This window comes from Acidovorax sp. FJL06 (assembly GCF_003852545.1).
In the GTDB taxonomy this organism is placed as follows: Bacteria; Pseudomonadota; Gammaproteobacteria; order Burkholderiales; family Burkholderiaceae_C; genus Acidovorax.
In genome coordinates, this window is the sequence record NZ_QAJR01000003.1 from 37551 (window position 1) to 95221 (window position 57671).

At 66.8% G+C, this 57671-nt stretch carries 50 protein-coding genes (1 of these 50 only partly in view); 31 read left to right on the forward strand and 19 right to left on the reverse strand.

Features of this window, described 5'->3' with window-relative positions:
* The first annotated feature begins 333 nt into the window (after positions 1-333).
* The 9 genes from DBV10_RS01720 (at position 334) to otnI (ending at position 9609) form a co-directional block, all read left to right on the forward strand.
* A complete protein-coding gene (locus DBV10_RS01720; protein ID WP_124510023.1) occupies positions 334-777 on the forward strand; it encodes a hypothetical protein in 444 nt (147 codons plus the stop codon).
* Between the two features lie 111 nt (positions 778-888).
* Entirely contained in the window at positions 889-1839 is a 951-nt protein-coding gene (locus DBV10_RS01725; RefSeq protein WP_124510025.1) for a hypothetical protein, read from the forward strand.
* A 244-nt stretch (positions 1840-2083) separates the two neighbouring features.
* Positions 2084-3124 carry a patatin-like phospholipase family protein gene (locus tag DBV10_RS01730; protein ID WP_124510027.1) on the forward strand — a complete coding sequence of 347 codons (1041 nt, stop codon included), beginning with the start codon at positions 2084-2086 and terminating at the stop codon, positions 3122-3124.
* Between the two features lie 99 nt (positions 3125-3223).
* Positions 3224-4003 carry a FadR/GntR family transcriptional regulator gene (locus DBV10_RS01735; protein ID WP_124510029.1) on the forward strand — a complete coding sequence of 260 codons (780 nt, stop codon included), beginning with the start codon at positions 3224-3226 and terminating at the stop codon, positions 4001-4003.
* A gap of 311 nt (positions 4004-4314) precedes the next feature.
* Complete coding sequence (locus tag DBV10_RS01740; RefSeq protein ID WP_124510031.1) at positions 4315-5682, forward strand: GntP family transporter; 1368 nt, start codon at positions 4315-4317, stop codon at positions 5680-5682.
* A 195-nt stretch (positions 5683-5877) separates the two neighbouring features.
* Positions 5878-6792: an L-threonate dehydrogenase gene (gene ltnD / locus DBV10_RS01745; RefSeq protein ID WP_124510033.1), complete on the forward strand. Its 915-nt coding sequence runs from the start codon at positions 5878-5880 to the stop codon at positions 6790-6792.
* Positions 6789-8060 carry a 3-oxo-tetronate kinase gene (gene otnK / locus DBV10_RS01750; RefSeq protein ID WP_124510035.1) on the forward strand — a complete coding sequence of 424 codons (1272 nt, stop codon included), beginning with the start codon at positions 6789-6791 and terminating at the stop codon, positions 8058-8060. Before ltnD ends, otnK begins: the two co-directional genes overlap by 4 nt.
* A gap of 17 nt (positions 8061-8077) precedes the next feature.
* The gene (locus DBV10_RS01755) at positions 8078-8767 is read left to right on the forward strand and encodes an aldolase (protein WP_124510467.1); all 690 of its coding nucleotides are present in this window, start codon (positions 8078-8080) and stop codon (positions 8765-8767) included.
* Between the two features lie 44 nt (positions 8768-8811).
* The gene (gene otnI / locus DBV10_RS01760) at positions 8812-9609 is read left to right on the forward strand and encodes a 2-oxo-tetronate isomerase (protein WP_124510037.1); all 798 of its coding nucleotides are present in this window, start codon (positions 8812-8814) and stop codon (positions 9607-9609) included.
* A 33-nt stretch (positions 9610-9642) separates the two neighbouring features.
* On the opposite strand, the gene DBV10_RS01765 is transcribed toward otnI, so the two are convergent.
* Positions 9643-10638 (reverse strand): isopenicillin N synthase family oxygenase, encoded by a 996-nt coding sequence (locus DBV10_RS01765; RefSeq protein ID WP_124510039.1) that lies wholly within the window; start codon positions 10636-10638, stop codon positions 9643-9645.
* Positions 10639-11070: 432 nt separating this feature from the next.
* On the opposite strand from DBV10_RS01765, the gene DBV10_RS01770 reads away from it, so the two are divergent.
* The 12 genes from DBV10_RS01770 to DBV10_RS01825 all read left to right on the forward strand — a co-directional run bounded on the left by DBV10_RS01770 (position 11071) and on the right by DBV10_RS01825 (position 21397).
* Positions 11071-11598, forward strand: coding sequence for a nucleoside deaminase (locus DBV10_RS01770; RefSeq protein ID WP_124510469.1), 528 nt, complete (start codon positions 11071-11073; stop codon positions 11596-11598).
* A gap of 19 nt (positions 11599-11617) precedes the next feature.
* Positions 11618-12304, forward strand: a complete 687-nt coding sequence (locus DBV10_RS01775; protein WP_233589772.1) for a TetR family transcriptional regulator C-terminal domain-containing protein — start codon at positions 11618-11620, stop codon at positions 12302-12304.
* Between the two features lie 171 nt (positions 12305-12475).
* On the forward strand, positions 12476-12778 hold the full coding sequence (locus DBV10_RS01780; RefSeq protein ID WP_124510041.1) for a 2Fe-2S iron-sulfur cluster binding domain-containing protein: 303 nt from the start codon (positions 12476-12478) through the stop codon (positions 12776-12778).
* A 17-nt stretch (positions 12779-12795) separates the two neighbouring features.
* Positions 12796-13383: an NAD(P)H-dependent oxidoreductase gene (locus tag DBV10_RS01785; RefSeq protein WP_124510043.1), complete on the forward strand. Its 588-nt coding sequence runs from the start codon at positions 12796-12798 to the stop codon at positions 13381-13383.
* Between the two features lie 12 nt (positions 13384-13395).
* Positions 13396-14727, forward strand: coding sequence for an amidohydrolase family protein (locus DBV10_RS01790; protein WP_124510045.1), 1332 nt, complete (start codon positions 13396-13398; stop codon positions 14725-14727).
* The gene (locus tag DBV10_RS01795) at positions 14724-15194 is read left to right on the forward strand and encodes a RidA family protein (protein WP_124510047.1); all 471 of its coding nucleotides are present in this window, start codon (positions 14724-14726) and stop codon (positions 15192-15194) included. Before DBV10_RS01790 ends, DBV10_RS01795 begins: the two co-directional genes overlap by 4 nt.
* Positions 15195-15227: 33 nt before the next feature.
* Positions 15228-16091 carry a creatininase family protein gene (locus tag DBV10_RS01800; RefSeq protein WP_124510049.1) on the forward strand — a complete coding sequence of 288 codons (864 nt, stop codon included), beginning with the start codon at positions 15228-15230 and terminating at the stop codon, positions 16089-16091.
* A gap of 76 nt (positions 16092-16167) precedes the next feature.
* Positions 16168-17166 carry an ABC transporter substrate-binding protein gene (locus tag DBV10_RS01805; protein WP_124510473.1) on the forward strand — a complete coding sequence of 333 codons (999 nt, stop codon included), beginning with the start codon at positions 16168-16170 and terminating at the stop codon, positions 17164-17166.
* A 75-nt stretch (positions 17167-17241) separates the two neighbouring features.
* The gene (locus tag DBV10_RS01810; RefSeq protein WP_124510051.1) at positions 17242-18075 is read left to right on the forward strand and encodes an ABC transporter ATP-binding protein; all 834 of its coding nucleotides are present in this window, start codon (positions 17242-17244) and stop codon (positions 18073-18075) included.
* Positions 18072-18968, forward strand: coding sequence for an ABC transporter permease (locus tag DBV10_RS01815; protein WP_370451085.1), 897 nt, complete (start codon positions 18072-18074; stop codon positions 18966-18968). The genes DBV10_RS01810 and DBV10_RS01815 overlap by 4 nt, the downstream gene beginning before the upstream one ends.
* Positions 18969-19076: 108 nt before the next feature.
* Entirely contained in the window at positions 19077-20468 is a 1392-nt protein-coding gene (locus DBV10_RS01820; RefSeq protein ID WP_124510053.1) for an FAD-binding oxidoreductase, read from the forward strand.
* 92 nt (positions 20469-20560) lie between these two features.
* Positions 20561-21397: an urease accessory protein UreD gene (locus DBV10_RS01825; protein ID WP_124510055.1), complete on the forward strand. Its 837-nt coding sequence runs from the start codon at positions 20561-20563 to the stop codon at positions 21395-21397.
* A 109-nt stretch (positions 21398-21506) separates the two neighbouring features.
* Here DBV10_RS01825 and DBV10_RS01830 read toward each other — a convergent pair whose 3' ends face one another.
* Entirely contained in the window at positions 21507-24458 is a 2952-nt protein-coding gene (locus DBV10_RS01830; protein ID WP_124510057.1) for a PAS domain S-box protein, read from the reverse strand.
* Positions 24459-24475: 17 nt separating this feature from the next.
* Positions 24476-25531 carry an ABC transporter substrate-binding protein gene (locus DBV10_RS01835; protein ID WP_124510059.1) on the reverse strand — a complete coding sequence of 352 codons (1056 nt, stop codon included), beginning with the start codon at positions 25529-25531 and terminating at the stop codon, positions 24476-24478.
* Between the two features lie 384 nt (positions 25532-25915).
* Here DBV10_RS01835 and DBV10_RS01840 point away from each other — a divergent pair, with 384 nt between their 5' ends.
* The gene (locus DBV10_RS01840) at positions 25916-27040 is read left to right on the forward strand and encodes an ATP-binding protein (RefSeq protein WP_124510061.1); all 1125 of its coding nucleotides are present in this window, start codon (positions 25916-25918) and stop codon (positions 27038-27040) included.
* 150 nt (positions 27041-27190) lie between these two features.
* Here the strand turns inward: DBV10_RS01840 and alaC are convergent, their stop codons facing one another.
* The 7 genes from alaC to urtA form a co-directional block, all read right to left on the reverse strand.
* Positions 27191-28414 (reverse strand): alanine transaminase, encoded by a 1224-nt coding sequence (gene alaC / locus DBV10_RS01845; RefSeq protein WP_124510063.1) that lies wholly within the window; start codon positions 28412-28414, stop codon positions 27191-27193.
* A 167-nt stretch (positions 28415-28581) separates the two neighbouring features.
* A complete protein-coding gene (locus tag DBV10_RS01850) occupies positions 28582-29667 on the reverse strand; it encodes an adenylate/guanylate cyclase domain-containing protein (protein ID WP_124510065.1) in 1086 nt (361 codons plus the stop codon).
* Between the two features lie 211 nt (positions 29668-29878).
* Positions 29879-30571 carry an urea ABC transporter ATP-binding subunit UrtE gene (gene urtE / locus DBV10_RS01855; RefSeq protein WP_124510067.1) on the reverse strand — a complete coding sequence of 231 codons (693 nt, stop codon included), beginning with the start codon at positions 30569-30571 and terminating at the stop codon, positions 29879-29881.
* Between the two features lie 956 nt (positions 30572-31527).
* Positions 31528-32403, reverse strand: a complete 876-nt coding sequence (gene urtD, locus DBV10_RS01865) for an urea ABC transporter ATP-binding protein UrtD (protein ID WP_124510071.1) — start codon at positions 32401-32403, stop codon at positions 31528-31530.
* The gene (urtC, locus tag DBV10_RS01870; RefSeq protein WP_124510074.1) at positions 32400-33536 is read right to left on the reverse strand and encodes an urea ABC transporter permease subunit UrtC; all 1137 of its coding nucleotides are present in this window, start codon (positions 33534-33536) and stop codon (positions 32400-32402) included. Before urtC ends, urtD begins: the two co-directional genes overlap by 4 nt.
* Positions 33537-33556: 20 nt before the next feature.
* Positions 33557-35137, reverse strand: a complete 1581-nt coding sequence (gene urtB, locus DBV10_RS01875) for an urea ABC transporter permease subunit UrtB (RefSeq protein ID WP_124510076.1) — start codon at positions 35135-35137, stop codon at positions 33557-33559.
* 179 nt (positions 35138-35316) lie between these two features.
* Positions 35317-36579: an urea ABC transporter substrate-binding protein gene (gene urtA / locus DBV10_RS01880; protein ID WP_124510078.1), complete on the reverse strand. Its 1263-nt coding sequence runs from the start codon at positions 36577-36579 to the stop codon at positions 35317-35319.
* A gap of 404 nt (positions 36580-36983) precedes the next feature.
* Here urtA and DBV10_RS01885 point away from each other — a divergent pair, with 404 nt between their 5' ends.
* The gene (locus DBV10_RS01885) at positions 36984-38168 is read left to right on the forward strand and encodes an MFS transporter (protein ID WP_124510080.1); all 1185 of its coding nucleotides are present in this window, start codon (positions 36984-36986) and stop codon (positions 38166-38168) included.
* A 7-nt stretch (positions 38169-38175) separates the two neighbouring features.
* Here the strand turns inward: DBV10_RS01885 and DBV10_RS01890 are convergent, their stop codons facing one another.
* Both DBV10_RS01890 and DBV10_RS01895 read right to left on the reverse strand, forming a co-directional pair.
* Positions 38176-38514, reverse strand: a complete 339-nt coding sequence (locus tag DBV10_RS01890) for a darcynin family protein (protein ID WP_124510082.1) — start codon at positions 38512-38514, stop codon at positions 38176-38178.
* A 62-nt stretch (positions 38515-38576) separates the two neighbouring features.
* Positions 38577-38855 carry an SDR family NAD(P)-dependent oxidoreductase gene (locus DBV10_RS01895; RefSeq protein ID WP_124510084.1) on the reverse strand — a complete coding sequence of 93 codons (279 nt, stop codon included), beginning with the start codon at positions 38853-38855 and terminating at the stop codon, positions 38577-38579.
* A 116-nt stretch (positions 38856-38971) separates the two neighbouring features.
* On the opposite strand from DBV10_RS01895, the gene DBV10_RS01900 reads away from it, so the two are divergent.
* The 3 genes from DBV10_RS01900 (at position 38972) to DBV10_RS01915 (ending at position 42728) form a co-directional block, all read left to right on the forward strand.
* Complete coding sequence (locus tag DBV10_RS01900; protein ID WP_124510086.1) at positions 38972-39571, forward strand: Crp/Fnr family transcriptional regulator; 600 nt, start codon at positions 38972-38974, stop codon at positions 39569-39571.
* A gap of 148 nt (positions 39572-39719) precedes the next feature.
* Entirely contained in the window at positions 39720-41990 is a 2271-nt protein-coding gene (locus DBV10_RS01905) for a xanthine dehydrogenase family protein molybdopterin-binding subunit (RefSeq protein ID WP_124510088.1), read from the forward strand.
* A 282-nt stretch (positions 41991-42272) separates the two neighbouring features.
* The gene (locus DBV10_RS01915) at positions 42273-42728 is read left to right on the forward strand and encodes a (2Fe-2S)-binding protein (protein WP_124510090.1); all 456 of its coding nucleotides are present in this window, start codon (positions 42273-42275) and stop codon (positions 42726-42728) included.
* On the opposite strand, the gene DBV10_RS01920 is transcribed toward DBV10_RS01915, so the two are convergent.
* The gene (locus DBV10_RS01920) at positions 42725-43768 is read right to left on the reverse strand and encodes a sensor domain-containing diguanylate cyclase (RefSeq protein ID WP_124510092.1); all 1044 of its coding nucleotides are present in this window, start codon (positions 43766-43768) and stop codon (positions 42725-42727) included. The two genes, DBV10_RS01915 and DBV10_RS01920, sit on opposite strands and share 4 nt — an antisense overlap.
* Before the next feature lie 25 nt (positions 43769-43793).
* Positions 43794-44999 carry a DUF917 family protein gene (locus tag DBV10_RS01925; RefSeq protein ID WP_233589773.1) on the reverse strand — a complete coding sequence of 402 codons (1206 nt, stop codon included), beginning with the start codon at positions 44997-44999 and terminating at the stop codon, positions 43794-43796.
* Between the two features lie 160 nt (positions 45000-45159).
* On the opposite strand from DBV10_RS01925, the gene DBV10_RS01930 reads away from it, so the two are divergent.
* Complete coding sequence (locus DBV10_RS01930; RefSeq protein ID WP_124510094.1) at positions 45160-45846, forward strand: DUF3334 family protein; 687 nt, start codon at positions 45160-45162, stop codon at positions 45844-45846.
* 40 nt (positions 45847-45886) lie between these two features.
* Here DBV10_RS01930 and mgtA read toward each other — a convergent pair whose 3' ends face one another.
* The 5 genes from mgtA to DBV10_RS01950 form a co-directional block, all read right to left on the reverse strand.
* Entirely contained in the window at positions 45887-48619 is a 2733-nt protein-coding gene (mgtA, locus tag DBV10_RS01935) for a magnesium-translocating P-type ATPase (RefSeq protein ID WP_124510096.1), read from the reverse strand.
* Between the two features lie 10 nt (positions 48620-48629).
* A complete protein-coding gene (locus DBV10_RS23295) occupies positions 48630-48764 on the reverse strand; it encodes a hypothetical protein (protein WP_255424807.1) in 135 nt (44 codons plus the stop codon).
* 213 nt (positions 48765-48977) lie between these two features.
* Positions 48978-49223 (reverse strand): hypothetical protein, encoded by a 246-nt coding sequence (locus DBV10_RS01940; protein WP_124510098.1) that lies wholly within the window; start codon positions 49221-49223, stop codon positions 48978-48980.
* Positions 49224-49643: 420 nt separating this feature from the next.
* The gene (locus DBV10_RS01945) at positions 49644-50711 is read right to left on the reverse strand and encodes a response regulator (RefSeq protein ID WP_124510100.1); all 1068 of its coding nucleotides are present in this window, start codon (positions 50709-50711) and stop codon (positions 49644-49646) included.
* A gap of 17 nt (positions 50712-50728) precedes the next feature.
* On the reverse strand, positions 50729-54343 hold the full coding sequence (locus tag DBV10_RS01950; RefSeq protein ID WP_124510102.1) for an ATP-binding protein: 3615 nt from the start codon (positions 54341-54343) through the stop codon (positions 50729-50731).
* Between the two features lie 295 nt (positions 54344-54638).
* Here DBV10_RS01950 and DBV10_RS01955 point away from each other — a divergent pair, with 295 nt between their 5' ends.
* The 4 genes from DBV10_RS01955 to ureC form a co-directional block, all read left to right on the forward strand.
* Positions 54639-54941, forward strand: a complete 303-nt coding sequence (locus DBV10_RS01955) for an urease subunit gamma (RefSeq protein ID WP_124510104.1) — start codon at positions 54639-54641, stop codon at positions 54939-54941.
* Between the two features lie 35 nt (positions 54942-54976).
* Positions 54977-55591, forward strand: a complete 615-nt coding sequence (locus DBV10_RS01960) for a HupE/UreJ family protein (protein ID WP_124510106.1) — start codon at positions 54977-54979, stop codon at positions 55589-55591.
* A 100-nt stretch (positions 55592-55691) separates the two neighbouring features.
* A complete protein-coding gene (locus DBV10_RS01965; protein ID WP_124510108.1) occupies positions 55692-55997 on the forward strand; it encodes an urease subunit beta in 306 nt (101 codons plus the stop codon).
* A 93-nt stretch (positions 55998-56090) separates the two neighbouring features.
* Positions 56091-57671 carry the 5' portion of an urease subunit alpha gene (ureC, locus tag DBV10_RS01970; RefSeq protein WP_124510110.1) on the forward strand. Its footprint extends 186 nt past the window's final position, so the window shows 1581 of its 1767 coding nt (coding positions 1-1581); it begins with the start codon at positions 56091-56093; its stop codon lies beyond the right edge, outside the window.

Consider the following 57671-nt stretch of genomic DNA (forward strand, 5'->3'; position numbering starts at 1 on the left):
CTGAGCCTGTCGAAGCCAATGCACTCCAAAATGGCACGCCGCCCCCAGCGTAAAACAAAGCCGGCTTGGCCATGAGTGCCTCTCAAATTTAGTCAAAATGGCCTCCGGCGCATAATCAGGAAGCACAAGAAGCTCCTATTTCAGGAGCGCCATCAGCCGTCGGCTCAGCCCACGGCGGGTACGCCGCCGGAATACTGTCCGCCTGTTGACCGCAGAACCTTCGGCATGCGCCTGACCGCGCTTCCACCCATCGCTGCCCTTGTGTCGCCACCCGCCATTCGGATTGCTATCGCCCTTGCGGCCACCCTCAGCGCCATGGCCGCAATGCCGTAGATGCGCGAGCGCATCAACCTAGCTGCAAGCCGACCGCGCGGGCTGCGCAACTGGCTCAGCAGAAGGCGCAAGAGCGCGGCGGAGCACAAGGCGTGTTTGGAGAGCCGCACACGGCTGCAAAAGCTGGCAGAGATGGCAGGCATGGGGAAAGATTCCAGGCGCAGCGGCGAGCAACTAAACAATCACGGCCCGCCCCGCAAAGTGCGCAGGAGCGCTCAGCCCAACCTCGCCGTGCCAAGGTGCTCTGCAGCCAAACGCGGCCCGCTGCGGCTGCATGGGGGTGTGGTGCCAGGCGGGTACATCCGCTGCGGCATCAGCTTGCTGAAAATCCCTCGCTCTCAGCGCCGCTTGCCGCCGCCATCGGGTGGTCATTGCCTCCACAAAGACTACAACGAGGAGCTCAAGCCGCAGAGTACGACTTACGTCGTCAGCTATGCTTTCTGAGAAAGATCGCACTATCCAGCCGCCAACGACGTATTTGCAAACCAGCTTGGTGCATGCTCAGTAGCTCGTCTTTCGTAAAACCTTCTCACGAACTGATTCGCTGAAGTGCACATGGTCAACGATCTTTTTCTTCTTGTTCTCGCAGGACTCTTTTCAGCCGCCTTGATTCCCGCAGCCCTCGGAATAGGCCTTGTTTTCGCATTGGTAAAAAAGCCAGTTAGCCGTCTCGTCGGTATCTTGCTTGTGCTTGGCATATGGACTTTCTTCGCACCTAAGTGGGTGACATCGGGCGAGAGTCAAAGGCACGAGGAAAACCGCAAATACACAGAGGAATTTGGGCCTCATGCTGCGCACTTTGATATGGTCTGTAAGTACGCTGGCACGAAAGTGTTCGAGACAGCCAACGACGTAAAAAGCATCGTGCTCCAAGCGCCTCGCGGGGATTTGACTGCCTACGACTTGTGGGACAGGAACTTCAAGGGTGACGTCTATGGCGGGTTTGACGTTCAGTCTTCACAATCCGCAGAATGGGATTTAGTTAGGACGTTTCTGACCAAGAAGGAGTGGGAACAGCAATGGCACGTTCCTACGCAAGAGGACTTCTTACGCTATCCGCAGATAGAGATACAAGGTTACAACGAAGGTGAGTCAGGGTTTTTTCGCTACTTGGATAGCAGTGTGGGATCACATCAAACCTTCTCCAAGGGGTTTCATCACGAGTCGGAGAGCCGCTATTTTGTGAAATGGGAAGACATATCCACCCCGCAGGATCGTGAGCATTGGGTCGCCGGCAGCAAGTGGACTATTACTGATTTGAAGAGCGGTGCCCTGATGGCAGAACGGATTGCCTACGCCATCGATCTTTACCAGGGAAGCACCAAAAGCGACTCTTACGGCAATGCAGGATTGCCTTGGATCCGCGCCGGGCACACTCGGCACCGTCGGCCTCCGCAAGACAATGCCTGCCCCTCCAAAACGCCTCTCTACAACCTCGACTTCGTGCGTTCTGTCTTAAAGCCAATCGATCAGGAAATGAAGGTCATACCGCGCCCGGTTAGATAGACACTCTGCTGTCTGTGGTGCGGCTTCCGACCAATGCGGATGGGTTGCCGACGTGAGCGCAACTTGGCTGAGCCGCAGGTTGTGCGAATTGCAGCCGGATTGCGCAGTACTGCACCCCGTGCCATTTCCGACGGGCCGGGTTGGCTTAAGCCCTAGCTATAAGCCCCGGGACCGAACCAAAGCCGCTGCTGCACGCCTACCGCTATACTGCCGCCCCGTTTTGACGACAGCAGGATTTCCCAGCATGCGCTTGACCGTTCTTTCGCGCCTTCTGGCCCTTGTGGCCACCGCAGGTTTGGCCGCATGCGGCGGCACGGCCCCGCCCCAAACGGCAGCGGGCAGCGAAGCCGCGCCCCTGACGACCTCCACCGCTGCGCCCATCCGCGTCGGCATCGCCCTGGGCGGCGGCGCCGCCAAGGGGTTTGCCCACATCGGCGTGATCAAGATGCTGGAGGCCAACGGCTTTGCGCCCGCCGTCGTTTCCGGCACCAGCGCGGGCAGCGTGGTGGGTGCGCTGTATGCCAGCGGCATGAATGCCTTTGAAATGCAGGAAAAGGCCGTGGCGCTGGACGAAGCCAAGATCCGCGACCTGCAGCTCTCGTCCGGTGGCCTGGTGCTGGGCCAGAAGCTGGAAGACTATGTGAACGAACAGGTGCGCCGCAAGCCGCTGGAGCAGATGACCAAGCCCTTCGCCGTGGTGGCCACGCGGCTTGAAGACGGCGAGCGCACCGTGTTTGCACGCGGCAACACCGGCCAGGCGGTGCGTGCATCGAGCAGCGTGCCCGGCGTGTTCCAGCCCGTCACCATCGGCAAATACCACTTCGTGGACGGCGGCATCGTGAGCCCCGTGCCCGTGGACGCGGCCCGCCAGCTGGGCGCTGACATCGTGATCGCCGTGGACATCTCGAACAAGGCCCGGGGCCAGACGCCGGGCAACATGCTGGGCGCGCTGAACCAGTCGATCGCCATCATGGGCCAGAAGCTCGGGCAGGCCGAGCTGGCGCGCGCCGATGTGATCGTCCGCCCGCAGGTGCTGGACATCGGCGCCGCGGACTTCAGCCAGCGCGCCAACGCCATCGTGGAAGGCGAAAAAGCGGCTCTCGCCGTGATGCCGCAGATCCGCGAGCGCATCGCCCAGCTGCAGGCCGAGCGCGCCCAGGCTGCGCGCCTCGCCCTGCAGAAGGCCTCCGAGGCGCAGTACCAGGCCTGCCTGGACAACCGCAGCCGCCTGCAAAAACTTGCCGGTGTGGCCCGGCTGGACGATTCCTGCGCGGCGCCCAAATAGCAGGGCAGGCGACGGCTTCGAGCGGCAGCACCATGGGGTACAGTCAACCGCGCCCGCTCCCTCGGTGCCATCCCGCGCAGCCACATTCCTTCATCGCCCATGTCTTCGCCCTTCTCAGCCGTCAAACCCAGCGCCAGGCTGTCCGACCAGGTGGCCAGCGCGCTGGAGGCCGAGATCCGCGCAGGCCGCATCCAGGCCGCTGAAAAGCTGCCCACCGAGGCCGTGCTGGCGCAGCAGTTCCAGGTCAGTCGCACGGTGGTGCGCGAAGCGATTTCGCGCCTCAAGTCGCTGGGGCTGTTGGACTCGCGCCAGGGCAGCGGTGTGTATGTGCAGGCACTGGGCATCGAGCCGCTGCAGTTCGAGCTGCCCCACGCCGCCCCGCGCGAGGCCGTGATGCAAATCGTGGAAGTGCGCCGCGCGCTCGAATCCGAGGTGGCTGAGCTGGCCGCCCTGCGCCGCACCAGCGAAGACATCGCTGCCATCCGTCTGGCCATGCAGCGCATTGCCGACGCCGTGCGCGCGGGCCGCGATGGGGTGGAGGAAGACGTGCTGTTCCACCGCGCCATTGCCCAGGCGGCGGGCAACCCGTTCATGATCAGCACGCTGGACTACCTGGCGCAGTTCCTCAAAGGCGCCACCCGCGTGACCCGCGCCAACGAAGCGCGGCGCGAGGATTTTGCCGACGCAGTGACCCACGAGCACACGCAGATCGTGCAGGCCATCGAGGCGGGCGACCCGGTGGCCGCACGCGCTGCCGCCGCGCAGCACATGAAGAACGCGCTGGCCCGCATTGCGCAGGCCGACATCGCGTTCTGGGCCCAGGACGGCGCGCGACTGGCGCAGCCCCTGGTGGCCGCATCGGCGCCGCTGGTGTTCTAGGGCGTACCGGCGGCGGCCACATGTCGCCCAACAGACACGCACCGGGCGCCAGAAAACTATCAAATAGATAGCTAAAAGCGCTTGCCAGGCAAGCGCAAAGGGCCAAAAGCGCCCTGGGCAGCGCCGCCCAACCCGTGCTAACGCCCGTCCGATTCGGGTTAACCCGAACCAAAGCGGTGCGCGATAATTTGTATGATAACCATATAAACACACCAACCAAGGTGCAACCAGGCACCCCAACCGGGCCGCTCCAGGGCCTGTTTCGTTTTGCAGCCTGGGCCTGCCCCTTCCATCCCGGAGATATCCCTTACATGTCCACCCTCGCACTTCTCGGCATCGGCGCCGGCAGCATTGCCCTGCTCCTGTTGCTCATCATCCGCTGGCAGGTCCACGCCTTCGTGGCCATGATGCTGGTGAGCTTTCTGGTGGCGTTTGCCACGCAGATGCCCATTGGCGACATCATCAGCACGCTGATTGCGGGCATGGGCGGCACGCTGGGTTCAGTGGCCATCCTCGTTGCGCTGGGCTCCATGCTGGGCCGCATGATCGAGGTCTCGGGCGGCGCAGCCAGCCTGGCCAACCGGTTCACGCAGCTGCTGGGCCCCACGCGGGTGCCCATGGCGCTCACGGCGGCGGCGCTGGTGCTGGCCATCCCCGTGTTCTTTGACGTGGGCTTCATCATCTTGGTGCCCATCGTCTACGGCTTTTGCAAGGCGGCGGGCGTCAACCCGGTGAAGTTCGGCTTGCCTGTGGCGGGCATCATGCTGGCGGCCCACGTCGTGGTGCCACCGCACCCCGGCATCGTGGGCGGTGCGGCCATCGTCAAGGGCGACATTGGCTGGATCACCATCATCGGCCTGGCCATCTGCATTCCGCTGGCGGCGCTGTCGCAGGTCGTGGCGGGCTGGCTCAACCGCAAGGGCTACCCCCTGCTGCCCACCACGGCCGAGCAGTTTGCAGCGTTTGGCAACAGCGAAGACAACACGGCCTCCAAAGCCCGCAGCGCTCCGGGCGTGGGCACCATCCTGGCGCTCATCCTGATCCCGCTGGCCCTCATCATGGCGGGCACCACCGGCGCCACCATGCTGCCCAAGGGCGACAGCCTGCGCAATGTGCTGGGTTTCATCGGCTCGCCCATCTTCGCGCTGATGGTGGCCGTGGGCCTGGCGATGTATCTGCTGGGCCGCAACCAGGGCTGGAGCCGCGAACGCACCAACGCGATCATGGAATCGGCCTTGCCCCCTGCTGCCACCGTGATCCTGGTGACGGGCGCGGGAGGCGTGTTTGCCAAGGTGCTCACAGCCAGCGGCATTGGCGCTGCGCTGTCGCAAAGCCTTACCGCCACGCATTTGCCGCTGATCCTGCTGGCGTTCATCATCTCGCTGGCCCTGCGCGCCGCACAGGGCTCGGCCACCGTGGCCATCATCACCACCTGCGGCTTGCTGGCCGATGCGATGGCAGGTGGTGGCTACTCCCCCTTGCAGATCGCCTTGCTGACAGTGGCCATTGGCTTTGGCAGCCTGGGCCTGTCGCATGTCAACGATTCGGGCTTCTGGATCGTGACCCGCTACCTGGGACTGAGCGTGGGCGATGGCCTGCGCACCTGGACGGTGCTGACCACCGTGCTGGGCGTCGCAGGTTTTGCACTGACCGCCCTGCTCTGGGCCCTGGTGGCCTAAGAAGGTGCGAACGAACCCAGCATGCCCGCTCATTCCCCCAAAACGCTCCCGCTCTTCGTTGCAAATGCTCGCCATAGCCCGAGCTATGACTGCGCTTTGCGCCTCGATCGGAAACGTTTTGACGGCCTGCTCTGGCAAGCTGGATTCCTTCACACCTTCTGCCCTCTTACTGAATTTCTTTGAAGGACTGACAACATGACCCAACCCACCGTCGGCATCATCGGCCTGGGCGCCATGGGCGCTGGCATTGCCAAAACCCTGCGCAACAACGATTTCACCATCCACGTGTGCGACGTGCGCCCCGGCGTAGCCGAGGCCTTTGTGGCCGAGGGCGGCACGGCCCACGCCACCACGGCTGCCCTCGCAGCGGTGAGTGATGTGGTGGTGTCGGTGGTGGTCAACGCGGCGCAGACCGAGAGCGTGCTGTTTGGCGACGATGGCCAAGGCGGTGCGGCCGCCGCCATGCGCCCCGGCAGCACCTTTGTGATGTGCTCCACCGTGGACCCGAACTGGTCCGTGGCGCTGGAAGCGCGCCTGAACGCCCTGGGCCTGCACTATGTGGACGCCCCCATCTCCGGCGGCGCCGCCAAGGCTGCATCGGGCCAGATGACCATGATGACCTCGGCCAAGCCCGAGGCCTATGCCGCTGCAGGCGCCGTGCTCGACGGCATGGCCGGCAAGGTGTACCGCCTGGGCGACAAGGCGGGCGCAGGCAGCAAGGTCAAGATCATCAACCAGCTGCTGGCCGGTGTGCACATTGCCGTGGCCGCAGAAGCCATGGCCCTGGGTCTGCGCGAGGGTGTGGATGCGGCGGCGCTGTACGAGGTCATCACCCACAGCGCGGGCAACAGCTGGATGTTTGAAAACCGCATGGCCCATGTGCTGGCGGGCGACTACACACCGCTGTCGGCCGTCGATATTTTTGTGAAGGACCTGGGCCTGGTGCTGGACACCGCGCGCGCCAGCAAATTCCCGCTGCCGCTGGCCGCCACCGCGCACCAGATGTTCATGCAGGCATCGACCGCAGGCTTTGCCAAGGAAGACGACAGCGCCGTGATCAAGATCTTCCCGGGCATCACCTTGCCCGAGGGCAAGGAGCAAAAGGCATGACGCGCGCGCTGCTGGGCTGCATTGCCGACGACTTCACCGGCGCCACCGACCTGGCCAACAACCTGGTGCGCGCGGGCATGCGTGTGGTGCAGGCCATGGGCGTGCCCACGGCACCGTTGGACGCTGAGGCCGATGCCATCGTGGTCGCGCTCAAGTCGCGCACCATTCCCAAAGACGGAGCCATCGCCCAGTCGCTGGCCGCGCTGCAGTGGCTGCAGGCGCAAGGTGCCGAGCAGATCTACTTCAAGTACTGCTCGACCTTCGACAGCACGGCCGAGGGCAACATCGGCCCCGTGACCGATGCGCTGATGCAGGCCCTGGGCACCGACTTCACCATCGCCACGCCCGCCTTCCCCGACAACAAGCGCACCGTGTTCAAGGGCTACCTGTTTGTGGGCGACGTGCTGCTGAACGAGAGCGGCATGCAGAACCACCCACTCACGCCCATGGCCGACCCCAACCTGGTGCGCGTGCTGCAGGCGCAGACGGAAAGCCGCGTGGGCCTGATCGACCACAGCGTGGTCGCGCAAGGCGAGGCCGCCATCCGTGCGCGCATCGCCCAGCTCCAGGCCGAGGGCGTGCGCATGGCCGTGGTCGATGCCGTCTCGAACGCCGACCTGCTGCGCCTGGGCCCGGCGCTCAAAGGCATGCCGCTGGTCACGGCGGGCTCGGGCGTGGCGATTGGCCTGCCGGGCAACTTTGGCGTGGCGCCCAGCAACGAGGCGGCGCGCCTGCCCGCTGCGCAAGGCCTGCAGGCCATCGTGTCGGGCAGCTGCTCAGTGGCGACCAACCAGCAGGTCATGGATTTCATCAAGGCGGGCCAGCCCGCTCTGGCCATCGACCCGCTGCGCATTGCGGCAGGCGTGGACGTGGCCGCCGAAGCGCTGGCCTGGGCCGAAGGCCACATCGGCCAAGGCACGGTGCTGGTGTATTCCACCGCCGAGCCCTCGGCCGTGCGCGCCATCCAGGGCCAACTGGGCTCCGACAAGGCCGGTGCCATGGTGGAAGAAACCATTGCCGCGATTGCGCGCGGCCTGGTGCAGCGTGGCGTGCGCCAGCTCATCGTGGCGGGCGGCGAAACCTCGGGCGCCTGCGTGCAGGCCCTGGGCATCACGCAGATGCGCATTGGCGCGCAGATCGACCCCGGCGTGCCGTGGTGCCATGCGGTGGCGCCCGATGCGGCGGACGGCCTGCACATCACACTGAAGTCGGGCAACTTTGGTAGCACCGACTTCTTCACCAAGGCTTTTGCACAATTGCAGGCATGAGCACCACCCCCGCCTTCATGGATGAGAGCACAGCCCGCGCCGAGATCTGCCGCGTGGGCCGTAGCCTGTTTGAGCGCGGCTATGTGCACGCCACCGCAGGCAACATCAGCGTGCGCCTGGCCGATGGCTACCTCATCACCCCCACCGACGCCTGCCTGGGCACGCTGCAGCCCGAACGGCTGGCGCGCCTGGATGCGCAAGGCCAGCAGGTGGCGGGCGACCGGGCCAGCAAGACCATTGCATTGCATCAGCAGATCTATGCCGCGTCGGAGTCCACCGCAGCGCCCGCGCGCTGCGTGATCCACACCCACAGCACGCACCTGGTGGGCTGCTCGCTGCAGGCCGACACCGCCGCAGGCGGCCAGCTGGCGCCGGATGCGCAATTGCTGCCGCCCATCACGCCCTACTTTGTGATGAAGGTAGGCCGCGTGCCGCACATCGCGTACCACCGCCCGGGTGACGCCGCAGCGGCTGCGCTGGTGGCGCAGACCATCGCCCGCTATGCCGCGCAAGGCAGCCCCGTGCGCGCCGTGATGCTGGCGCGCCTGGGGCCCAATGTGTGGCACGACACCCCCGCCGCCGCCATGGCGGTGCTGGAGGAGCTGGAAGAAACCGCCCGCCTGTGGCTGCTGTGCCAGCCCCGCCCCACGCCGTTGACCGCGCCCCAGATCGAAGAACTGCGCCAGACGTTTGGCGCGCAGTGGTAGGGCCGGAAAAAGCCGCGCCTTCGCCCCAGAACAGAAAGAATCCCATGCCCCGCTTTGCCGCCAACCTGTCCATGCTCTACAACGACGTGGACTTTCTCGACCGCTTTGCCGCCGCCGCCCGCGATGGCTTCAAGGCGGTGGAATACCTCTTCCCCTACGCCTACCCTGCGCAGGAGCTGGCCGCGCGCCTGCAGGCCAACGGCTTGCAGCAGGTGCTGTTCAACGCCCCACCCGGCGACTGGGATGCGGGCGAGCGCGGCCTGGCCTGCCTGCCCGGGCGCGAGGCGGAGTTCCGCGAAGGCATGGCCAAGGCCGTTGAATATGCCCAAGCGCTGCAATGCCCGCGTATCCATGTGATGGCCGGCCTGGTGCCCCAGGGCGCCGATGCTGCCACCGTGAGGGCCACCTACATCGCCAACGTGCGCTACGCTGCCGAGCAGGCCGCGCCCCATGGCATCCAGATCCTGCTGGAGCCCATCAACGGCCGCGACATGCCCGGCTTCTTCCTGAGCCGCCAGGACCAGGCGCATGCGCTCATCGCAGAGATCGGCGCGGCCAACGTGCGCGTGCAGATGGACCTGTACCACGCACAGATCGTGGAAGGCGACCTAGCCATGAAGGTCCGCCAGTACCTGCCCACCGGCAATGTGGGCCACCTGCAGATTGCGGGCGTGCCCGAGCGCCATGAGCCCGACGTGGGCGAGGTCCACTACCCCTACCTGTTCAAGCTGCTCGACAACTTGGGCTACGACGGCTGGATCGGCTGCGAATACCGCCCGGCGCGCGGGGCGGCGCCGCACGCCACATCCGACGGGCTGGGCTGGCTCCAGCCCTGGCTGTAAACAGCACCGCCCGCGCCTCTTCCGTTCTTCTTCCTAGTACGCCTTAAAGTTCGCCGCCACGCGCTGGTTCAGGTAGTCGCCCGCCGCAATGGCCGGGTACTTTTTGCCCGGCCCTTCGATGAGGGCGTCGCGGTTGGCCTGTGCGAAAAAGGCCATGCTGTAGCGCGGGCCCATGTACTCGCCGGGCAGCGGGTTCTTCACGCGGTGGAAGTTGCTGGGCAGCTGGTCATCGCTCCAGCGCATCAGCATGTCGCCGATGTTGCAGGTGATGGCTTCTTCGTCGGGCGTCACCGAGGTCCAGGCCTGGCTGTCCATCTCCTTGCCCGGGCAGACCTGCAGGCCGCCCTGGCCCTGGCGCTGGAACAGCAGGGTCAGGCAATCGAAGTCGGTATGGGCACCGGCGCGCCACAGGCCCAGGTGGGCCTGCTGCGCGGGCGGCGTGGCAAAGTAGTGCAGCAGGCGCAGGGTGCTTTGGTAACTGGCCTGCGCAGGGTCGTGCGCGCGGGCAAAAAAGGCCTCGTCAAAGCCCAGCTTCCACGCAAAACACGACAGCACCTGCATGGCCACGCGCCAGCACTGGCCCTCGAAGGCGAGCATGGTGGCCTGAAAGTCCGCCAGCTCTTCGTCGGTAGGCCACAAACCTTCCATGTGCGGACGGGTGATCTGGTACGACTCTTTCTGGTCTGGTGTGCCGGTGGAAGGCCGCACCTGTGCGCGACTTTCCCAGCCCACGTTCAGCGCCTTCTTGAGCGGGTACTGCGCCTTCACGGCCTCGGGCAGTGCAAAGAAGCGCTCGGTCATCGCAAAAGCGTTGCGCACCTCGGCCAGGTCAATGCCGTGGTTCACGATCTGGAAAAAGCCGACATCGACAGCGGCGTCCCAGAGCTGCTCGGCGATCTCAGTTTGGCGCTGCGCAAAGTGGATAAGGTCGATGCGGCGGATCTCGCGGCTCGCGGTTTCCGAACCCATCGCGCCCATGCGCGTTTCTTTTTGCAGCTCGGCGAGGTCGTACGTGGCGGTCGTGGTCATGCGGTTCTCCTGAAGACAAGTGGAAGGAAAAAAGGCCCTCCCGCTTCGCGCTTCAAGAGTGGGTGGCACCGCCAGCCTCGGTGGGTGCCATGGCCTCTTGAAGCACGGTGTGCGCGGGCACACCGCTGTGCGCGCAGCGGGCTTCAAGAGCAATTTCCGGCTGGGGTCGATCCATGCTGGGGTGCATGGGGGCCGCGCAGTGAACGCTTCTACTCTTGCCCAGCACATTGCAAGAACAATGCCCGCAGCGCCCGGCAAACACACCCCCAACGGCCTGCGCAGGCCTCTCCAAAAGCCATGCATACATGTCACTTTTTGTGATTGGCATGCCAAATGCATAGCGCAAACCACCACCGCGGCGGGCCTGCAGACAGCCCGGTGCTGCACAACGACGAAGCCGCCCACCACACCCTCGACGGAGACACACCCACCATGCACGCGCTCATCTCTGCACCCCCTGCTGGTTTTGACGACCCCACGCCCCTCAACGACAGCGACGGCACCTACCTGCGCCAGGCCATCGCCTGGTCGTGCACCGCCCGTGCGCGCGGCAACCGCCCGTTTGGTGCGGTGGTCATCAGCGCTGAAGGCCGCCTGCTGGCCGAGGCCTACTGCAACACCACCGAAACCGGCGACTGCACCGGCCACGCCGAGACCAATGCCGTGCGCCAGCTCAGCCCGCGTGTGGGCCGCGATGCCCTGGCCCAGGCCACGCTGTATTCGTCGGCCGAGCCCTGCGTGATGTGCGCAGGCGCCATCTTCTGGTCGGGCATCGGCCGCGTGGTGTTCGGCATCGACGCGGTGCGCCTGCGCGTGTTCCGGGGCGAGCGCGCCGAGCAGCGCGATGCCGAACTCTCGTGCCGCGACGTGTTTGCCGCATCGCCACACCCCATCGAGTGCATCGGGCCCGCGCTCATTGACGAAGCCAGCGCGCCCCACGTAGGGTTCTGGAAATCATGAGCAGCGACAATCCCGCACCATGCCGACCCACACCCCGCCCCTGAACGACGCTGAAGCCGAAACCAGCAGCCATGTCTCCGGCGCACTGCTCAGCCGCTCCAAGCAGGGGCGCGAGCGCATTCTGGGCGCCATCCGCGAGGCAGCCATTGCCGAGTTCAGCCGCCACGGTTTCAAAGGCGCGTCCACCAAGGCGATTGCCGAGCGCGCGGGCCTGACCAAGCCCCAGCTGCACTACTACATCGCCAGCAAGGAAGATCTGTATGAAGAGCTGCTGTACTCCGTGCTCAACGGCTGGTCGGGCGCCTTCATCTTTGACAGCAACAGCAACGACCCAAAAACCGTGCTGTCCAACTACGTGCGCAAGAAGCTCGACTACGCGCTGGACAACCCCGGCCTGTCGCGCATCTTCACCACCGAGGTGCTGGGCGGCGGGCGCAACCTGGGCCGGTACTGGCCCGTGGCCGTGAAGTCCACCCAGCAGAAGGTGGAGCTGATCGACCGCTGGATCGCCGAGGGCCGCATGCGCCCCGTGAACCCCACGCTGCTGCTCATGCAGATTTGGGGCATGACGCAGCACTATGCGGACTACGGCGTGCAGGTGCACATCATGCTGGGCCTGGCACCCGACGAAGCCATCGACCGCGAGCCCATCGTGCACCAGCTCACCACATTTGTGCTCCTGGGCTGCGGCCTCGCACCAGATTAAGCACAGATTGCACGTTGGCGGGCGCAATGCCTGCCCGCAGATGGCCTGAACAGGCCGTGCACCGCCCTTGACCCAGGGCAAGACACCCCGGTTCGGCCGAAACCCTTACCAGGCCCTGCTGGCACAGCATTTGCAGTATTTTGACCAATCGATCAAATCAAGTGGTCAAACATGCAAACCCCAGCCACGGCAGCCCTGCTGCCTGCCACGGAACAAACCTTTGAACTGGTGCTCGCGCGCAGCCAGATGCGGCTGCCTGTGGAGCCCGGTGAAAGCATCTCCGATGTGCTGCAGCTCGCCGGCATTGCCATCGACACGCTGTGCGAGCAGGGCGTGTGCGGCACCTGTGCCACGCGCTGGCTGGATGGCGCACCCGACCACCGCGACAGCTGCCTGAGCGCGGAAGAACAGGCCACCCATGTGGCGGTGTGCTGCGCGCGCAGCCACGGGCCCACGCTCACGCTCGACCTCTGAAAAAAGGGAGCCCCGCCATGCGCATCCTCGTGATCTATTGCCACCCGGTGGAGACCAGCTACAACGCGGCCCTGCACGCCGAGGTGGTGCAGCAGCTGCGCGGCGCGGGCCACGAGGTGGACGACTGCGACCTGTATGCCGAGGCCTTCAACCCCGTGCTCAGCCGCGAGGAGCGCCTGGGTTACCACGAGGTGCCGAGCAACCGCCTGCCCGTGCAGGGCTATGTGGACCGGCTGCTGTGGGCCGAAGCGGTGGTGTTCTGCTTTCCCACCTGGTGCTTCGGCATGCCGGCCATGCTCAAGGGCTTTTTCGACCGGGTGCTGATGCCCGGCGTGGCCTTCGACATCAGCGACCCGCAGAACGTCAAGCCCTCGCTCACGCACATCCAGCGCATCTCGGCCGTGGTGACCTATGGCCGCCCACGCTGGACGGCGCTGCTCATGGGAGATCCGCCACGCAAGTCCGTCACGCGCTACATGCGGCTGCTGACCGGCGGCAAGGCACGCGTGGACTACCACGCCTACTACCACATGAACGTGGCCACACCGCCGCGCCTGGCGGCCTTCAAGGCGCGCGTGGGCCAGGCCATGGCGCGCTTCGCATAAGGGAAGCACCGCATGCACGCATCCAACACACCCGACCACCTGCTGCGCGCGCGGCTGCCGCGCTGGCTGCTGCCGCGCCAGTGGCCCACCCAGGGCAGCCAGCCCGCGCTGGCCGACGTGCACTTGGTGCAGGGCCGCGTCGAGTCCATCGCGCCGCACCACCCTGCCCAGCCCCCGGCCACGGGCGCCACCTGGGACCTGGCCGGCGCCCTGGTGCTGCCCGGCCTGGTGGACGCGCACACCCACCTGGACAAGGCCTTCACCCTGCCGCGCATGGGCACGGTGAAGCCCGGCCTTCTGGGCGCCATCGAGGCCATGATGGTGGACCGCCAGGGCTGGACCGAGGCCGACATCCGCACCCGTGCCAGCCGCGCCCTGCAATGGGCGTACGAGGCTGGCACCGTGCACCTGCGCACGCACTGCGACTGGTGGGAGCCCGATGCCCAGCCGCTTGCCTGGAACGTGCTGCGCACGCTGGCCCATGAATGGGCCGGCCGCCTGCTGCTGGAGCGCGTGGCCCTGATCCCCTTGCACCTGTTCACGGAGCGCGCCACCGCCATGCGCCTGGCCGCCACCGTGGCCGACAGCGGCCCGGGCGCGCTGCTGGGCGGCTTCGTGCATTCGACCAACTGGGACGCGCAGGCCCTGCGCCATCTGTTCGAGGCGGCGCAGCACCATGGCCTGAACGTGGACCTGCATGTGGACGAAGAGCTGCACCCCGGCGCCCAGGGCCTGGCCACCACGGCGGCGCTGCTGCAGGAATTGCGCTTCGAGGGCCACGTGGTCTGCGGCCACACCTGCGCGCTGGCCGCGCAGGACGAAGCCGCCGCCCTGGCCACGCTGGACGCCGTGGCGCAAAGCCCGATCACCCTGGTCACCCTGCCCATCACCAACCTGCTGCTGCAGGACGCCACCACGGGCCGCACGCCGCGCCGGCGCGGCATCACCCTCATCAAGGAGGCGCGTGCGCGCGGCATTCCGGTGCTGGTGGCCAGCGACAACATCCAGGACCCCTTCTGCCCCGTGGGCAGCCTGGACCCGCTGGAGGCCCTGGCCACCGGCGTGCTCGCGGCACAGCTCGACGCGCCGTTTGACCGCTGGTCCGAGGCGCTGTGCCGCAGCGACTGGCTGCGCCGCGGGCCCGATGCCTTGCCGCTGCAGCCCGGCATGCCGGCCGACCTGATCGTCTTCCAGCAGGCCGATGGCTGGGGCTTTCCGTCGCGCACGCAGCAGCGCGTGGTGCTGCGCCAGGGCCGCGTCACCAGCGGCCATGCCAGCGCGGCGTGGCATGTGGCCAACGCCACCCCAGCCCCCTCCCCCATTCCTGTACGGAGCCTTGCATGACGACCGCTTCCAACGCCCCCTCGGGCATCGCCCAGCCCCTGGCCCGCTACGCCGCCTGGCGCCGCGCGGGCGACCTGGTGTTCCTGTCCGGGATCATCGCCGTGGACCCTGCGGCCAGCCGCATCGTGCGCGGCTATGCCGACATCCCCGACGAGGCGGCCACGCTGATCGGCCGCACGGGTGAGTTCAGCAGCGACATCAAAGAGGGGCCCATCCTGGCGCAGAGCTGGTATGTGCTGGACCGCATCCGCCAGACCATCGAGGCCGCGGGCGGCCAGATGTCCGATGTGTTCAAGCTGGTGCAGTACTTCAAGCACCTGGACCACTTCCCCCAGTACAGCCGCGTGCGCAAGCTGTTCTTCCCGGGCGAGCCGCCGGCCTCCACCGTGGTGGAGGTCACCGGCATGCTGCCCACGGCCGACATCCTGGTCGAGGTGGAAGCGACTGCTTACCTCCCCTTGCGCTGACCTTCACATCCCCCTTCACGAAAGACCCGCCCCATGCTGCACGGCTACACCCCGCCCCACCGCTACCTGCCCTACCTGAGCTGGACCGAGATCGTCGACCTGCCGGACAAGGAGAACACCGTGATCGTGCTGCCCACGGGCGCCACCGAGCAGCACGGCCCGCACCTGCCCTGCGCGGTGGACACGGTGATCAGCGCGGGCGTGGTGGGCCATGCCCTGGCGCGCCTGCCGGCCGAGGTGCCGGCCTTTGCCATGGCCCCCATCACCTACGGCAAGTCGGAGGAGCACCTGCACTTTCCGGGCACGGTCACCTTGAGTGGCGAAACCCTGCTGGCGACCATGAACGAGGTGGGCGAGTCGGTCTACCGCGCAGGCTTTCGCAAGCTGCTGTTCGTCAACGGCCACGGCGGCCAGCCGCAGGTGATGGAGATGTGCGCGCGCGAGCTGCGCCTGCGCCATGGCGACTTCATCGTGGTGCCCAGCTTCACCTGGCGCGTGCCGCACGTGGCGGGCAAGTACCTGTCGGAGCAGGAAAAGAAGCTGGCCATGCACGCCGGCCATGCCGAAACGGCGCTGATGCTGGCCCTGGCGCCCGACACCGTGCACATGGAGCGCGCGGTGGTGAACTACCCGCCCGTGTTCGAGTCGCCCCTGCTCTCGCCCGACGGCCGCCCCGCCTGCGCCTGGAGCGCGCGCGACTTCGGGCCCAGCGGCATCATCGGCGACCCGCTGCCGGCCACGGCCGAGCAGGGCCACGCCATCCTCGACTCGCTGGCCGTGAGCTGGGCCGCCGCCATCACCGAGCTGCACCAGCTGCGCTGGGCCCCGCGCGCCGAAGCCACCTGGGGCCGCGCCAACCACACGGGCCATGTGGAGAGCTCCACCGCCCTGGCTTGAAACCTGCGAACGCAGCCGCATCCATCCCCCTTTTCGTCCCTGTTCCCCCTCCACCACCTACCGGAGCACTGCCATGATGAAGAAGACCGCCTCCCGCCTTTCCAAATTGGGTGCAGCCGCGCTGCTCGCTGTTGGTGCCGCCGGCACCATGCAGGCCCAGGCGCAGGAAAAATTCACCTACATGACCAACTGGTACGCACAGGCCGAGCACGGCGGCTTCTACCAGGCGGTGGCCACGGGCCTGTACAAGAAGTACGGCCTGGACGTGACCATCAAGATGGGTGGCCCGCAGGTCAACATCGTGCAGATGATGGCGGCCGGCCAGGCCGAGTGCGTGATGGGATCGAGCGACCTGCAGATGATCCAGATGCGCGAGGGCGGTGTGCCCGTGACCACGGTGGCGGCCGTCTTCCAGAAAGACCCGCAGGTGCTGATCGCGCACGACGACGTGAAGAAGTTCGAGGACCTGAAGGGCAAGACCATCCTCATCGCATCGTCGGCCCAGCGCGGCTACTGGCCGTGGCTGAAGGCCAAGTACGGCTTCAACGACGCGCAGACGCGGCCCTATACCTTCAACATCCAGCCCTTCGTGGCCGACAAGAACACCGCCCAGCAGGGCTACCTGACGTCCGAGCCCTTCGCCATCGCCAAGGCCGGCGTGAAGGCCAACACCCTGATGTTCAGCGACCAGGGCTACCCCGCCTACGCCACCACGGTGAGTTGCATGGACAAGACCGTGAAGGAGCGCGGCACCGCCGTCGCCTCCTTCGTGAAGGCCACCATGGAAGGCTGGAAGAGCTACCTGGCCGACCCGGCCCCGGCCAATGCCCTGATCAAGAAGGACAACCCGAACATGACCGACGAACAGCTGGCCTACAGCGTGGCCAAGCTCAAGGAGATGGGCATGGTGACGGGTGGTGACGCAGCCAGCATGGGCATCGGCGTGATGACCGATGCGCGCGCCAAGGCGAGCTACGACTTCCTGGTGGAAGCCAAGCTGATCGACCCCGCCAAGGTGAAGCTGGCCGATACCTACAGCACCGCCTTCGTCAAGGACCTCAAGGTTCTTCCGTAAGCCCGCCCTGCCCTGAAACAGCGGCCCGGGCTCTGCGCGCAGCAGGGAGGGCCGCATCCATCGAAAGGCGACCCCATGCAGTCCGCTGAGCCCACCCCCGCCGACCCGGCGACGACCCACCGCCCCACGCCCGCCGTGCAGGTGCTGTCGGCCGAGAAGACCTACCCCAACGGCACGCAGGCCCTGCTGCCGGTGGACCTGACCATCGAGGAAGGCGAGTTCGTCACCCTGCTCGGCCCCTCGGGCTGCGGCAAGAGCACCTTGCTGAAGATGGTGGCCGGCCTGCTGGAGCCCACCGATGGCCGCCTGCAGCTGTGGCGCAAGCCCGTGGCCCAGTTGGAGGACAGCGGCAAGAAGATGGCCTTTGTCTTCCAGTCGCCCACGCTCATGCCCTGGGCCAGCGTGCAGACCAATGTGCGCCTGCCGCTGGACCTGGCTGGCGTGCCCCGCGCCGAGGCCGAAACCCGCGTGGCCGAGGCCCTGGCCCTGGTGGGCCTGTCGAAATTTGCCACCGCGCTGCCGCGCGCCCTGTCGGGCGGCATGCAGATGCGCGTGTCGATTGCGCGCGGCCTGGTGACCCAGCCTGATTTGCTGCTGATGGACGAGCCCTTCGGCGCGCTCGACGAGATCACACGCCACAAGCTCGACGCCGACCTGCTGGACCTGTGGCGCAAGAAGAAGCTGACCGTGATCTTCGTGACGCACTCCATCCACGAGGCGGTGTTCCTGTCGAGCCGCGTGGTGATGATGGCCGCGCGCCCTGGCCGCGTGGTGGAGGAGTTCCGCATAGCCGCGCCCTACCCGCGCACGGCCGACTTCATGGTCTCACCCGAATTCAGCCGCTACGCCAAGCAGCTGCAGGACAGCCTGCTGCGCGCCAGTGCCGACTCCGAGGAGGCCGCAGCATGAGCACCCCGTTTCCCACATCGCCCATTGCCGCCCCGGCCCCCCTCGAACGCAGCGCCCCCACCCGCGCGCCAGCGCCGCCCAAGCCCGCCACACCCCGCGTGCCGCTGATGGCCCAACCCCGCGTGCAGCGCGTGGTCTACCCGCTGCTGGTGGGCCTGGTGCTCATCGCGCTGTGGCAGGGCCTGGTCACAGCCATGGAGCTGCCGCCCTACCTAGTGCCCTCGCCTTTGCTGATGCTCAAGACGCTGTTCACCGACTGGGCGGCCCTGGGCGGCTCGCTCTGGGTCACCGTCAAGATCACCGTGCTGGCCTTTGCCGTGGCCACGGTGGCGGGGGTGCTGATCTCCTTCCTCTTCGTGCAGAGCAAGCGCATCGAGACGGCGCTGTTCCCGTACGCCGTGCTGCTGCAGGTCACGCCCATCGTGGCGGTGGCGCCGCTCATCATCATCTGGGTGAAGGACCCGACGGCATCGATGGTGATCTGCGCCGCGCTGGTGGCGCTGTTCCCCATCATCAGCAACACCACGCTGGGCCTGCGCAGCGTGGAGCCGGACCTGCAAAGCTACTTCAAGCTCAACCGCGCCACGCGCATGCAGACCCTGCTGCGCCTGCGCATACCGAGCGCGCTGCCCTACTTCTTCGGCGGGCTGCGCATCTCCAGCGGGCTGGCGCTGATCGGCGCCGTGGTGGCCGAGTTCGTGGCCGGCACGGGCGGTCAGGGTGCAGGGCTGGCCTACCAGATCCTGCAGGCGGGCTTTCAGCTCAACATTCCGCGCATGTTCGCTGCGCTGCTGCTGATCTCGCTGACCGGGGTCGCCTTGTTCGCCCTGATGGCCTGGGGTACCCGGCTGGCCCTGGGCAGCTGGCACGCCAGCGAAAACTCGCACGACTGAGCCCACCACCTACCCGGACCGCATCCATTTTTTGACACTGCGCACGCGCAGTGGGGGCCGCGCTTTGCCCGCCCCACACCACCCGCCGCACCGACAGGAGAAACAGACATGACCCACACCACCACCGCCCACCAACTGCCCGAACAACTGCCCGGCCTGGACTGGATTGCCGACCCGCTGCGCGTGGGCCGCCTGTCGCAGGACTTTGCCTGGTTCAGCCCGGTGCTCAAGCGCGACCTGGCCGGCAAGCGTGGCGACATCGCGGTGCGTCCACGCACCGAAGAAGAAATCCGCCAGGTGGTGGCCGCATGCGCCAGCGCGGGCATCCCCCTGACCGTGCGCGGCAGCGGCACCGGCAACTACGGGCAGAGCACGCCGCTGCATGGCGGGGTGATCCTGGACCTGTCGGGCTACAACGCCTTGGGCTGGGTGCGCGGCGGCGTGGGCCGGGCGCAGGCGGGCATTCGCCTGGCAGACTTCGACGCGCAGGCCAAGCCCCTAGGGCAGGAGCTGCGCTGGCTGCCCTCCACCTACCGCAGCGCCACGCTGGGCGGGCTGTTCGGCGGCGGCTTTGGCGGAGCCGGCTCGATCAACCACGGCCCGCTGGCCGCGCCCGGCAACGTGCTGGCCGTGCGCGCGATGACCGTGGAGCCCGAGCCCCAGGTCGTCGAGTTGCGCGGCCCCGAGGCCATGCTGCTGCACCACACCTACGGCACCAACGGCATCGTGCTGGAGCTGGAAGTGGCCCTGACCCCTGCCGTGGAGTGGACCGAATGCATCGCCACCTTCGCGCAGTTCGATGCCGCGCTGGAGTTTGCCGACCGCTTTGGCAGCGCGCCCGGGCTGGAGAAAAAAGAGGTGTGCTTTGTGGCCGCCCCCATCCCGCAGTACTTCACCAGCCTGGCCGAGCACCTGCCGGCCGACCACCACGCCGTGCTGCTGCTGGTGGCACCGCACTCCGAAGCCGGCATGCGCGACATGGTGGCCCAGCACGGTGGCCAGGTCACCTACCGCAAGACGGCCGACGAAGTGGCCAGTAGCCACAAGACGCTGCTCGAATACACCTGGAACCACACCACCCTGCACGCACTGAAGGTGGACAAGGGCCTGACCTACATCCAGAGCGGCTTCAACCCCATGCACCGCCTCCAGCAGGTGAAGGCGCTGGAGGCCGCGCTCAAGGGGGAGGTGATGATGCACCTGGAGTTTTTGCGCACCAAGGAGGGTGCGTTCAACTGCAGCGGCCTGCAGATCATCCGCTACACCACCGAAGAACGCCTGAACCAGATCATGCAGATCTACCGCGACCACGGCGTGCAGATCAACAACCCGCACGTGTACATCGTGGAAGACGGCAAGCAGAACCACCTGGACCCCGCCGTGGTGGGCATGAAGCGCCGCTTCGACCCGCAGGGCCTGCTCAACCCCGGCAAGCTGCGCAGCTGGTATGCCGCCGAACCCACGGCCTCCTCGCAAGCACCCGTACGCCAAACAGCGTAGGCCAAGCCGGGACGGAAGGTGACCCAACAGGCCTCTACCGCTTGCCTGCGGGGCATAATCAGCTACTCATTTAGTAGCAAAGCACTGAACCCATGCCTTGGCACGCCCGCCTGCAGCTCGACTACACGGCAGAACCCACCGCACGCACCGTGGCCCGCTACGCGCACAACGGGCCACTGCGCATCCTGCAAAGCCTGTACCCCGAGGGCAACGCCATCTGCCACAACGTGCTGGTGCACCCGCCCGGCGGCCTGGTGGGCGGCGACACGCTGGACATCACCGCCACCGTAGGCCCCGGTGCCCACGGCCTGGTCACCACGCCCGGTGCCACGCGCTTCTACCGATCCACCGGCCCGCTGGCCTTGCAGCGCAGCCACCTCACCCTCGCCGAAGGCGCGCGCCTGGAATGGTTGCCGCTCGAAGCCCTGTGCTACAGCGCCTGCCACGCAGAAAACCACCTCACCCTGAACCTCGCACCCGGCGCCGAATGCATCGCCTGGGACGTGACCGCGCTGGGCCTGCCGCACGCCAGCCAGCCGTTTGAGCAAGGCCGCTTCACCCAGCACCTGGAAGTGCCCGGCCTGTGGCTGGAGCGCGGCGTGATCGACGCCGCCGATGAACGCCTGCTGAGCAGCCCCCTGGGCCTGGCGGGCCACCGCTGCATGGCCAGCATGTTCTTTGCCACAGGCACCCCACTCGACCGCACCCGCCGCGATGCTGCGCTGGACGCTGCCCGCGCCGTGATGGACGCGCACCCCCCGGTCAAAGCCACGGCGGGCGCCACCTGCCCCAATGAGCGCATGGTGGTGGTGCGCGTGCTGGCGCCGCAGGTGGAGCCTGCGATGAAGCTGCTCAAGGCCGTGCGGGTGGCCTGGCGGCAGGCGATGTGGCAGCTGTCGGGCGAGCCGCCCCGCATCTGGGCGATGTAGCACGGGCGGGCGCGTCCCCTGGTCCATCGCGTCTGGCGCTGGGCTCAGGGAGGGTGGCCTGGCTCATCGTCCGCGCAGCCCACGGCCCAGCGCCGGGTACAACAAAGCGTCACAGGCCCTGTCCCGGCGCAATGCTCCCTCCAGCGGTTCCCGAGGGCTGGAGCAGGCGGGCAAAGGTCTCGCGCAACTCGCCGAGTTTGGGGGGTTTGCTGAGAATGCTGTCAATGTGCGGTGGGATCTCGCCGTTGGACATCAGTCTGCGGCCCCAGCCCGTCAACAAAACAACGGGCGTGGCCGGTGACATCTGCTTGACGGCCTCGGCCACCCTGCGCCCGTCGATGTGGGGCATGCCCAGGTCGGTAATGACCATGGCGAACGCCTCACCCGCCGCTTGCGCAGCCCCAAAGGTGTCGATCCCCGCCTGCCCGCCATGGGCCGTGGTCACGGCATGGCCGTCCATCTCCAGAACGTCGCGCAGCGATTTGAGCAGCATGGGGTCATCGTCCACGATCAGCAGGCGCAGGCTGGGCACCGTGGCACCCGGGGCCTCGGTGCGGACCAATGCAACCGCCACGGGCGGCACCGCAAACACCAGGCGCATGGTGGTGCCGCGCCCCTGCAGACTGTCGATTTCAATGTCGGCGCTGTGGCGCTCGACCACGCCGTACACCATGGCCAGCCCCAAACCCGAGCCCCGCGCGCCCTTGGTGGTGAAAAAGGGCTCCAGGCAACGGCGCCGGGTCTCCTCGTCCATCCCTGTGCCGGTGTCCTCCACCTCGATATGCACCTGCGTTGGAGGTCCGCCGGCATCTGCCCCGCTGCACACCGCCCTGGTGCGCAATGTCAGCGTACCGCCCTCGGGCATGGCGTCGATGGCGTTGAAGAAGAGGTTGATCAAGGCCTCGCGGATCTCGCTCTCGATGCCCATGACCACGGGCAAATCCTGCGCAAGCTCTGTCCGCAGTTGGATCACCACCCCCCGCTGCTGGGGGATGTCGTTCCAGCGCGCGCGTGTGAGGTCGATCACCTGCTGCAGCAGCAGGTTCAACTGCACGGGCGCGAGCGTCAGCTGCGGTTCGCGGTGCCGGTAGAACTCGCCCATGCGCGTGACCGTCTGCGCGACATCGTCGATGGACCGCTGGATGGTTTCGAGGTAATTGCGGGCCCGGGCGCTGAGGCCGGCCTCATGGGCCAGCAGCGTTTCGGTGTAAAGCGTCACCGGCGAGATCGCATTGTTGATGTCGTGCGCAATGCCGCTGGCCATCTGGCCCAGCGCACCCAGGCGCTCCTGCTGCATCACGGCCTGCTGGCTCAAGCGCAAGTCGTCGTACGCCTGCTGCAGCGTGCCGTAGAGCTGCGCCTGGTGCACGGCCAAGGCGACATGCTCGCTCAGCTGCTGCAAGAACTCGCACTCGCCGCTGCTGAAGGCATGCGCCGCATGGCGCGCGGTGATCAACACGCCGAAGACCCGGTTTTCCGTCAACAGCGGCGCGACAACCAGGGCACGCAGCCCTCCACGCGCCAGGCGCTGCGGAAAAGGAAAGTCCACCTGGCTGACATCGGGCTCGTACACCAGCTCGCCCCGCACGCAGCGCGACAGGCCATTGGCATCGATGGCCACCCGCTCGTGCGCCGTCATGGCCAGTGCTGCGGCCAGCGCGGCACTGCGCAGCCCCACGCTGGCGACCTCCAGGGCGCTGTGGGGCGCATCGTGCAAGGACATGCAGGCGAAGTCGACGGGAAGCTGGTCTTCCAGGCTGTTCACCACCACCTGGAAGATGCTGGGCAGGTCTTGCCGCTCCCCAATCGCCCGGGTGATCTGGTGCAGCAAATTGAGGCGCCCCAACTGCGCCTGGAGCTTGTGCTCGCTCAGTTTGCGCTCGCTGATGTCCCGCACAAACCCCGTGAAGGTGGGCGGATGCGCGGAGCCGCTGCGCGTGATGGACAGCTCGACCGGAAACTCCGTCCCGTCCGCGCGCAACGCGGTCAACTCCACGCGCTGGCCCAGGATCGGACCGAGCCCGGTGGTGAGGTAATGCGCCATGCCTTGGCGGTGCTGCGCGCGCAGCTGCGGCGGGATGAGCAATTCGGCCATGTCGCGGCCCAGCACCGCGTGCTTGTCATGGCCAAAAATACCTTGGGCTGCCGCGTTGAAATCGACGATGCGCCCTTCGTGGTCGATGGACACGATGCCATCCAGGGCGGTGTTGACCACAGCGAGGTTGCGCTCCTGGCTTTCACGCAAGGCAACCTCGGTGCGTTTGCGCTCGGCGATTTCCAGTTGCAGCTGCGCATTCGACATCACCAGCTGATCGCGCGAAACGGTCGTGCCCTTCAGCGTTGCGGTCATGGCATCGAAGGCGCGCGCCAGGTCGCCGATCTCGTCGCGCGAAGTCACATGGAGCCGATGGTCCAGGTTGCCGGCCCCGACAACGGCCGTGCCATCGCGCAGCCGCTCCAGCGGGCGCGTCACGCTCCTGAGCACAAAAAAGAGCGTCACCATGATGGCCAGCAGCACCGATCCACCGAAAGCCGCAACGGCAAGGCTGGCGCGCTGCTGGGCCCGGAGCACGCCCTCCCGGCTGCGCACCGACAAGCGCAAGGCATCGGAGATCATGGCCTGCGTCTGGTTGATGATCTGCCCGGTGAGGCGAGAGTCCAGCTCTTCCAGCACCTCGCTGGCCTGCGCTGCCGCCTTGCGTTCCTGCTGGTTGGTCACCAGTTGGTCGAACAGGGTGCCAACAACCAGATGTGTGCGCCGAAACTCCTCCAGGATGGCCCGCTCTTCGGCATCGTTGAACTCCGGGGTCGTGTTCAACAGCGTCAGAAGCGATGCCTGGCTCAGGCGCCACTGAACCCGGGGGCGTTCTTCATGGCGCAGCACATACTCCAGCGTGAGGTGCCTGACCGCAGTGACGGCGTTGACAATCCGGCCGGCTGCCTCGTTCTTGACGAGTTCCTGCTTCACCTGCTGCGTCGTCGTCCACAGCACGGCACTGATGACCACCACCACAGCGGCGGAGAACAACCCCGCGAGTTTGAGTCTGGTTGCGATCTTCACGCGGGCGTTCCTTGTTCCTAGTGGATCACCGTCACCGCATGCGGCGTGACCGCGAGCAGGCCATCCAGGTGGAAGTGGTTCAGGTAATTCGGCATCTCTTTTCGGCCGCCCGCCATGCCATTCTTGATCGCCCACCGCGCCTCGTCCTCCAGGGCCAGCAGCAGGCTCTGGTCGAGCACCACGCCGAAACGGTAGGCCCCCCAGGGGTCTTTGAGTTCGGCCGCATCGACCCCCATGAACCGTGCCGTGATTGCGCGCGCCCCGTCGGGGGTCTCCTGGCAGAACCGCCCCCCCTGGACCAGCGCCCGGAGCACCTTCTGGACGGTGTCCTGGTGGCCGGCAACGTAGTCGCGTGTGCTGCTCAGGCTGGAAGTCGCTTCATAGATGCCCGTGGCGGCAAAAGCGACCGCGTTGGCACCCAGGGCTTTTTTCATCGTGCCCACATGGGGCTCCCAGGTCGCAGCGGCGTCGATATCTCCGCGCTGCAATGCCGGCGCAATGTCTTCCGGTTTGAGGTCCACCGCCGTGACATCGCGGGGCGACAGCTTCTGCCGATTGAGAAAGGCGTCCAAAACAAAATGTCCGGAGGTCCCCAGCGTGACACCAATGCGTTTTCCTCGCAGGCTGGCCGGCGTGGAAACGCCCCTGTCCCGCCGCCCGACAACCTCATAGTCGGCTTCGGTGGCAAACAGGGTTGCGATGACGGAGACGGGCTGCTCCCGCATCACGGCGAACATGATCGGGATGTCTGCCGAAACGCTCAGGCTGGCCCGGCCTTCCAGGGTGGCGTCCAGCGCGGCCCTGCCGCTGGTGTGTTGCTGGACCGTGGCATGCACGCCCTCGGCGGCAAAGTAGCCGCGCTCCTGCGCCACAAAAACCGGGCACGAGCCCGCATACAGGGTGTTGGTGGCAATGGTTACATCCACCCGGGGCGCGGAAGAGGCGGGTGACGGTGCACGCCCCCCCCACACCACCGCCGCAGCCAGCAACACCGCCACGCACAGCACCGCAAGGCCTGCCGCCAGGCGGGCGGACCGGCTTCGCTGCGGCGCATCCGCCACTTTGTCCTCCATCGCGAAACTCCCTGGACGCTGCGCCAAAAAGCCCCTGCCTCAACCCCCGGCACCGTGCATTCGCTGCGCAGTTCAGCGTGCAACGCCAACGATTGTGCGTGTTTCGGTGTACAAGGCAAGGTGCATTTGGCCACCGATGCCGCGCCTGTGCGCCGTGCACGGAGGCAAATGGACAGCCACCGCGTTTGAAACTACCATTTGCGCAGGCAAGGCTTGCAAAGGCCGATGGGGGACAGGATGGGGTCCCTGCACAGGGGCTGCAATCCTGCCTTCTGCCCAGGAAACAACATGCAGCAGCATCAGTTGTTCCGTATCCGCTGCTGGCCATCCCTGGCCAGTTTGGTACCTTGTCTTATGAACTGAACCCGTATCCAACACATGCCCATGCGAGCACCACGCCTTCTGATAGTGGACGATGAAGTGACGCAGATGACGGCACTGTGTGACACATTGACCCCCCAGGGCTATGAAACCGTCGGCTTCACCTCCGCCAAGGCCGCCCTGCTGGCACTGCGGGAACAACGCTTCGAACTGCTGCTGACCGACCTGACGATGCCGGAGATGGACGGCATTGAATTGCTGCGCACGGCCCTGGAGATCGACCCACAGATGGTGGGCGTGGTCATGACCGGCGACGGCACCATTGCATCGGCGGTGCAGGCCATGAAGGTGGGCGCCTTCGACTACATCCTCAAGCCCTTCAGGCTGAGCGCCATTCTTCCGGTGATCGCGCGCGCCCTGGATGTCCACAGCCTGCGCCAGGAAAACACGCTGCTGGAAATGCAGTTGCAGGAGCACATGGCAGAGCTGGAGGCCCGCAACAAGGAGCTGGCGTCCGCCAACAATGAACTGGAAGCCTTCTCGGCCTCCATCTCGGAAGACCTGCGCGCACCCTTGCGCATCATTTCAGAGTTTGCCCAGATCCTCGAAGCCGATTTTGGTGCCGAGATGCCCCAGGAGGCCCGCGAGATGCTGGCCCGCATCCACCTGGGGACGCAGCGCATGCACCTGCTGGTCGCCGATTTGCTGCGCTTGTCCAGGCTGGGGCGCCAGACCATGGTCAAGCGCCGTGTCGATCTGGACAGTCTCGTGCATGCCCTCATCGACGAGCTGCGGCCGCACCATACACGCGACGGCATGGGCATCCATGTGGGCCCGTTGAACCCCTGCACGGCCGACCCCGCGCTGCTGCAGCAGGTGATGGCCAATCTTCTGTCGAATGCGTTCAAGTTCACGCGGCACCGCGATCAGGCGTTGGTCGAAGTGGGATGCCTGCCGATGAAGGAAGAGGCCGCCTACTTCGTGCGGGACAACGGCGTGGGCTTTGACATGGTCCATGCCAACAAGCTGTTCGCCCCCTTTCAGCGCCTGCACCGCGCGGAAGACTACGAGGGCACGGGCATCGGCCTGTCCATTGCGCAGCGCATCGTGGAGCGCCATGGCGGGCGCATCTGGGCAGAGGCCGAAGCGGGCAAAGGCGCCACCTTCTTCTTTACCCTGGCCTCGTAGGGCGTGTTGACACGCCCCCCCGGGAGCCGACAGAAGCCCGTGGGGGCAGCCGGATCGTGGCGACGGGCTTTCCCCAACAAGCGCAGCTGCTGAGCATAGGCAGGCAACCCCGGGCCAGGAACAACCCGCCCTCCCCGCCAGCGATGCGCCTCAGGCTGCCGCCGCAGGCACCTTCAACAACCCATCGGCCTTGAACATCGCGCGGATGCCGCGCACTGCCTGCCGAATCCGCGCCTCGTTCTCGATCAGCGCAAACCGCACGTACTCGTCCCCCTGGTCGCCAAAGCCGATGCCGGGCGACACGCAGACCTTGGCCTTGTCCAGCAGCTGGCGTGCGAACTCCAGCGAGCCCAGCGCGCGATACGGCTCGGGGATGCGGGCCCAGATGTACATGCTGGCCTTGGGGCAGTCCACGGCCCAGCCGGCTTCGGTGAGCCCCTTGTAGAGCACGTCGCGGCGGCGCTGGTATTGCGCGGCAATGTCCTTCACACACTGCTGGTCGCCCTCCAGCGCGGCGATGGCGGCCACCTGCAGGGGGGTGAAGGTGCCGTAGTCGTGGTAGCTTTTGATGCGGGCGAGCGCGGCCACGAGGTCGGGGTTGCCCACCATGAAGCCCACGCGCCAGCCAGCCATGTTGTAGCTTTTGCTCAGGGTGAAGAACTCCACCGCCACGTCCTTGGCGCCGGGCACTTCCATGATGCTGGGCGCGCGGTAGCCGTCGTACACGATGTCGGCATAGGCCAGGTCGTGCACCACCAAAATGTCGTGTTTCTTGGCCAGGGCGATCACGCGTTCGAAGAAGCTCAGCTCCACACACTGCGCGGTGGGGTTGCTCGGGAAGCCGAAGATCATCATCTTGGGCTTGGGGTAGCTGCCGCGAATCGCCTTTTCCAGCTCGGCAAAAAAGTCCACATCCGGTGCCACGGGCACGCTGCGAATGTCGGCACCGGCGATGACGGCGCCGTAGATGTGGATGGGGTAGCTCGGGTCGGGCACGAGCACGGTGTCGCCCCGGTCCAGCGTGGCCAGCATCAGGTGGGCCAGGCCCTCCTTGGAGCCGATGGTGACGATGGCCTCGGTGTCGGGGTGGATGTCCACCGCATAGCGGTCCTTGTACCAGTGGCTGATGGCGCGGCGCAGGCGCGGGATGCCCTTGCTGGCGCTGTATCCGTGGGTGTCGGGCCGCTGGGCCACTTCGGTGAGCTTGGCGACGATGTGCGGCGGCGTGGCCCCGTCGGGGTTGCCCATGCTCATGTCGATGATGTCTTCGCCCCGGCGGCGGGCGGCCAGCTTGAGTTCGGCCGTGATGTTGAAGACGTAGGGAGGGAGGCGGTCAATGCGCGCGAAACGGCGCTTGCCTTGCGATGCAGACATGCTGGTGAACTTTCACGTAAGCGCCCGGAACCGTCCGAGCGACGTGGCTGGCAGAAAGGCCGGCCCAGAGCCACTGTAATGCAGAGTGCGCTGCACGCTCGTGTCTTTCTGCGCGGTGTTGCATGTTTGCCGCACCCGCAGCGCGCTCCCGGCGGTGCGCGCAGACGCTAGCGCGCGGCCACCAGCAGTTGCACGAACATCTGCACCTTGGCGTTGCATTCGGGGCTGATGGACGTGAACTCCAGTCCCGCCAGCCACTGGCCACCTTCGGGCTTGAGGGTAATGACCCGGGCGTACACATCGGCGGCGCGGTATTCCACCAACGTCAGGTCGAACTCGATCTTGATCTCGCTGTGCAGTTGCAGCGGCTCGGCCACCTCCACCAGCAGGCCGTGGTAGCCGATGTCCCGGATGGCGGCGTGCACGATCTGCGGCACGATGATCTTGTCCTGGATGCGCTGGCACAGGCAAGGCAGGCGGGTGTCAACCCGGTGGCTGCGGCGGAACTCCTGGCGCGGCACCTTGAGCTTGCGCGAAGGGATGGCCACCAGCTCGCGCAGGCTCACGGGCTCATGCCGCCCTTTCACATACACCTGCATGGGGGCGGTGGCCGACACCAGGCCCCAGCAGCGCTGGTAGGTGGCCTCACTGATCAGCACCTGGCCGCGCAGGCTGAAGGCTTCGATGCGCGATGCCAGATTGACCTCTTCACCGATCACGGTGTATTCGGAATACACATCCGAACCAAAGCGCCCGGCCATCACGGTGCCGGTGTTCACGCCAATGCCCAGAAACACCTGGGGCAGTTGCTCGCGCAGGTGCTCCAGGTTCAGGTCGCGCATCGCGATCTGCATCTCCACGGCGCACAGCAGCGCACGGTCCACGTCGTCGTCGCGTGCCACCGGCGCGCCGAACAGCACCATGATGGAGTCACCCATGAACTTGTCGATGCTGCCCTGGTGCTTGAAAACCACCTCGGATAGCCGCGACAGGCAGCGGTTGAGCGCCGCGATCACCACCGCCGCCGGCAGCGAGCCCGACAGCGCCGTGAAGCCCCGCAGGTCGGCCAGCAGAATGGTGACCTCGCGCGGGGCCACGTCCAGGCCCTCGGTGGCCGCGCCGTCGGGGCATTCCATGCCGCGCAGGATGGCCGCCATCTCGGCCTGCGCGGCCTCTTTCAGGGGCGCGCCGGTCTCGCGCTCGATCAGTGCCTGCAAGCGGCGCACGGCATCGTGGTGGAACTCTTTGTGCATGGGGCGGCCAAACAATAACCTGGCCCAGGGCAGCGCCTGCCGCAGGCAAGCCCGCGCAAGCACCCCACCAAGGCCAGCAAACAATGGCCCCCAGAATAGGCGCCCGCCCCGGGGTGGGTCAAGCCGGTGAAACCAGGGCGGGCTGCAAAAGAGTGCACATGTCCGCCCTGCGGGTGGACTGCGTGCTGCGCGCGCACCCGAACAGGCTCTCTCAGATCGCCACCAGGTTGCGGATGCCCTTGGCCTCCATCTCGCTGCCGGGCCCGCGTGCAATGACTTCGCCGCGCTCCATCACCAGGTAGTCGTCGGCCAGTTCCTGCGCAAAGTCGTAGTACTGCTCGCACAGCAGGATCGCCATGTCCCCCTGGTCGGCCAGCATGCGGATCACGCGGCCGATGTCCTTGATGATGCTGGGCTGGATGCCTTCGGTGGGCTCATCGAGGATCAGCAAACGCGGGCCGGGCGCCAGCGCACGTGCAATGGCCAGTTGCTGCTGCTGCCCGCCCGACAGGTCACCGCCCCGGCGCTTGAGCATCTGCTGGAGCACGGGGAAGAGTTCATACAGGTGCGGGGGCACGGGGGTGGAGCCGCTTTTGTACGCCAGGCCCATGCGCAGGTTTTCCTCGACCGTGAGGCGGCCGAAGATTTCGCGGCCCTGGGGGACGAAGCCGATGCCAGCGCGCGCGCGGTCATAGGGCGTGGCCTTGTCGATGGGCTGGCCATCGAAGCTGATGCTGCCGCTTTTGATGGGCACCAGGCCCATGAGGCTTTTGAGCAGCGTGGTCTTGCCCACGCCATTGCGGCCGAGCAGGACGGTGACTTTGCCGGGGGTGGCAGTGAGGCTCACGTCGCGCAGGATGTGGGAGCCGCCGTAGTACTGGTTGATGTTTTGGACGGTGAGCATGGTTTTTTGAGGTTTTTTTGGCCTATAGCGCTGATTTGGCAAGTGCTAGCAGCTATTGTTTTTGAAGCAACTCTTTCCCGCCTGTTCGGACTGAGGTTGCCAAAGCCTGGGCACTCCTCCACCCGCTCGGGCTGAGCTTGTCGAAGCCGTGCGCCTGTCAAGCCGCATGCCTGGGCTGAGGGCGGGAGCCGGGGTGTGCGCCCGGCGGCGCAGTGACTTTCTTTCGTCTCGCCGAAAGAAAGTCACCAAAGAAAGGGCGACCCTACAGTCTGCGTCCCTTCGCTTCGCTGCGGGCAACCTGCGGTGCTCGCGTCCAGCGGGGTCTCGCTCCAACTCGCTTCGCTCAGACAATCGCGAGCCCTGATCCGCTGGCCGCTGCGCTCCTCGGCGCATCCTGAAGGGAACCCGGGGTTCGGACATCCCCACGGGCCGTCGCTGCGCTCGGCCCCCTCTCGCGAGCGCAAGCGCCACGCGCTGCGCAGGCGAGGCCGAGCGAAGCAAAGGCCCGTGGGGATGTTCGGCTGTCCACCCCCTGCTGGCTGCGCCTGCGGCGGGGCGGTTGCGGGGTGGCATGGGCGTCGAAGCGCCCACGCTTCGTGAACTGACTCGCCGTGGTTGTCCGAGCGGCGCGCGCAGCGCATAGCGAGTTCCACGGCGCACCCCGCAACCGACGCGCCGCAGGTTTGCCCCTTCGCACCGCGAAGGGGTCGCAGACTGGGGGTCGCCTTTCTTTTGCTTACTTTTCTTTGGCGAAGCAAAGAAAAGTGAGTCGCCTGCCGGGGCGACAACCCGGCTCCCGCCCTCAGCAAAAGCACACCACCCAATCAGCCCACAAGCCCAGGCTTCGACAAGCTCAGCCCGAACGGACAGGGGTAGCGCCAAAGTAGGCTTCGACAAGCTCAGCCCGAACGAATTGCAGACGTTCACAAGATCAAAGGAACCAGCGCGAACCACCATCACCGCCCCAAATAGACCTCAATCACCCGCTCATCCGCCTGTACCTGGTCCAGCGTGCCCTCGGCCAGCACCGAGCCATCACACAACACCGTCACCTTCTCAGAGATGGTGCGGATGAACCCCATGTCATGCTCCACCACCATCAGCGAATGCTTGCCTTTGAGGGTAAGAAACAACTCCGCGGTCCGTGCCGTCTCGTCGTCCGTCATCCCCGCCACCGGCTCGTCCAGCAGCAGCAGCTTCGGGTCCTGCATCAACAGCATCCCGATCTCCAGCCACTGCTTTTGCCCGTGGCTCAAATTGCCTGCCTGGCGCGTCACCCCATCGGCCAGATGGATCGTGTGCAACACCTCGGCCAGCCGGTCCGACTGCGCGGAATCCAGGCGGAAGAACATGCTGGAGCTCACGCCCTTGTGGGTCTTCAAGGCCAGCTCCAGGTTCTCGAAAACGCTGAGCTGCTCGAACACCGTGGGCTTCTGGAACTTGCGGCCGATACCCAGGCTGGCGATCTCGGGTTCGTTGTGACGCAACAGGTCGATCGTCGATCCAAAGAACACCGTGCCTTGGTCCGGCCGCGTCTTGCCCGTGATGATGTCCATCATCGTCGTCTTGCCCGCACCATTGGGGCCGATGATGCAGCGCAGCTCGCCGGGCGCGATGTCCAGGCTCAGGCCGTTGATGGCCTTGAAGCCGTCAAAACTCACGTGCACGTCCTCCAGGTACAAGATGCGGCCATGGGTCACATCCACTTCGCCCGGCACCGCCACGCGCGAGAAACCTGCCGCGCGGCCACCCGACTCGGTCTGACCCAGTGCGGCGGGCGCCAGCGTCTTCTGCAAACGCCGCGCACCTTCGTCCATCAGATCGGGCGTCATTGCGCAGCTCCCTTCTTGCTTGTCTTGTCCTTGATTTTCTGGACCAGGCCCACCACACCGTTCGGCAAGAACAACGTGACGGCAATGAACAACGCGCCCAGAAAATACAGCCAGAACTCCGGCGCCGTCACCGTGAGCCAGCTCTTGGCGCCGTTGACGATGAACGCCCCCACGATGGGCCCGATTAGCGTGGCCCGCCCGCCCACGGCCGCCCACACAGCGATCTCGATGGAGTTGGCGGCGCTCATCTCGCCGGGGTTGATGATGCCGACTTGCGGCACATACAACGCCCCCGCCACGCCGCACATCATGGCGCTGATGGTCCAGATGGTGAGCTTGTAGGGCAGCGGCGAATAGCCCGAGAACATGACCCGCGTTTCGGCATCGCGCACGGCCTGCAGCACGCGGCCGAACTTGCTGCGCACCAGCCAGCGCGCCAGCAGGAAGAATCCCAGCAACGCCAGCCCGGTCAACACAAACAGCGTCATGCGCATGGTCGGAGTGGCAATCGGCGTGCCCAGGATGCGCTTGAAGTCGGTAAAGCCGTTGTTGCCGCCAAAGCCCGTTTCGTTGCGGAAGAACAGCAGCATGGCCGCATAGGTCATGGCCTGCGTGATGATCGAAAAATACACACCCTTGATGCGCGAGCGGAAGGCAAAGTAGCCGAACACAAACGCGATGGCACCCGGAACGGCCACGATGAGGATCAGCGTGGCCACGAAGCTGTCGGACAGCATCCAGTGCCAGGGCAGCTCCTTCCAGTCGAGGAACACCATGAAGTCGGGCAGGTCGCTCTTGTAGTTGCCGTCGCGGCCGATCTGGCGCATGAGGTACATGCCCATCACGTAGCCACCCAGCGCAAAGAACAAACCGTGGCCCAGGCTCAGGATGCCGGTGTAGCCCCAGATCAGGTCCATGGCCAGCGCACAAATGGCGTAGCACATGATCTTGCCGAGCAGCGCCACGGCGTAGTCCGACAGGTGAAACGCGCTGCCTGCGGGCACCCACAGGTTGAGCACAGGGGCCACGGCGCACACCACGATGAGCGCCACGATAAAGGCCGACCAGCCGCCGCGCGTGAGCAGCGGCGCCGGTGCGGGCAGTTGGATATTGGGAGAGGTTGGCGTAGTCATGATCTGTCGTCTCTGGTGCTTCAGTCGGCCGTACGCCCTTTGACCGCGAAGATGCCCTGGGGCCGCTTCTGGATGAAGATGATGATGAACACCAGCACCGCAATCTTGGCCAGCACCGCGCCCGCCCAGCCTTCGAGGAACTTGTTCAGGATGCCCAGGCCCAGCGCGGCATACACCGTGCCCGCCAGTTGGCCCACGCCGCCCAGCACCACGACCATGAAGGCATCGACGATGTAGCTCTGGCCCAGGTCAGGGCCCACATTGCCCACCTGGCTCAGCGCGCAACCCGCCAGGCCTGCAATGCCCGAACCCAGCGCAAACGCCAGGGTGTCGATGCGCGCCGTGTTCACCCCCATGCACGAGGCAATGGGACGGTTTTGCGTCACGCCGCGCACAAACAGGCCCAGGCGCGTGCGGCCAATGAGGTAGCCCATGCCCAGCAGCACGGCGATGGCAAAGCCGATGATGACCAGCCGGTTGTAGGGCAGCGTGAGGTTGGAGAGCACCTGCACGCCACCGCTCATCCACGCGGGGTTTTCCACACCCACGTTCTGCGCGCCAAAAATCGTGCGCACCAACTGCATCAGCACCAGGCTGATGCCCCAGGTGGCGAGCAGTGTCTCCAGCGGGCGGCCGTACAGAAAGCGCAGCACGCCGCGCTCCAGCACCGCGCCCACGGCAGCCGAGGCGCCAAACGCCAGCGGCAGCGCAGCGACCAGGTACCAGTCGAACGCGCCCGGAAAATACTTTTGGAAGATGCCCTGCACCACGTAGGTGGCATAGGCGCCGATCATCATCAGCTCGCCGTGGGCCATGTTGATCACGCCCATCAGGCCGTAGGTGATGGCCAGGCCCAAGGCGACGAGCAGCAGGATGGAGCCCAGGCTGATGCCCGAGAACGCAGCGCCCAGGCGCTCGCCCCAGGCGAGCTGGCCGTCAATAGCGCGCAGTGCGGCCTGCAGTGCGGCCTTGACCTTGGCGTCTTCTTCGACGGTGACGCGTTCGTTGAGCAACAGCCGCGTGTCGGGCGTGGCGCTGAGCGACAGGGCCTGGGCGGCGGCGATGCGCTGCGCGGCGTCATCGCTGCCCAACAAGGTGGCAGCGCGGGCCAGCTCCAGCTGGGCCTTGATCTTGTCGTTGGTTTCCTGCGCCAGCGCCTTGTCGAGCAAAGGCAGGCGGCCCGCGTCGGGCTCCTTGGTCAAGGCCTTGGCGGCGGCCATGCGCTGGGCTTCGTCCTTGCCAAACAGCGCCAGGCCCGCCAGGGCCGTGTCGATCTCGCCGCGCATGCGGTTGTTGTTGATGATGTCTTCGGCATCGGCCGGCACGGGCACCTCGGCGCCGGTCACGGGGTCGGTGCCTGTGTCGCCCTTCACGATCAGGGCCTTGCCGCCTGCCACACGCACTGCGTCGTCAGCCAAGGCCTGCAAAAAGGCGGCGACCCGATCGCTGGGTTCTGCCACCGCCTGCTGCACGGCCGCCACGCGGTCATCGGTCTCGCCCACCGCCATGGCCAAGGCCTGCTCGGCGGTAAGTGCGTGCGCCTGCGCAGTTGCACACAACACAACGCAGGCGATCAGACGGGAGAAAAAGGAGAAAAGCATGGAAGGGCCAGTGGGTGAAAGAAACGACCAGCCTCTGCGGTGAGCGCAGCCCATGCCAGCGCCCTCACGCAAAGGCCGCCATGCCGCGCATGCGGCGCTTCGCTTGCGTGCGCTGGGGGCGTCCCCCTCCCACGCGCAGCGTGAGAGAGGGGGAAGCGGCGTAGCCGCTCAGGGGGAGATCACTTCTTCTCGGGCTCGTCCTTCTTCTTGTCGTTGCCTTCGATGTACGGGCTCCATGGCTTGGCCTTCACCGGGCCGGGCGTCTTCCACACCACGTTGAACTGGCCGTCGGCCTTGATCTCGCCGATGAACACGCTCTTGTGCAGGTGGTGGTTCTTCTCGTCCATCTTGCTCACGATGCCCGAGGGTGCCTTGAAGGTCTGGCCCGCCATGGCGGCGATCACCTTGTCCACGTCGGTGCTCTTGGCCTTCTCGACCGCCTGCTTCCACATGTTGATGCCAATGTAGGTGGCTTCCATCGGGTCGTTGGTGAGCGGCTTGTCCTTGTGGCCAGCGATGCCCTTGGCCTTGGCGTAGTCGGCCCACTTCTTCATGAAGGCGGTGTTCTCAGGGCTCTTGATGGACTGGAAGTAGTTCCAGGCGGCCAGGTGGCCGACCAGCGGCTTGGTGTCCACGCCGCGCAGCTCTTCCTCACCCACCGAGAAGGCGACCACAGGCACGTCCTTGGCCTTCAGGCCGGCGTTGCCCAGTTCCTTGTAGAAAGGTACGTTGGAGTCGCCGTTGATGGTGGAGACCACGGCCGTCTTGCCGCCCTGGCTGAACTTCTTGATGTCGGCCACGATGGTCTGGTAGTCCGAATGGCCGAACGGGGTGTACTTCTCGTCGATGTCGGAATCCTTCACGCCCTTGGACTTGAGGTAGGCGCGCAGGATCTTGTTGGTGGTGCGGGGGTACACGTAGTCGGTGCCCAGCAGCACCCAGCGCTTGGCGCTGCCGCCGTCCTTGCTCATCAGGTAGTCCACCGCAGGAATGGCCTGCTGGTTGGGCGCGGCGCCGGTGTAGAACACGTTCTTGGACAGCTCTTCCCCCTCGTACTGCACGGGGTAGAACAGCAGGCCGTTCATTTCCTCGACCACGGGCAGCACCGACTTGCGGCTCACCGAGGTCCAGCAGCCGAAGATCACCGAGACCTTGTCCTGGCCCAGCAGCTGCTTGGTCTTTTCGGCGAACAGGGGCCAGTTGGAGGCCGGGTCCACCACCACGGGTTCGAGCTTCTTGCCCAGCACGCCACCCTTGGCATTGATCTCGTCGATGGCCATGAGCACGGTGTCTTTCAGCACCGTCTCGGAGATGGCCATGGTGCCCGAGAGGCTGTGCAGGATGCCGACCTTGATCGTGTCCTGTGCGTAGGCTGGCAGTGCAGACAGGCCAGCGAGCGTAGCGACGGCCGCAAGGGCCTTGAGGGAATAACGACGTTGCATGTGTGCTTCTCCGGTGGTGGTTTCAATCAGTCAATCAATCAAACCGCTTCGCTCGGTGGCCTCTGGTGGGGGCCTGGCGGGTCGAGCGATGGAATGGATTCTGGAGAGGGGGGGCCGCGCCGCAAATACGCCGGGTGGCGTACACGGCCCGGCGCCGGCGGTCCGCCAAGGGGCCGGCGGCAACGGTGTGCACCCCACGGTGCCTGATTCGTCAACGTGCAGAGAACGCTACATAAAACATAGCTATATTCATAGAACCAACAAGCCGCAGAGCCAGCTTTCATGCAAACCCCTTGGCGAGCAAAGGTTGCCCTGCGCACCTAGAATTTGCGGGTTTTCCCTGACCCAAACCGCACCGAGGCACGGGCTGCCATGGCGGCGTCTTTTTTGCCCTCCCGCACACCATGAACCTCCCCCTGCTGGCCCTGGCCATTGCCGCATTTGGCATTGGCACCACCGAATTCGTGATCCTGGGCCTGCTGCCCGAAGTGGCGGGGGACCTGTCCGTCTCGATTCCGGCCGCCGGCATGCTGGTGTCGGCCTACGCGCTGGGGGTGGCCGTGGGTGGGCCGCTGCTGGCGGTGGCCACCGCGCGCTGGCCCCGCAAGACCACGCTCACCTGGCTGATGGTGCTGTTCATCGTGGGCAATGTGGGCTGCGCGCTGGCGCCCAGCTATGCGTGGCTGATGGTGGCGCGCGTGGTCACCTCGTTCTGCCACGCGGCTTTCTTTGGCATTGGCGCCGTGGTGGCGGCCAGTGTGGTCGCGCCCCACAAGCGCGCCCAGGCCATGGCGCTGATGTTCACCGGCCTCACGCTGGCCAACGTGCTGGGCGTGCCACTGGGCACGCTGCTGGGCCAGCACCTGGGCTGGCGCTCTACCTTCTGGGCCGTGGTGGTGATTGGGGGAGTGGCCGTGGCCGCCGTGGTGCGCTGGGTGCCCCACCTGCGCCACCAGATCAGCGGCAGCGCGCTGGGCGAGTTCCGCGTGCTGCGCATCCGCCAGGTGTGGCTGGCGCTGGCGGTGAGCGTGCTGGCGTCCACCAGCATGTTCACGCTGTTCACCTACATCACGCCCATCCTGCGGGATGTGACGGGCATCTCGCCCCAGAACGTGAGCGGCGTGCTGCTGCTGTGCGGCGTGGGCCTGACCATCGGCAACCTGCTGGGCGGCCGCCTGGCCGACTGGAAGCTGCTGCCCTCGCTGATGGGCATCTTTGCCGTGCTGGCCGGGGTGCTGGCGGCGTTTTCATTCACCAGCGCCTGGCTGTGGCCCGCCACCATCACCGTGGTGGTGTGGGGCATGGTGTCGTTTGCCGCCGGCACACCGCTGCAGGCGCGCGTGGTGTCGCAGGCGGGCGATGCGCCCAGCCTGGCCTCCACGCTCAACATCGGCGCGTTCAACCTGGGCAATGCCATCGGGGCCTGGCTCGGGGGCGCGGTCATCACGGCCGGGTGGTCGCTGCAGGCCATTCCGCTGGTGGCGGCGGGGGTCACGCTGAGCGCGCTGGCGCTCACGACCTGCATTGCCTGGCTGGACCGGCGGCCCGCACTGAAGGCCCCTGCGCTGGCTGGCTGCAAGGCGGCTTGAGGCCCCTTCATGCGGCGCCGGACCGCTCAAACTCCACATAGCCGTCCTCGATGGCTGGAATGATCTGCAGCACCTCGAAGTAAGGCACGGTGAGCAAGGGCGAATCGCGCAGCCGTTCCATGAAGTCGTAGTGCTTGAGCGGGTCGTCGGTTTCCACCAGCATCAGATCGCTGCAGGGCGCCGCAAAAGCCTCGGCATCGAAGTGGCGCAGGCGCAGGGCACCGGCATAGCGGGGCAACAGGGCGTACAGGTGCGCTTCGCCCAGCGCGCGGCGCTGATCGCGCGGCAGGCGCAGCCATTCGGGCAGGGCGCGCAGGTGGATGAAGAAGGCGTAGCGTGGGGACATGGTGGTTGGGGCCCTTCGTCAGAGATAGTTAGCAAGAAAAAAGTCAACGGACGCACAACGGCTCATGCGCTGCGCAGCATGCGCGCCAGCAACCACGGGGCCCAGCGCTGCAGGTGCCAGGCCGCGCGTGCCTTGCCGATGCGGATGTCAAGGTGCCCCGCCAGCAGGCCGCGCACCAGCGCCGCACTGCGCGCCACCGCCAGCACGGGGATGCCGTGGTGCACCAGTTCCAGCGCCAGCGCCCGGCCAATGCCAGAGCTGGCGCCCGTGACGATGGTGCGCGGAAACGGCAGGGCTGGAGCGGCCCGCAGGGCGGTGGGCGGGGTGGAGGGATGTGGCATGCCGCTGCACTGTAGGCGGCACCCGCCAGGCCGTCATCAACCCAGGTTAATCGCGCGCCCCAGCACGGGGCGCATCCGCATGGCAAGGCCATGGGCCGCACGGCATACTGCGCGCCATGGCTGCATCCCAGCACCCCGCGTTCCAGTCCCTGCTCACCTCCGCCGCAGGCACCCCCACACTGCCCGACTGGGACATGGCAGAGCGCGCCATCACCGGCCACAGGGTGGATGCGGGCGGCACGGTCTTCCTGCAAGGGGTGCCGCACCCCTATGTGTATACGGTGCACACCGGCCTGCTCAAGCTGTGCTACCTGGACGATGGCGGCACCGAATGGATCAAATCGTTTGCCGAGGAAGGCCGGTTCTTTGCCAGCATTGCGGCCCTGCAGCCGGGTGGCCGCACGGCGTTCATGGTGACCGCCGTCGAGCCCGCCACGCTGGAGCGCATCGACCACCGCGTGCTGCTGGCGCTGGCCGAGCGCCACCTGCCCTGGGCACGCGCGCTGTACCAGCTGACCCTGGTGTTTGCCGCACGCAAGGAAGCGCGCGAGCGCGCGCTGCTCACGCTGGGCGCCGAAGCCCGCTACCGCGCGTTTCTGGCCGAACACCCGGGCCTCGCACTGCGGATTCCGCAAAAGGACCTGGCCCGGCACCTGGGGCTGACCCCCGTGGGCCTCAACCGCATTGCCGTGCGCGTGCGGCGCGCAGGCGGCTGACGGTCCGGCGGCGCTGGCGGTGCAGCGTCACGTAGCCGACATTCGCAGGGGGTATCCCGGCGCACACTGGCGCTAGGATGGCTGCCACGCCGCAGCGGCCAGAGGCCGCCCCCGTCGGCATCCATTGTTCATACGCTCAGGAAAACCCATGGTGAAACGACGCACAGTGCTCCTCGGCGGCGCCGCAACAGCGGGTGCGCTGGTCATTGGCTGGGGCGTTCTGCCCCCGCGCCAGCGCCTGCACACGGCACAGCCCCTGCCCCAGGCACCGGGCCAGGTGGCACTCAATGGCTGGCTCAAGGTGGGCGCCGACAACACCGTGACGGTGATGATGGCCAAGTCCGAAATGGGCCAGGGCACGCACACGGGCCTGGCGGCCATCCTGGCCGAGGAGCTGGACGCCGACTGGGCCCAGGTGCGGCTGGAGATGGCCCCCATCGACGACATCTACAACAACCTGGCCACCGTGGTGGACGGCCTGCCCTTCCACCCCGACAACGACGGCTCGATCAAGGCCGTGGCCGGCTGGCTCACGGCCAAGACCATGCGCGAGGTGGGCGTGATGATGACCGGCGGCTCCAGCAGCATCAAGGACCTGTGGCTGCCCATGCGCGAGGCCGGGGCCCATGCGCGCACCCTGCTCGTCAGCGCCGCCGCAGCGCAGTGGAAGGTGCCAGCGGCCGAATGCCAGGCCAGTGCCGGCACGGTGCAGCACCCCAGCGGCCTGCGCGCCAGCTTTGGGGAACTGGCCGCGCTGGCGGCGCAGCAGCCGCTGCCCGGCAAGGCCGTGCTCAAGGAGCCGGCGGCGTTCAAGCTCATCGGCAAGCCGCTGCCACGCATCGAAGCGGCCGCCAAGCTCCATGGCACGGCGGTGTTCGGCATCGACGCCCAGCCGCCCGGCCTGCTGCATGCGAGCCTGGCGATGTGCCCCACGCGGGGCGGCCAGGTGGCCCGCTTTGACGGCGCCGCCGCCCTGAAACTGCCGGGCGTGAAAAAGGTGCTGGCGGTGGCGCCCTACCACGGCGGCACCGGCGCGGTGGCGGTGATCGCCGACACGCCCTGGCACGCCAAGAAGGCGGCCGCCGCCGTCACCGTGGAGTGGGACCATGGCCCGGCGGCCACGCTGTCGAGCACCGCCGTCATGGCCCAGCTGGCCCAGGCCCTGGACCGGGCCCAGGGGTTTGGCTACCACAGCACGGGCGATGTGGATGCGGCCATGCAGGGCGCCAGCACCACGCTCACGGCCGACTACCGCGCGCCCTACCTGGCCCATGCCGCGCTGGAGCCCATCAACTGCACCGCGCAGTTCAAGGACGGCGCCGCCACCGTGTGGACATCGACCCAGGTGCCCGGCCTGGCACGCAGGGCCGCAGCCAAGGCGCTGGGCATCGACGAAGGCAAGGTCACGGTGCACCAGCTGCTGCTGGGCGGGGGCTTTGGCCGGCGGCTGGAGGTGGACTACGTGGCCCAGGCCGCCGCCATTGCCCAGGCGGCCGACGGCGCGCCCGTGCAAACCCTGTGGTCGCGCGAGCAGGATCTGCAGCACGACTTCTTCCGCCCCGCCTGCATGGCCCGCTTCAAGGCAGGGCTGGACGCGCAAGGCCAGCTCGTGGCCTGGCACAACTGGTCGGCGGGCCAGGCCATCGTGCCGCAGGTGCTGTCGCGCATGTTCGGGCTGCCCGGCGCCGGGCCCGACAAGACCACGTCCGAAGGGGCGTTCGACCAGCCCTACGAATGGCCCCACGCGCGCATTGCGCACGAAACCATCGACCTGCCCCTGCCCGTGGGTTTCTGGCGTTCGGTGGGGCATTCGCACCAGGCTTTCTTCAAGGAGAGCTTTGTCGATGAAGTGGCCCATGCCGCCAGGCAAGACCCGGTGGCGTTCCGCGCGGCCTTGCTCAAGAAGCACCCGCGCCACCTGCGCGTGCTCAAGACGGCCGCCGAGCTGGCGGGCTGGGGCCAGCCACTGGCCGCCGATGCCACGGGCGCCAAGCGCGCCCGGGGCGTGGCGCTGCACCAGTCGTTCGGCTCCATCGTGGCGCAGGTGGCCGAGGTGTCGGTGGGTGCCGACAAGGCCCTGCGCGTGCACCGCGTGGTGTGCGTGATCGACTGCGGCGCGGCCATCAACCCCAACCTCATCACGCAGCAGATGGAAAGCGCCGTGGTGTTCGGCCTCACGGCCGCACTGCATGGCGAGGTGACCCTTCAGAACGGCCAGGTGCAGCAAAGCAACCTGCACGACTACCCCCTGCTGCGCATGGCCGACTGCCCGCAGATCGAGACCCACATCCTCCCCAGCGCGGAGCCGCCCGAGGGCGTGGGCGAGCCCGGCGTGCCCCCCATTGCACCGGCCGTGGCCAACGCGCTGTTCGCGCTCACCGGCCAGCGCCTGCGCGCCCTTCCCCTGACACTGGCCTAAGAACGTGTTTACGATCTCGCAGGGGATCGCGTTGGAGCGCAATCGGGATGAGTGGATGCCTCGGATACGCCGCATGGGCTCGTGCCCATGCAAGCAGACGGGGCGTCCAATCGCCCGATTTCGCCCCAACCCTTCGGGCAGCGGTCTTGGCGGGCGGTCTGCGGCGTTGCGGCGCTTGCCAATAGCCGAGCTATTGGCTGCGCACCGCGCCTTGCATCCCATCCCGGCAAGACCGCTGCGCGACCCCTGGGAGATCGTAAACACGTTCTAAAAGGAGCCCCCATGCCCACCACGATCACCCTCAACGGCCAGCCCACCCCCGTGCATGCCGAGCCCGACACCCCGCTGCTGTGGGTGCTGCGCGGCGAGCTGCATCTGAACGGCACCAAGTTCGGCTGCGGCATGGCCCTGTGCGGCGCCTGCACCGTGCACCTGAACGGCGAGCCCGTGCGGGCCTGCATCACGCCGCTGTCGGCCGTGGGCAGCGCCAACGTCACCACCATCGAGGGCCTGCAGGGCCCCGAGGCCACGGCGCTGCGCGCGGCCTGGACGGCGGTGGACGTGGCCCAGTGTGGCTACTGCCAGAGCGGACAGCTCATGTCGGCCTGTGCACTGCTCAGGAAGACGCCCCGCCCCAGCGATGCCGACATCGACGCCGCCATGTCCGGCAACGCCTGCCGCTGCGGCACCTATCCGCGCATCCGCGCGGCCATCCACCAGGCCGCCCAGGCGCGCTAACCCGCAGGGTCGCCCGGCCCCCTGGGCGCTGGCGCGGCGGTGCCGCCACCGCCAAGCAGTCTGTCGGCGCAGTACACGGCATTGCGCCCCGTGCCCTTGGCCTGGTACAGGGCCTTGTCGGCGCGGTTCACGAGCTCTTCAAAGTCGAGCCCCGTGCCTTTGTGCATGGTGGACACCCCGATGCTCACGGTGACCGCAATGCCCTGTCCCCCCTCGCCCGCAGGCACGCGCAGGGCCTCGACCTCACGGCGCAGCGATTCGGCCACGCGCAGCGCGCTCGGGCCGTCGGTCTCGGGCAGCACGATGACGAATTCTTCGCCGCCAAAACGCGCCACGATGTCCACGCCGCTGCGCTTGCGCGCCGCGCAGGCCTGGGCCACGGCGCAGATCACCCGGTCGCCGGCCAGATGGCCGAAGGCATCGTTGACGGCCTTGAACAGGTCGATGTCCACCACCAGCAGCGACAGCGGGTGGCCGAAGCGCTCCGTGCGCTTGCACTCGTTGGCGCCCAGCTCCATCAGCGTGCGGCGGTTGGACAGGCCGGTGAGCGAATCATTGGCGGCCAGCCGCTCCAGCGTGGCATTGAGCTGCTGCAGCAGGCGGTTCTGCTCGGTGAGCTGCTGGTTGATCTGGGCGATCTCGGTTTCGCGGCACTTGCGGTCGTGGATGTTGAACGTGACGCCGATCAGGCGCTTGCCAGGCGTTGCGCTGTGGCCGTCCATGATGCGGCCATAGTTGGCATACCAGACCCACTCGCCCGCCTTGGAACGCAGCCGGAACTCACAGCGGTACTGCGGTGTGACGCCCAGGAGGTGGTCGGCCACGGCCTGCCGCACAGTGTCGATGTCGTCGGGGTGGAACAGGCTGTAGATGTCCTGCACGCCCGAGACGATTTCGTCCTCGGAGAACCCCAGCTCCTCAAAGGTCTTGGTGGCCTTGCGCGTGACATTGCCCGTGACGAGATCGTTCTCCCACAGGTCCAGCCCCGCGGCCTCCAGGGCCAGCTCCAGCCGCTCCTTGTTCAGGTCTGTTTCACCCATGGTGGATCACGGCGTGCCGATGTGTTCAGGCGGGCGGCATGCCACCGGCATAGCCGATGTTGCGCAAGAGTGCGGCAAAAGACGCCACCACGCCGGGGGTGTTGTAGAGCTGGGGGGCTGTCTGCACGGCGATCACGCTCACCGCGTTGCCGGTGCTGCGGCCCGTGGCCGCGTCGAAATACAGGGCCAGGTCGTCGCTGGCATTCGAGAACCCGCGCCCTGTGCTCTCGGAGTAGTAGCAGATCGAGTCGGGCGCGATGATGTCCGGGGTGGTGCTGGCCGCCGAATACATGATCAGGTTCTCATTGAGGTTGTACAGGTAATGCGTAGCCGTGCTCCGGCGGGGGTCTTGCGCATTGTCCAGCCGGATGATGCCCGAGTCCAGCGAGGCGCTGGACGTGGACTGCGTGACCGAGGTGATGTAGAAATTGGTGACCACGGCACGCGCGGCGCGGCCGGTGATCTCCTCAATGCCCGCCGCTACCGTCTGCGTGTTCAGCGGCGTGACCGCCTGCAGCAACTGCAGGCCCAGCACCCGCGCCTGCTCCAGCGTGCCCGGGATGTAGCTGCCCGACAACGCAAACTGGTTGCCCGCGTTCGACGGCCACATCGCAATGCCCGAATACCCGCCAAAACCGCCCACCACCCCGCCCGCCAGGGTCTCCACGCGTGCTGCGGTGGCGGCACCCAGCAGGGCCGACTCCATCTCCACCAGGTTGGGGGCGTCGCTGGCCAGCGCCGCGGGGCATGGCGCCAGCGCCGGTGTGCCGGTGAAAGTGGTCTGGGGCAGCTCGGGCACGGCGCGGCCTGCGCCATCGCCGTTCACCACCCAGACGCTGCCGCCCGACAGGGCCGCGCCGATCAGCGGCACCAGCGAGTTGATGGGCCCGATCTCCACCGGGATGAAGGCGCCCGGCTGCATGCCGGTGTATGCCTGCAGCACGGCCACGGTGTTGCTGATGGAGTTCTGCACCGCCGTGAGGGTGAGGCTGTCGGCCGCGTCGGGCGACCCCATGATGGCCAGCACGCAGGCATTGGTGGCACCGTCGTAGTCCTGCACCTGCACCGTGCCCTTGTAGCCCTGGTCCGCCAGCTGCTGCACGATGGCGCAGGCGTCGTGGTAGCTGCCGCCACCGCCGCTGGCCAGCACGGCCGCCCCGGCCGCTATCGCCTGGAAATCGGTCAGGCCATAGAAGTAGACATTGCCCATCTGGCGCGCCCCCCTCTTCATGCTTATTGGATGGAAGGCACGATACGCGAGCCGGTTCGAAAGTCAATTGGCGTACTTCCACACGCCGCCGCAGGGGGTAGCACTCTGGTCTCCGGGGGCGTCATCGCCTATGCTCTGCACCACGCCCTTATTGATTTCTGGCCGCGACCCAGACCACACCATGAGCACCCCTGAAAAATCCCCCGTCTACGGCACCGAAGACCTGCTGATCAGCCTGTGCAACTCCGTCACGCGCGTGCTGGGCGTGGCCACGCACAGCCAGATCCACTACTCCGGCATGGTGCAGCGCATCAGCAAGACCTGCCTCAAGCCCGACATCGGCTGCTTCGTGCTGTTCGATGGCGGCTTCTCGGGGCTGGTGATCATCAACTTCTCGGGCCAGGCAGCCATGGAGCTGTACGCCAACTACCTGCTGAACATGGGCATGTCCAAGGAGGACCTGGTCAGCTCGTACACCTCCGATGAGGTGAGCAATGTGATGGGCGAGCTGATGAACCAGGTGGTGGGCGACTTCACCGGCAAGGTGCGGCGCGAGCTGCAGACCCACATCACGCAGAACCAGCCCAAGATGCTGGTGCTGAACAAGCAGGTGCAGTTGTCCGTGGACGCCAACCTGGACAAGCCCGAGGCCCGGCGCGTGACCTTCTACACCAGCAACAACAACATCTTCTACCTGGAACTGGCCATCGACCGCACGGAGTTCATCAAGCTCTACGACTTCGAAGCCCAGGAGGCCCCGGACCCCGATGCCCTGATGGCCCAGTCGCAGGAGGCCCCGCCCGTGCCCGCACCACCCCCCGCCGGGCAGGACGACACGGACGCGCTGCTCAAGTCGCTGGGGATGTAGCCGCCGTTGCCACCGCAGTGGCAGCCGTGGCCACTGCCAGCTACTGCCAGCCAAACCGGTGGATGTAGTAGCGCTTCATGGCGGTGGTGAACACCACGTACCCCGCCAGGATGCCCACCAGCCATGGGAAATAGCCCCACGGCAATGCCTGCAGCTTGAAATGCCCGGCCAGCGGCCCCATCGGGATAAAGATGCCGGCCGCCATGATGAGCACGGTGGTCGCCACCAGTGGCACCGATGCCATGCTCTGCACGAACGGCAGCTTGGGTGTGCGGATCATGTGCACGATCAGCGTCTGCGTGAGCAGCCCCACCACGAACCAGCCCGACTGGAACAGCGTCTGTGCCCCCGCATGGTTGGCGCCAAACACATGCCACATGACCGCAAAGGTCGTGACGTCAAACACCGAGCTGATGGGCCCGAAGAACACCATGAAGCGCCCAATGTCGCCAGGGTTCCACTGCAGCGGGTTGCGGATCAGTTCCTCATCCACATGGTCGAACGGGATCGCGATCTGCGACACGTCGTACAGCAGGTTCTGCACCAGCAGGTGCAGGGGCAGCATGGGCAGGAACGGCAGGAAGGCGCTGGCCACCAGCACTGAAAACACGTTGCCAAAGTTGGAGCTGGCCGTCATGCGGATGTACTTGAGCATGTTGCAGAAGGTCTTGCGCCCTTCCATCACCCCCTCTTCCAGCACCATCAGGCTTTTCTCCAGCAGGATGATGTCGGCCGCCTCCTTGGCAATGTCCACGGCGCTGTCCACGCTGATGCCGATGTCGGCCGCGCGCAGCGCGGGCGCGTCATTGATGCCGTCGCCCATGAAGCCCACCACATGCCCCCCCGCGCGCAAGGCATGCACCAGGCGCTCCTTGTTCAGTGGCGAGAGCTTGGCGAACAGGTTGTGCGACTCGGCGGCCCGGGCCAGCGCGGCATCGTCCATCGCATCGATGTCCCCGCCCAACAGCACGCCCTGCACCGGCAGGCCCACCTCGCGGCAGACCTTGAGCGCGACCAGCTCGTTGTCGCCGGTCAACACCTTCACCGCCACGCCATGCGCGGCCAGCGCCCTGAGCGCCGGTGCCGTGGACTCCTTGGGTGGATCCAGAAACGCCACGTAGCCAATCAACGTGAGCCCGGCTTCATCGGCCACGCTGTACACCGTCTGGTGCGGGGGGGTCTCTTTCATGGCCACAGCCACCACCCGCAGGCCCTCGTTGTTCAGGCCCCGTGTCACCGCCAGCACGCGAGCGCGCAGGCTGGCGTCGAGCGGCAAGTCCTGCGCGCCCGATGCCTCCACCACACGCACCTGGGTGCACACGGCCAGCATTTCCTCCACGGCCCCCTTGCAGATCAGCTCATGGTGGTCGTCGCGCTCGCTCACGATGACCGACATGCGCCGGCGCACGAAGTCGAACGGGATCTCATCCACCTTGCGGTAGTCCTGCGCCAGGCGCAGGTGGGCCTGCAGTTCCACATGCTCCAGCACGGCACGGTCCAGCAGGTTCTTGAGGCCGCTTTGGTAGTGGCTGTTGAGATAGGCGAAGGTGAGCACCTCGTCACTGTCGTGGCCAAACACATCGGTGTGGCGCTCCAGAAAGATTTTGTCCTGAGTGAGCGTGCCGGTCTTGTCGGTGCACAGCACATCCATGGCGCCAAAGTTCTGGATCGCATCCAGCCGCTTCACAACCACCTTCTTGCGCGACAGCAGCACAGCCCCCTTGGCCAGGGTGCTGGTGACGATCATGGGCAGCATCTCGGGCGTGAGGCCCACGGCCACCGACAGCGCAAACAGAAAGGCTTCCAGCCAGTCGCCCTTGGTGAAACCGTTGACCAGCAACACGATGGGCACCATCACCAGCGCAAAGCGAATCAGCAGCCAGCTCACGCTGTTGACGCCCGCCTGGAACGCCGTGGGTCGGCGGTCGGTCGCCGTGACGCGCGTGGCCAGCGTGCCAAAGTAGGTGTGGTTCCCCGTGGCCACCACCAGCGCCGTGGCGGAGCCCGACACCACATTGGTGCCCATGAACAGCAGGTTGCCGGCCTCCAGCACGCTGGTGCCAGGGGTGCTGCGCTCGGCAAACTTTTCGACCGGCAGCGATTCGCCCGTCATGGCCGACTGGCTCACGAACAGATCCTTGGCCGTGAGCACCCGGCAGTCCGACGGAATCATGTCGCCCGCCGACAAAACGATATGGTCGCCCGGCACCAGCTGGCCGATGGGCAGCTCGCGCGATGTGGCGGCCCCGCCCCGGGGCTCGCCGCTGCGGCGCAGCACGGTGGCCGTGTTGCTGACCAGCGACTTGAGGCGCTCGGCCGCACGGTTGGAACGCCCCTCCTGCACAAACCGCAGCAGGGTTGACAACACCACCATGGCCAGGATCACGGCGGTGGCTTCATGGTCTTCGGTCAGGTAGGAAATCAGCGCCAGCACCGTGAGCAGGACATTGAACGGATTCTTGTAGCAGTGCCACAGATGCAGCCAGGCGGGCAGGGGCTTCTCGTGCTCCACCTCGTTGGGGCCGTGCTGTGCCAGGGCGGCCGCAGCCTGGGCATCGCTCAGGCCTTTCTCGTGCGAATGCAGGCGCATGATCAGGCTGCTCAGCTCTTCGCTGGCGGCCTGCTGCAGTTCGCGGCTGAGCAGGTTGGGCGAGGTGGCCGGGGTGGGCGCGCGGCCCAGCGTGAGGGTGTCCAGAATCAGCCGACGCGCAAAATGGCGCGTGACATGGCGACTGCGCAGAAAGCGGTCAAAGATGTTGTGCAGGAAGTTCATGGCGGTCTCCCTAGCGGCAGTACACGCTGCAGGGCAGTGCGCGCGCAGCATGCACCCCATGGCGAGAGCCGGGCGAGGCCAGCAAGGCCAGGCGCAGGGCATCGCCCGCCGTGCCGCGTGATGAGAAACAAAAGAGTCGGAACATGGTGAGCACTCCCTCTGGCCCCAGCCGCCAGAGGATCGTGCTCACGCAGTCACGCAAGCAAGGCGCCTCTGGGCCATGGCCAGATCAAAAAATTCAGGAACAGGAAAAACCATCGGAACGATGGAAGGTCGGAGCGGCGCTGCACAGCGCCTGTGCGGGTCTGGGTCCATGGGGCCTCCCTGTGTGTATTGGCAATAAGAGAGCGCGACGGGCTCAGCGCCCCGAACGGTGGCGGGGCTGCACCCAGGGCTGCCCGTGCAGGCAACACCGGATGCGGTGTGTGGGCCAGAGGGTGTGCCCATCCAGGCCCGCCACGGCCTGCAGCGCATCACCGCCGGGGTCGCAGCCCACCAAGGGGGCGGCAGCGCGCTGCGCAGGCCGCAGCGGTGCAGCGCCATGTGGGGTGCGCAGCACCAGCGCACGCTGCAAGAAGGTCGGCAGATCAACAAAGTAACGCATGGCCGTGGTCCTGGTCGGGCAACACGGAGCGTGCAGACGGGTACTGGCGCCGGTGGGCACCCTGGTCACAGGCGGTCAGCACCCTCAACAAGAGGGCACGGCCTGCACCAACGGTGCACGGGCAGGAACACGGCAAGACGGGATGGCCGACCGAGGTGCCCGCGCCGGGGCATATCGGAAGGCTGGGAGAAGCGGGGCCTGGGCCTGCACGGAGCAGCCTGTGGCCCGGGAGCGGGCGTCAGGAGGCCTGGCAGGCAGCAGCCGTCACGGCTTGCTGGGATTCACTGCAACAACTGGCACTTTCCACGCTGGGGGCTCCGAAAATGAAGGTGGGCGATTATTGCACTGCAACATGGCAGGGTCAAAGCACTTTTTCGCAGGCCTTTGACCACCCGCACCGGCAGCTGGTCGCCCCTCTTCTCACCCCTCGAACTGCGGATGCAGCTGCCGGATGCGGTTCATCGCCATGGCGGCAGCCGCCGTGCGCGTCTCTACCCCCAGCTTGGCAAACACGCGCTCCAGGTGTTTCTTCACGGTGGCAGGGCTGGCGCCCAGGATGTCGCCGATGTCGCGGTTGATCTTGCCCTTGACCACCCAGTACAGCACCTCGGCCTCGCGGGCGGTGAGCTTGAACGACAGGCTCATGGATTCGATGATCTTCGCGTCGGACACCTCGCGCATCACGATGAGCCAGTCGCCACCGCCCGCGCTGTCGCCGGCCTGCTGGTGCAGGCGGAAGGTGAGCCTGCGGGCGCCCTGCTCCACCGCCAGGCGCGGCGGCTCGGCCAGCGATGCGGCCAGCAGCTCGGCGGCGTTGTCGGCCAGCACATGGCGGCGCAGCCAGGCCTGCACGGGCTCGGGCGCCCAGTGGCCGAAGGCGGTGGGCGCGCCGTCCGGGCCCACCTCGCCGAAGTAGCTTTGCAGCAGCTCGCGCGCCAGCGGGGTCTGCCACACGATGCGGCCGTCCACCGCGCGCACGGTGATGCTGGCGTAGCCGAAGGCATCGAGCGCATTGCGCGCCTCGCGGGCCTGGCGCGCGTCCTGCCGGGCCTTGCGCGCAGCGCCCAGGTGCACGCCCATGCGGGCCATCACCTCGCGTGGCTTGATGGGCTTGGTGACGTAGTCCACGCCGCCCGCCTCCAGCGCAGCCACCAGGTGTTCGGTTTCGGTCAGGCCGGTCATGAAGATGATGGGGATGTGCGCGGTGGCGGGCGACGCCTTCAGGCGCCGCGCGACCTCGAAGCCGTCCATGCCAGGCATCATGGCGTCGAGCAGCACGATGTCGGGCAGCGCCTGCGCGGCGCGCTGCAGCGCGGCCTCGCCATGCATGGCCACCAGCACCGTGTAGCCCGATTCATCGAGCGCGTCGTGCAGCACGGCCAGGTTGTCGGGCACGTCGTCCACGATCAGCACCACGTCGCTGTCGCTGCGGTCCAGCGCTGCCAGCGCGGGGGTTGCCGGGGTGGAAGGAGGCAAGGTCGCGGTCATGGGGGGGATGGTCATCGTCACGAGGGGGCCTGCTCCAGGATCTGGCCCATGGCGTCGAACTGAAACTCGCGCGCCATCTGCCGCATGGTGTGCACAAACGCCTGGTGTGCGGGCTGGCTGCGTTCGATCTCGTCCAGGGCGTTGAGGATGCCCCGGTAGTAACCCAGCGCCACGGCCTGGGCCAGCGCGGCCAGGGCGGCGGCGTTGGGGTAGCTCATTGGCTTGGCCGCGGTGGGTGCAGGGTGCAGGGGCAGCGCTGCTGCAGGCTGCGCCAACGCATCGCCCTCGTACACCCACTGCAGCCCCAGGCGGCGCTCCAGCCAGTCCAGCAGCTCGGTGTGGCGCACGGGCTTGACGATGAAATCTTCGGGGCGAATGTCCACGTCGTTGTCCAGCGCCTTGTCGAAGGCGTTGGCCGACACCACGGCACAGCGCACGCCCACAAGCTCCATCTGCCGCACGCGCCGCAAAGTCTCCCAGCCGTCGATGCCCGGCATGGCCAGGTCCATGAAGATCGCGTGGGGCCGGTAGCCCGTGGCCAGCAGGTCCAGCGCGTCGTGGCCGCTGGCGGCCTGGCGCAGCTCGAAACCCAGGGGTTCGAGCAGTTGCACCAGCAGCTCGCGGTCGGGCTCTTCGTTGTCCACCACCAGAATGCGGCGGCGCTCGCCCGCATAGCCCACCCGGCCCTTGCGCGCCGGCGCTACGCGGCCGCTGCCGGCACCCATCGATGCCGGAGACTTGCCCAGCGCCTCGGCGTGCACCTCGGGCAAAAACAGCTTGACGTGGAACACCGAGCCCACGCCGGGCTGGCTGGTGACCGACATTTCACCACCCATCAGCACGGTGAGCATCCTGGCAATGGTCAGCCCCAGCCCCGCGCCCGGCGCCGCCGCAGGGCCGCTGCCACCGGTGGAGCCGCCGCGCGCAAAGGGCTCGAAGATGCGCTCGATCTCGTCGGCGCTCAGGCCCGGCCCCGTGTCCTGCACCTCGATGCGCGCCATCTCGCGCGCATAGCGCACGCGCAGCGTGACCCGGCCCTGCGCGGTGAACTTGACGGCGTTGCCCAGCAGGTTGATGAGGATCTGGCGCAGGCGCTTGTCGTCGGCCCGCACCACCTCCGGGACCACGCCCTGCACGTCGAACACGAACGCCAGGCCCTTGGCGGCGGCCTGCAGCTCGAACAGCGCGGCCATCTCGTGCAGGCCGTCGGCAAAGCGCATGGGCGCCACGTCCAGCGTGAGCTTGCCCGACTCGATGCGTGCGATGTCCAGCGTGCCCTCAATGAGCGAGAGCAGGTGTTCGCCCCCCCGGCGGATCACATGCACCGCCTGCTTGCGGTGCGGCGGCACGCCCGCGTCTTCGCCCATCAGTTGCGCATAGCCCAGGATGGAGTTGAGCGGCGTGCGGATCTCGTGGCTGATGGCGCTGATGTAGCGGCTCTTGGCCTGGTTGGCCTGCTCCGCCGCCTGCTGGGCCTGCTCGGCCACACTGCGGGCGGTTTGCAGGGCTTCGTCGGTCTGGCGGTGCAACTCGATCTCGCGCACCAAGAGGCCCGTCTGGCGGTTGGACTCCTCCTGCGCCACCTGCCGGCTCTTGTGCGCCAGCACCAGCCACCAGGCCACGATGCCCGAGATGACCAAGAGCGCCAGGTAGGCCTTGAGCAGACCCGAGCGCAGCGCCACCTCGGGTGCGGCCATCACCTCGGTGTCCGTCGCCGCCTGGGTGATGGTGTTGAGCTCCTGGTGGTACAGCAGCCCCATCACCGAGGCCAGCAGCGGCGCAATCACCAGCATCAGCAGCAGGAAGTGGCCCAGGCCCGTGTCCAGGTAGCGCCACACCGCGCGCGGCAGCACCCAGCGCAGCGCGGCCGACCATTGCACCGCCATGCTCGCATGGGGCTTGCACAGGTCGCCGCAACGCGCATCCAGCGTGCAGCACAGCGAGCAGATGGCACCCCGGTAGGCGGGGCATTGGGCCATGTCGGGCGCTTCGTATTCGCGCTCGCAGACCACGCAGCGCTGCACGGTCAGGCGCTGGTAGGTCCCCAGGTCTGCAGCCCGGGCACCGGGCACCGGGCCCAGCATGGGCACAGCCACGGGCTCGCTTTGCCGCGCGATGTAGTACTTGCCGCGCGTGGCCCAGGCGATCAGCGGGGCGGCCACAAAGGCCACGGCCATCGCGATCACCGCCGAGAACGCCTGCGGCAGCGGCCCGAACAGGCCCAGGTGCGCGCTGATGGACAACATGGACGCCAGCGCCATGGCCCCCACGCCCACGGGGTTGATGTCGTACAGGTGTGCGCGCTTGAACTCGATGCCCTTGGGCGACAGGCCCAGCGGCTTGTTGATGACCAGGTCGGCCACCACCGACATGATCCAGGCGATGGCGATGTTGGAGTACAGGCCCAGCACCTCGCCCATGGCGCGGAACACGTTCATCTCCATCAGCATGAAGGCGATCAGCGTGTTGAACACCACCCACACCACGCGCCCCGGGTGGCTGTGCGTGAGGCGCGAGAAGAAGTTGGACCACGCCAGCGACCCCGCGTAGGCGTTGGTGACGTTGATCTTCATCTGCGAGACCACCACGAACAGCGCCGTGGCCGCCACCGCCCAGCCGTAGTGCGGGAACACGTATTCATACGCCACCAGGTACATCTGGTTGGGGTCCACCGCGCGCTCGGCCGGCACCATGTGGGTCAGGGCCAGGTAGGCGAGCAGCGCGCCGCCCAGCATCTTGAGCACCCCCAGCACCACCCAGCCCGGCCCGCCCACCAGCACGCCCAGCCACCAGCGCCCACGCGTGCCTGGCGTGCGGGCGGGCATGAAACGCAGGTAGTCGGCCTGCTCCCCCATCTGGGTGATGAGCGCAATGCCGACGGTGAGCGCCGCACCAAACAAGGGCAGATGAAAGCTGGCACCGCGTGCGGATTCACCACCATAGTGCACAACCCCCGCGAATGCACCAGGATCGCGCATGAGCACATAGCCAAAAGGCACCACCAGCATCACCAGCCACAGCGGCTGCGTCCACACCTGCAGCCGGCTGATGGCCGACACGCCGTGGGTGACGAGGGGAATCACCACAATGGCGCAGATCAGGTAGCCCCAGGTGGGCGGGATGTCGAGCGCCAGCTCCAGCGCATAGGCCATCACGGCGGCCTCCAGCGCGAAGAAGATGAAAGTGAAGCTGGCGTAGATCAGCGAGGTGAGCGTGGAGCCGATGTAGCCAAAGCCCGCGCCGCGCGTGAGCAGGTCCATGTCCACCCCGTAGCGCGCGGCATAGACGCTGATGGGCAGGCCCGCCAGGAAGATGATGAGCCCCGTGGCCACGATGGCCCAGAAGGCGTTGATGAAGCCGTACTGCACCAGCAGCGTGGCACCCACGGCCTCCAGGATCAGGAAGGAGGCCGCGCCGAAGGCGGTGTTGGCCACCCGCCATTCGGACCACTTGCGAAAGCGCTGGGGGGCGTAGCGCAGCGCATAGTCCTCCATGGTCTCGGTGGCCACCCAGCTGTTGTAGTCGCGCCGGACCTTGACGACCTGCTGTGGGGCCTGGGCGTCCGCGTCCTGGCCCCGCACTGGGGCCGAAGCCACGTCGGGCGGTGCAAGAGAGGCGTTGGAAGGGGGCATGGGTTGGGGTTGCAGCAAGCGTTGCAAGTGCAGTTTCCATGCCACCGGCCCCCTCAGCGCCCTGCCCGCCTTCGCCCTCTGGCGTATGGCGGGCACGGGGCTTGCTGCCTATGATGAATCCGCATGACAAAGATCGCCCAGCCCAGCCAGGGACTGCCCCTTCGGGTTGGCACCGCTTCACGGCTGAACCAACTTGCAGCCCCCACATTGAGTGAAACGAAATGGAACTGACGCCTCGCGTTCGACCGCCCCAGCGGTCGGGCGATCCATTGACCCCAGCATTGAGTGAAACGACATGGAACTGACGCCTCGCGAAAAAGACAAGCTCTTGATCTTCACCGCCGCCCTGCTGGCCGAGCGCCGCAAGGCCCGGGGCCTGAAGCTCAACTACCCCGAGGCCGTGGCCCTGATCAGCGCCGCCGTGATGGAAGGCGCGCGCGACGGCAAGACCGTGGCGCAGCTCATGAGCGAAGGCCGCACCGTGCTGACCCGTGCGGATGTGATGGACGGCATCGCCGAGATGATCCCGGACATCCAGGTGGAGGCCACCTTCCCCGATGGCACCAAGCTCGTCACCGTCCATCAGCCCATCGTCTGACCCCATTCCCACTGACTTCCCTTTGTGGAGCCCCCATGCGCATCACACTTTCACCTCGCCACACAGCCGCTCTTTTTTTGATAGCTGCCAGCGCAATCAGTACAGGCGCCAGCGCCCATACCGGCGCTGAATCCCACATCCACAACAGCTTTCTGAGCGGCCTGGCCCACCCTTTGTTCGGCCTGGACCACCTGGCCGCCATGGTGGCCGTGGGCCTGTGGAGCGCCCTGGCCGCGCGCAGCGCCGGGCGCGAGCTGCTGTGGGGCCCCGTGGGCTTTGCGGCCATGTTGCTGGTGGGCGCCGTGCTGGGCCTGCAGGGCGTGGCACTGCCTGCGGTGGAGCCGATGATTGCCGCATCGCTGCTGGCCACGGGCCTGCTTGTGGTGTCGCGTCTGCGCGTGCCCGGCCTGGTGGCGGCGCTGGGCGTGGGGGTGTTTGCCGTGTTCCACGGCGTGGCCCACGGCCATGAGCTGGCGGGCAGCGACAGCGCCTGGCAAACCCTGGCGGGCATGCTGGCCGCCACCGTGCTGCTGCATGGCGCGGGCCTGGCTGCGGGCTGGGCACTGCGTGAACGCTCTGTGTGGGTGGCGCGGCTGGCCGGTGCAGGCGTGGCCACGTTCGGTGGCGCACTGTTGCTGCAGATGGCGTGATGGCAGCAGCCCCCGCCCTGGTTGACAAGCACCCAGGCCCCTCTCCCCGGCCCTCTCCCACAAGGGGAGAGGGAGTAACCCCCACCATGGATGACCGACCATGATCCCAGGCGAACTCTTCACCGAACCCGGCGAACACCTGCTCAACACCGGCCGCCGCACGCTGACCATCGTCGTGCGCAACACCGGCGACCGCCCCATCCAGGTGGGCTCGCACTACCACTTTGCCGAGACCAACAACGCCCTGGGTTTCGACCGCACCGCCGCGCGCGGCATGCGGCTGAACATCGCCTCGGGCACGGCCGTGCGCTTCGAGCCCGGCCAGGAGCGCACCGTGGAGCTGGTGGACTACGCGGGCGCACGCCAGGTGTTCGGCTTCCAGGGCCTGACCCAGGGCCTGTTGTAGCCAATTCAATTAGAAACAGCCTCTAGCGCTTGATGGATAAGCGCAAGCAGCTATCAAAACAATAGTCATCAGTTCTCGCGGAGCACCCCCACCATGGCAACCATTGGACGACGCGCCTATGCCGAGATGTTCGGCCCCACGGTGGGCGACCGCCTGCGCCTGGCCGACACCGACCTCATCCTGGAGGTCGAGGCCGACTACACACTGCGCGCGGGCAGCTACGGCGAAGAGGTGAAGTTCGGCGGCGGCAAGACCATCCGCGATGGCATGGCGCAAAGCCAGCGCACGAACTCGCAGGGCGCGGTCGACACGGTGCTGACCAACGCGCTCATCATCGACCACACCGGCATCGTCAAGGCCGACATCGGCCTGCGCGCGGGCCGCATCGCGGCCATCGGCAAGGCCGGCAACCCCGACGTGCAGCCGGGCGTGGACATCGTCATCGGCCCCGGCACCGAGGTCATCAGCTGCGAGGGCAACATCGTCACCGCCGGCGGCATCGACAGCCACATCCACTTCATCTGCCCGCAGCAGATCGAAGAGGCCCTGGCCAGCGGCGTGACCACCATGCTGGGCGGCGGCACCGGCCCCGCCACGGGCACGCTGGCCACCACCTGCACTTCGGGCCCCTTCAACCTGGAGCGCATGCTGCAGGCCGCCGACGCCTTCCCCATGAACCTGGGCTTCCTTGGCAAAGGCAACGCCAGCCTGCCCGATGCGCTGCACGAGCAGATCAACGCGGGCGCGATTGGCCTCAAGCTGCACGAAGACTGGGGCACCACACCCGCCGCCATCAGCAACTGCCTGGATGTGGCCGAAGCCACCGACACGCAGGTCGCCATCCACAGCGACACGCTCAACGAATCGGGCTTCGTGGAGAACACCATCGCCGCCGTGGGCGGGCGCGGCATCTGCGCCTTCCACACCGAAGGCGCGGGCGGCGGCCATGCGCCCGACATCCTGCGCGTGGTGGGCGAGGCCAACTTCCTGCCCAGCTCCACCAACCCCACCATGCCCTACACGCAGAACACGCTGGACGAGCATGTGGACATGCTCATGGTCTGCCACCACCTCGATGCCAGCATCGCCGAAGACCTGGCCTTTGCCGAAAGCCGCATCCGCAAGGAAACCATCGCCGCCGAAGACATCCTGCACGACCTGGGCGCCATCAGCATGATGTCCAGCGACAGCCAGGCCATGGGCCGCGTAGGCGAAGTCATCCTGCGCACCTGGCAGACCGCGCACAAGATGAAGGTGCAGCGCGGGTGGCTCGCCCCCCATCCGATCGCCCTGAGCCCGTCGAAGGGCCCGGCTGAGCTTGTCGAAGCCCTGCAGCGCAACGACAACACGCGCATCAAGCGCTACGTGGCCAAGTACACCATCAACCCCGCCATCGCCCACGGCATCAGCCACGAGGTGGGATCCATCGAGGTCGGCAAGTGGGCCGACATCGTGATCTGGAAACCCGCGTTCTTCGGCGTCAAGCCCGCGCTCATCCTCAAGGGCGGCCTGATCGCCATGGCCGCCATGGGCGACCCCAACGCCTCCATCCCCACGCCCCAGCCCGTGCACTACCGGCCGATGTTCGGCGCGTTCGGCGGCGCCATTGCCAAGACCTCGCTCACCTTTGTTTCGCAGGCCGGGTTGAATGCGGGCATTGGCGAACGCTTCGGC

Coding starts and splice junctions, on each gene's coding strand:
- DBV10_RS01740 (WP_124510031.1), top strand. CDS start 4,315: ATGTCCACCCTCGCACTTCTCGGCATCGGCGCCGGCAGCATTGCCCTG.
- urtD (WP_124510071.1), bottom strand. CDS start 32,403: ATGACGCCCGATCTGATGGACGAAGGTGCGCGGCGTTTGCAGAAGACG.
- DBV10_RS01755 (WP_124510467.1), top strand. CDS start 8,078: ATGGATGAGAGCACAGCCCGCGCCGAGATCTGCCGCGTGGGCCGTAGC.
- DBV10_RS01765 (WP_124510039.1), bottom strand. CDS start 10,638: ATGACCACGACCGCCACGTACGACCTCGCCGAGCTGCAAAAAGAAACG.
- DBV10_RS01925 (WP_233589773.1), bottom strand. CDS start 44,999: ATGAAGAGGGGGGCGCGCCAGATGGGCAATGTCTACTTCTATGGCCTG.
- DBV10_RS01825 (WP_124510055.1), top strand. CDS start 20,561: ATGCCTTGGCACGCCCGCCTGCAGCTCGACTACACGGCAGAACCCACC.
- otnK (WP_124510035.1), top strand. CDS start 6,789: ATGACGCGCGCGCTGCTGGGCTGCATTGCCGACGACTTCACCGGCGCC.
- DBV10_RS01890 (WP_124510082.1), bottom strand. CDS start 38,514: ATGTCCCCACGCTACGCCTTCTTCATCCACCTGCGCGCCCTGCCCGAA.
- DBV10_RS01835 (WP_124510059.1), bottom strand. CDS start 25,531: ATGGAGGACAAAGTGGCGGATGCGCCGCAGCGAAGCCGGTCCGCCCGC.
- mgtA (WP_124510096.1), bottom strand. CDS start 48,619: ATGAACTTCCTGCACAACATCTTTGACCGCTTTCTGCGCAGTCGCCAT.
- DBV10_RS01945 (WP_124510100.1), bottom strand. CDS start 50,711: ATGACCGCGACCTTGCCTCCTTCCACCCCGGCAACCCCCGCGCTGGCA.
- DBV10_RS01905 (WP_124510088.1), top strand. CDS start 39,720: ATGGTGAAACGACGCACAGTGCTCCTCGGCGGCGCCGCAACAGCGGGT.
- DBV10_RS01795 (WP_124510047.1), top strand. CDS start 14,724: ATGACGACCGCTTCCAACGCCCCCTCGGGCATCGCCCAGCCCCTGGCC.
- DBV10_RS01720 (WP_124510023.1), top strand. CDS start 334: ATGCGCGAGCGCATCAACCTAGCTGCAAGCCGACCGCGCGGGCTGCGC.
- otnI (WP_124510037.1), top strand. CDS start 8,812: ATGCCCCGCTTTGCCGCCAACCTGTCCATGCTCTACAACGACGTGGAC.
- alaC (WP_124510063.1), bottom strand. CDS start 28,414: ATGTCTGCATCGCAAGGCAAGCGCCGTTTCGCGCGCATTGACCGCCTC.
- DBV10_RS01810 (WP_124510051.1), top strand. CDS start 17,242: ATGCAGTCCGCTGAGCCCACCCCCGCCGACCCGGCGACGACCCACCGC.
- DBV10_RS01900 (WP_124510086.1), top strand. CDS start 38,972: ATGGCTGCATCCCAGCACCCCGCGTTCCAGTCCCTGCTCACCTCCGCC.
- DBV10_RS01735 (WP_124510029.1), top strand. CDS start 3,224: ATGTCTTCGCCCTTCTCAGCCGTCAAACCCAGCGCCAGGCTGTCCGAC.
- urtB (WP_124510076.1), bottom strand. CDS start 35,137: ATGCTTTTCTCCTTTTTCTCCCGTCTGATCGCCTGCGTTGTGTTGTGT.
- DBV10_RS01805 (WP_124510473.1), top strand. CDS start 16,168: ATGAAGAAGACCGCCTCCCGCCTTTCCAAATTGGGTGCAGCCGCGCTG.
- DBV10_RS01930 (WP_124510094.1), top strand. CDS start 45,160: ATGAGCACCCCTGAAAAATCCCCCGTCTACGGCACCGAAGACCTGCTG.
- DBV10_RS01725 (WP_124510025.1), top strand. CDS start 889: ATGGTCAACGATCTTTTTCTTCTTGTTCTCGCAGGACTCTTTTCAGCC.
- DBV10_RS01850 (WP_124510065.1), bottom strand. CDS start 29,667: ATGCACAAAGAGTTCCACCACGATGCCGTGCGCCGCTTGCAGGCACTG.
- DBV10_RS01770 (WP_124510469.1), top strand. CDS start 11,071: ATGCACGCGCTCATCTCTGCACCCCCTGCTGGTTTTGACGACCCCACG.
- DBV10_RS01785 (WP_124510043.1), top strand. CDS start 12,796: ATGCGCATCCTCGTGATCTATTGCCACCCGGTGGAGACCAGCTACAAC.
- DBV10_RS01955 (WP_124510104.1), top strand. CDS start 54,639: ATGGAACTGACGCCTCGCGAAAAAGACAAGCTCTTGATCTTCACCGCC.
- DBV10_RS01815 (WP_370451085.1), top strand. CDS start 18,072: ATGAGCACCCCGTTTCCCACATCGCCCATTGCCGCCCCGGCCCCCCTC.
- DBV10_RS01800 (WP_124510049.1), top strand. CDS start 15,228: ATGCTGCACGGCTACACCCCGCCCCACCGCTACCTGCCCTACCTGAGC.
- DBV10_RS01820 (WP_124510053.1), top strand. CDS start 19,077: ATGACCCACACCACCACCGCCCACCAACTGCCCGAACAACTGCCCGGC.
- DBV10_RS01960 (WP_124510106.1), top strand. CDS start 54,977: ATGCGCATCACACTTTCACCTCGCCACACAGCCGCTCTTTTTTTGATA.
- DBV10_RS01790 (WP_124510045.1), top strand. CDS start 13,396: ATGCACGCATCCAACACACCCGACCACCTGCTGCGCGCGCGGCTGCCG.
- DBV10_RS01940 (WP_124510098.1), bottom strand. CDS start 49,223: ATGCGTTACTTTGTTGATCTGCCGACCTTCTTGCAGCGTGCGCTGGTG.
- urtE (WP_124510067.1), bottom strand. CDS start 30,571: ATGCTCACCGTCCAAAACATCAACCAGTACTACGGCGGCTCCCACATC.
- DBV10_RS01965 (WP_124510108.1), top strand. CDS start 55,692: ATGATCCCAGGCGAACTCTTCACCGAACCCGGCGAACACCTGCTCAAC.
- urtC (WP_124510074.1), bottom strand. CDS start 33,536: ATGACTACGCCAACCTCTCCCAATATCCAACTGCCCGCACCGGCGCCG.
- ltnD (WP_124510033.1), top strand. CDS start 5,878: ATGACCCAACCCACCGTCGGCATCATCGGCCTGGGCGCCATGGGCGCT.
- DBV10_RS01840 (WP_124510061.1), top strand. CDS start 25,916: ATGCGAGCACCACGCCTTCTGATAGTGGACGATGAAGTGACGCAGATG.
- DBV10_RS23295 (WP_255424807.1), bottom strand. CDS start 48,764: ATGTTCCGACTCTTTTGTTTCTCATCACGCGGCACGGCGGGCGATGCC.
- DBV10_RS01730 (WP_124510027.1), top strand. CDS start 2,084: ATGCGCTTGACCGTTCTTTCGCGCCTTCTGGCCCTTGTGGCCACCGCA.
- DBV10_RS01775 (WP_233589772.1), top strand. CDS start 11,618: ATGCCGACCCACACCCCGCCCCTGAACGACGCTGAAGCCGAAACCAGC.
- DBV10_RS01780 (WP_124510041.1), top strand. CDS start 12,476: ATGCAAACCCCAGCCACGGCAGCCCTGCTGCCTGCCACGGAACAAACC.
- DBV10_RS01895 (WP_124510084.1), bottom strand. CDS start 38,855: ATGCCACATCCCTCCACCCCGCCCACCGCCCTGCGGGCCGCTCCAGCC.
- DBV10_RS01920 (WP_124510092.1), bottom strand. CDS start 43,768: ATGGGTGAAACAGACCTGAACAAGGAGCGGCTGGAGCTGGCCCTGGAG.
- DBV10_RS01950 (WP_124510102.1), bottom strand. CDS start 54,343: ATGCCCCCTTCCAACGCCTCTCTTGCACCGCCCGACGTGGCTTCGGCC.
- DBV10_RS01885 (WP_124510080.1), top strand. CDS start 36,984: ATGAACCTCCCCCTGCTGGCCCTGGCCATTGCCGCATTTGGCATTGGC.
- DBV10_RS01915 (WP_124510090.1), top strand. CDS start 42,273: ATGCCCACCACGATCACCCTCAACGGCCAGCCCACCCCCGTGCATGCC.
- urtA (WP_124510078.1), bottom strand. CDS start 36,579: ATGCAACGTCGTTATTCCCTCAAGGCCCTTGCGGCCGTCGCTACGCTC.